The following is a 55,898-nucleotide window of genomic DNA, read 5'->3' as shown; positions in this document are numbered from 1 at the left end:
CGCTTGCAGCGCTCGGAGATCAAGCTGGCCCTGGAAATCCCCCCCGGTTTCGGTCGCGATCTCTACGCCGGCCGCCAACCGACGGTGGGCGCCTGGCTGGACGGCGGCATACCGTTTCGGGCCGAGACCAGTCGCAACTACGTCCAGGCGGTGCACCAGGCCAACCTTGAGCAACTGGTTGAATCCAGCAGCCGCGCCCCCACCCGGCAACCCAGTGCGAAGCTGGAGACGCGCTTTCGTTATAACCAGGACGTAATCAGCGTCAACGCCATCGGCCCAGGAGTCATGGCGCTGATCCTGGCGTTCATTCCGGCCATGCTGACCGCGCTGGGTATCGTGCGGGAGAAGGAGCTGGGATCGATCACCAATTTCTACGCCACGCCGCTGACCCGCCTGGAGTTTCTGCTGGGCAAACAAGTGCCCTACCTGGCGGTCAGCCTGATCAATCTGGCCCTGCTGACCGCGATGAACCGCTGGCTGTTTGGCGTGCCGTTCAAGGGCAGCGCCCTGACGCTGGCATTGGGCGGCCTGCTCTATGTACTGGCGACCACCAGCATGGGGCTGCTGATTTCGGCATTCACCCGCACCCAGATCGCGGCGATCCTCGGCACCATGATCATCACCAGCCTGCCGACCATCCAGTTTTCAGGGCTGATCGTGCCGCGCTCGTCCCTGGAGGGCGCCGCCTCGGTGATGGGCCAGTTGTTTCCCGCCGGGCACTTCCTCGACATCGCCGTCGGCACCTTCACCAAGGCCCTGGATCTGCGCCAGCTATGGCCGCAATGCCTGGCGTTGTCCGGGTTTTTCCTGGGTTTCACCGGTCTCAGCCTGATCATGCTGAAAAAGCAGGAGGCCTGATGCACACGCTTTCACATATCTGGCGTCTTGGCCTCAAGGAGCTGACCAGCCTGCGCTACGACTCTGTTCTGCTGCTGTTCCTGGGCTACGCCTTCACCGTGGCGATCTACATGCCGGCCGCCGGTTCAGTGGTCGGCGTGCACAACGCCAGTGTCGCAATGGTGGACGAAGACCAGAGCCATCTCTCGCGGCAACTGGCCCAGGTCCTGCAGCCGCCGGAGTTCCAGAGCCCGGTGGCACTGCCCTACGCCGAACTGGACAAGGTCATGGACAGCGGCCGCTACACCTTTGTCGTCAACGTGCCCGCCAACTTCCAGGCCGACCTGCTCGCAGGACGCGAACCGACGCTGCAACTCAACGTCGATGCCACGGCCATGAGCCAGGCGTTCATGGGTGCCGGCTACATCGGACGGATTTTCCAACAGGAATTGACGACCTACGCCGGCCAGGCACAAACGAGCGAACAGACGCCCGTGAGGCTGACCACTCGTTCACTGTTCAATACCAACCTGGAAGGCGGCTGGTTCCTCGCGGTGATCCAGATCGTCAACAACATCACGATCCTGGCCATCATCCTGACGGGCACGGCGCTGCTGCGCGAGCGCGAGCACGGCACCCTCGATCACTTGCTGGTACTGCCGCTCACGGCCTTGGAAATCATGTTGGCGAAAATCTGGAGCAACCTGCTGGTGGTGGTGTTGTGCACCTGGGCGTCGCTGGAAATCATCGTCAAGTTCGCCCTGGGCGTTCCACTCGCCGGCTCCATGGTGCTCTTCCTGCTGGTGACCGCGCTCTACCTGTTCGCCAGCACCGCACTGGGCATATTCCTCGCCACCCTGGCCCGTTCGACGCCGCAATTCGGTTTGCTGGCAATCCCGGTCATCATCCCGATGCTGCTGTTGTCGGGTGGCAGCACGCCACTGGACAGCATGCCGCAATGGCTGCAATGGGTGATGCAGGGCTCGCCCTCGACGCATTTCGTCAGCCTCAGCGCGGCGATCCTGTTCCGTGATGCCGGCCTTGGCGTGATCTGGCCGGACGTGCTGGCGCTGGCGGCCATCGGGCTGTTGTTCTTTGCAATCGCCCTGGGCCGGTTTCGTAAAAGCCTGGCGTCTTGACGAAAAAAAGCAGCCTTGGGCAGCGCCTGGAGATCCGGGCACTGCCAAAGGCTGCGATAAAGGCGGTTTATTGAATGATCAGGTTGTTGAACAACAGATCGTCGACCATCGGCTTGCCGGTTTCGTCGTTCATGACCTGCTGGGTCTGCTTCAACGCTTCCTGGCGCAACTTTTCCTTGGCTTCGAGGTTGTTCATCGTCTCGGTGGTCTGCTGGGCGAACAACGCCACCAGCTGGTTACGGATCAGCGGCTCGTTGGCCTTGACCGCCGCAGCGGCGGCGTCACCGGTCACGCGCAGGGCCACATCGGCCTTGTAGACCTTCAGCTTCGCCGTACCGTCCAAGCCATAGTTGCCCACGAACGGTGGGCTGAGGGTGATGTAACTGACCTTCGGCGCCTCGCCTTCCTTCGCTTCCTTGCCCTCTTCGGCCATCGCCGCCACAGGCAACGACAGGGCCAGCATCAACATGATCCACGCTTTCACAATTGATTCCTCATCCGGTTTGCGGCCCAGCATACCGCCCCGCCGTTCAAGCACAAGCTTATGGCCGGCTATCAGGGCGAGGCATGCTCGTTGACCCGTTGTCTCTCACACCTACACTTATCGGCCATCACTCCCAAAGGAATAGCCCTGATGAAAGCCGTGCTGTGCAAAGAATTCGGCCCCGCCGAATCGCTGGTGCTGGAAGACGTCGCCAGCCCCATCGCGAAGAAGAACGAAGTGCTGCTGGACGTGCATGCCGCGGGGGTGAATTTCCCTGACACGCTGATCATCGAGGGTAAATATCAATTCAAGCCACCCTTCCCGTTTTCCCCCGGCGGCGAAGCGGCGGGGGTCGTCAGCGCGGTGGGAGAGAAAGTCACGCACTTGAAAGTCGGCGACCGGGTGATGGCGCTGACCGGCTGGGGCAGCTTTGCCGAACAGGTGGCGGTACCAGGCTACAACGTGCTGCCAATCCCCGCGTCCATGGACTTCAACACCGCCGCCGCCTTCAGCATGACCTACGGCACTTCGATGCACGCCCTCAAGCAACGGGCCAACCTGCAGCCCGGCGAAACCCTGCTGGTGCTCGGCGCCTCCGGCGGTGTCGGCCTGGCAGCGGTGGAGATTGGCAAGGCCATGGGCGCCCGGGTCATCGCCGCCGCCAGCAGCACGGAAAAACTCGCCGTGGCCAAGGCCGCTGGCGCCGACGAGTTGATCAACTACAACGAAACCAGCCTCAAGGATGAAATCAAACGCCTTACCGACGGCCAGGGCGCCGACGTGATCTACGATCCGGTGGGCGGCGACCTGTTCGACCAGGCCATCCGCGCCATCGCCTGGAACGGTCGGCTGCTGGTGGTGGGTTTTGCCAGCGGACGCATCCCCGAACTGCCCGTGAACCTCGCCCTGCTCAAGGGCGCCGCCGTGGTGGGCGTGTTCTGGGGCTCCTTCGCCCAACGCCAGCCCCAGGACAACGCCGCCAACTTCCAGCAATTGTTTGCCTGGTTTGCCGAGGGCAAGCTCAAGCCCCTGGTGTCGCAGGTGTACCCGCTGAGCAAGGCCGCCCAGGCGATCAATGACCTGGGGCAGCGCAAGGCGGTAGGAAAGGTGGTCGTGCAAGTGCGTTGAATGCGTCAGGGCGGTCCGGGCCTGGCGCTGCGGACCGCTACCGGCGAGCGTTCACGCGGCTCGCGAATCTCCTTCAACATCCCCCTGATGCGAGTCAGCTCAAAAAACCTGGGCTGACATCTCTTACAACGTCCTTCATTTATATCTGAGCGACATGTTCACTTAAGAACATTCGATAAGGAAAAATTTCCCCTGTTTAAGCGATAAGAAGCAATGCTATTTTCGGTAACGAAACTGTAACATTCGCATCCGCAGTCATAACAAGAATCTGGAGCCCTTGAATGTTTGCTTTCTTTCGTCCTGCCGCCCATCAGGCGTCCCTGCCTGAAGAAAAAATAGACAGCACCTACCGACGCCTTCGCTGGCAGATCTTCGCCGGGATCTTCATTGGCTACGCCGGCTATTACCTGCTGCGCAAGAACTTCTCCCTGGCCATGCCGTACCTGATCGACGAGGGTTACACCCGTGGCCAGTTGGGCCTGGCCATGTCGGCCATCGCCATCGCCTACGGGCTGTCGAAGTTCCTGATGGGCCTGGTGTCCGACCGCTCCAACCCACGCTACTTCCTGCCCTTCGGCTTGTTGGTGTCGGCGGGGGTGATGTTCGTGTTCGGTTTCGCGCCTTGGGCAACCTCCAGCGTGACCATGATGTTCATCCTGCTGTTCATCAACGGCTGGGCCCAGGGCATGGGCTGGCCGCCAAGTGGGCGGACCATGGTGCATTGGTGGTCGCAGAAAGAACGCGGCGGCGTGGTGTCGGTGTGGAACGTGGCGCACAACGTCGGCGGCGGCCTGATCGGCCCGCTGTTCCTGCTGGGGATGGGCTGGTTCAATGATTGGCACGCGGCCTTTTATGTACCCGCTGCTGTAGCGCTTGCCGTAGCGGTGTTCGCTTTCGTGACCATGCGCGACACCCCGCAATCGGTGGGCCTGCCGCCGATCGAGAAGTACAAGAACGACTATCCGGAAGGCTACGACGCCAGTCACGAGAACGAATTCAGCGCCAAGGAAATCTTCGTCAAATACGTGCTGCGCAACAAAATGCTCTGGTACATCGCCATGGCCAACGTGTTTGTCTACCTGCTGCGCTACGGCGTGCTGGACTGGGCGCCGACCTACCTCAAGGAAGCCAAGGGCTTCACCGTGGACAAGAGCTCCTGGGCTTACTTCTTCTACGAGTGGGCAGGCATTCCCGGCACGCTGCTGTGCGGCTGGATGTCGGACAAGATCTTCCGCGGCAACCGTGGCCTGACCGGCATGGTGTTCATGGCCCTGGTGACCGTGGCGACGCTGGTGTACTGGCTGAACCCGGCTGGCAACCCGACCGTCGACATGATCGCCCTGGTTTCCATCGGTTTCCTGATCTACGGCCCGGTGATGCTGATCGGCTTGCAGGCACTGGAACTGGCGCCGAAGAAAGCCGCCGGTACCGCCGCAGGCTTCACTGGCTTGTTTGGTTACCTGGGTGGTTCAGTCGCGGCCAGCGCCGCCATGGGCTACACCGTGGACCATTTCGGCTGGAACGGTGGTTTTGTACTGTTGATCGGTGCCTGCCTGCTGGCGATGGCATTCCTCGCGCCAACCCTGTGGCACAAGCAAATCGCCAGTCAGAGCCGCGAAGCGGTGGCCTGATCCAGCGCTGATTTGCAGCGCTTGAGCCGCGCCTCCAGATTCCGATCTGGCATGGCGTGGCTACGCAGGGCGTGGATGGTCTGCTCGACGTAATCGCGGGTGGTGCCGTAACGCCCGCAGGCGCTTTCGAACACCTGGCTCAGCACATGGTCCGGCAAGTTGCCGGCATAGCTGGGCAGGTGCCGCTCCAATACAAACCCCAAGGCTTGCACCCGGCTGCCATCCTCGAGACGGCAACTGAGCCAGTGCGGGCGATAGGACGGGACCGGCATCTCGCGCTGCCAGAGGGCAAACAGCGAATCCTCGAGATTCTCCTGCGGCAACCGGTAGGCGAAACCGCTGCACGAACCGCCGCGATCCAGCCCGAACACCAATCCCGGCAACTCCGGGGTACCACGGTGTTCGTGAGACCACAGATACAAACCGCGATGATAACCATGGACCCGGCCGCGCATGCGCTCCACCGCCGTGCATTCCGGCCGCCAGATCAATGAACCGTACGCGAACAGCCAGACCGGACCGCCCTGGTGGAGACTCATGGTCGATTGCATCGAGGCGAGCAATTGCTCACGGGTCAGCTGTGGCCCCAGGTCGAGCCTTGGTGGGTACAAGGCACAGGTAATGGCGGATTCGATAGCGGTCATGGCCGTTAGCGGTTGGCTCCTCGCGAGTCGGAAGGTGGATAGCGCGCCGCCAGGGCGCTGACGCTTATGGCAATCAAGGCAAATTGGATGCCACTACGCCTTCGAGGGATATACCTTAACGACATCCAGTCCGCGTACTAAATATCGAATCGATATATCGGTGGATATATACCCCTTGTGGCGAGGGGATTTATCCCCGCTGGGGCGCGAAGCGGCCCCAAAATCTGACTTGGATCAGGATTGGGTTCTGGTTTGAGGGCTGCTTCGCAGCCCAGCGGGGGTAAGTCCTCTCGCCACAAAAAGCAGACCTCAATCAGCTTTCAAGCCCGCGGCGCATACGCAAACACATCGGCGCGCATCTGGTGGGCGTCCATCCCGGCTTCCACCAAGGCATCGAGCGTGGCGTAGATCATGGCTGGCGAGCCGCTGGCATAGACGTGCACGCCGGAAAGGTCGCTGATGTCCTCGCACACGGCTTCATGGAGCATCCCGCAGCGCCCTTCCCAGCCGCACAAGTCGCTGACGACTTTGTGCAGGAACAGGTTCGGCAGTTTTTCCCATTCATTCCAATGCTCGATTTCATAGAAATCTTCCGGCCGCCGCACGCCCCAATACAGATGCACCGGGTGCTTGAAACCGGCGGCCCGGCAATGCTCGATCAGGCTGTGCATCTGCGCCATGCCGGTGCCGGCGGCGATCAATACCAACGGGCCGTCCGGCAGTTCGGACAAATGCGTGTCGCCAAAAGGCATTTCGACGCGCACGCTGGGGTTGCGTCGCAGTTGTTCCAGCAGCGCCTGTGCACTGCTTTCGCGCACCAATACATGCAACTGCAATTCGCGCCCGGAATGCGGTGCCGAGGCCAGGGAGAAGGCCGATTTCTCGCCGTTTTCCCGTTCGATCATCAAGTACTGCCCGGCGTGATAGCGCGGTGGCTTGCCGGCCGGCGCACGCAGGCGCACTCGCCAGACATCGCCACCCACGTCGGCGCACTCGATCACCTGGCACGCCAGGTTGCGGACCGGCAGCTCACCCGGCGCCAGCACGCCATCCCACAACACCACACAGTCCTCCAGCGGCTCGGCGATGCAGGTGAAGATCTCACCGTGATCGCGCACCTCACCAGCCTGTTCCACGCGGCCCTCCACCAACAACGCACCACAGACGTGGCAGTTGCCGTTGCGGCAGCTTTGCGGGCATTCGTAGCCCAGGCGTCGCGCGCCATCGAGAATCCGCTCGGCGGGCCGTATCTCCAGCACCGCCCCGGAAGGCTGCAAGGTTACACGCATCAATCTATTCCTAACTGATTCCAGATGGCATCGATCCGTTGGGTAACGGCTTCATCCTTGACGATAACCCGGCCCCACTCACGAGTGGTCTCACCGGGCCATTTATGCGTGGCATCGAGCCCCATCTTCGACCCCAGGCCAGACACTGGCGAGGCAAAGTCGAGGTAGTCGATCGGCGTATTCTCGATCATCACCGTGTCGCGCTTGGGGTCCATGCGCGTGGTGATGGCCCAGATCACGTCGTTCCAGTCCCGTGCGTTGATATCGTCGTCAGTGACGATAACGAACTTGGTGTACATGAACTGTCGCAAAAACGACCAGACCCCAAGCATGACCCGCTTGGCATGCCCCGGATACGACTTCTTCATGGTCACCACGGCCATCCGGTACGAGCAGCCTTCCGGCGGCAGGTAGAAGTCGGTGATCTCCGGAAACTGCTTCTGCAGGATCGGTACGAACACTTCGTTCAGCGCCACACCGAGAATGGCCGGCTCATCGGGTGGACGGCCGGTGTAGGTGCTGTGGTAGATCGGTTTGATCCGATGGGTGATGCGCTCGACGGTGAACACCGGGAAGCTGTCGACTTCGTTGTAGTAGCCGGTGTGGTCGCCGTACGGGCCTTCATCGGCCATTTCACCGGGATGGATCACCCCTTCGAGGATGATCTCGGCGGTGGCCGGTACTTGCAGGTCGTTGCCACGGCACTTCACCAGTTCGGTGCGGTTGCCGCGCAGCAGGCCGGCGAAGGCATATTCGGAGAGGCTGTCGGGCACAGGCGTGACGGCGCCGAGGATGGTCGCCGGGTCCGCGCCCAGGGCCACCGATACCGGGAATGGCTGGCCGGGGTGTTTTTCACACCACTCACGGTAGTCCAGCGCTCCGCCGCGATGACTCAGCCAGCGCATGATGACTTTGTTGCGGCCAATCACTTGCTGACGATAGATGCCCAGGTTCTGGCGGTCCTTGTTCGGGCCTTTGGTGACGGTCAGGCCCCAGGTGATCAGCGGCCCCACGTCGCCCGGCCAGCAGGTCTGCACCGGGAGCATGGCCAGGTCGACATCGTCGCCTTCGATCACCACTTCCTGGCAGATCGCGTCCTTGACGACTTTCGGCGCCATGGAAATGATCTTGCGGAAAATCGGCAGCTTGGACCAAGCGTCCTTCAGGCCTTTAGGCGGCTCGGGCTCCTTGAGGAACGCCAGCAGCTTGCCGATTTCGCGCAGTTCGCTGACGGCTTCGGCCCCCATGCCCAAGGCCACGCGCTCTGGCGTGCCGAACAGGTTGCCCAGCACCGGAATGTCATACCCCGTCGGATTTTCGAACAGCAGCGCCGGGCCTTTCGCGCGCAGGGTGCGGTCGCAGACCTCGGTCATTTCCAGGACGGGAGACACCGGCACCTGGATGCGCTTGAGTTCGCCGCGCTGTTCCAGACCGCTGATAAAGTCGCGCAAGTCGCGATACTGCATGCAAAAGCCTCATGGTGGCCGTGGCGTTCGGGGGCCCGAGTTTAACGCCGCCCGTCCAGAATAGTGAATGCACAGATAGCAAAAAGCCGGGTTTCCCCGGCTCTTGCTGGCCTGTCTTGGCGATTTACTTGCGTTTCATCGACAGGAAGAACTCATCGTTGGTCTTGGTCGTCTTCAGCTTGTCGACCAGGAACTCGATGGCGGCGACTTCATCCATCGGATGCAGCAGCTTGCGCAGGATCCACATGCGCTGCAACTCGTCGTCGGCGGTCAGCAACTCTTCGCGGCGCGTGCCGGAACGGTTGATGTTGATAGCCGGGAACACACGTTTCTCGGCGATACGGCGATCCAGAGGCAGTTCCATGTTGCCGGTGCCCTTGAATTCCTCGTAGATCACTTCGTCCATCTTCGAGCCGGTTTCAACCAGCGCGGTAGCGATGATGGTCAGCGAACCGCCTTCCTCGATGTTCCGTGCGGCACCGAAGAAACGCTTCGGTTTTTCCAGCGCGTGGGCATCGACACCACCGGTCAGCACCTTGCCGGAGCTCGGGATCACGGTGTTGTAGGCACGGGCCAGACGGGTGATGGAGTCCAGCAGGATCACCACGTCTTTCTTGTGCTCGACCAGGCGCTTGGCCTTCTCGATCACCATTTCGGCAACCTGCACGTGGCGGGTCGGCGGCTCGTCGAATGTCGAGGCGACCACTTCGCCGCGCACGGTGCGCTGCATCTCGGTCACTTCTTCCGGACGCTCGTCGATCAGCAGCACGATCAGGTGAACTTCAGGGTTGTTACGGGCGATGTTGGCCGCGATGTTCTGCAGCATGATCGTCTTGCCCGCCTTCGGAGGCGCCACGATCAGGCCGCGCTGGCCTTTGCCGATGGGTGCGCACAGGTCGATGACACGACCGGTGAGGTCTTCGGTGGAACCGTTGCCGGCTTCCATCTTCATGCGCACGGTCGGGAACAGCGGGGTCAGGTTCTCGAAGAGAATCTTGTTCTTCGCGTTTTCCGGACGGTCGAAGTTGATGGTGTCGACCTTGAGCAGTGCGAAGTAACGCTCGCCTTCCTTCGGAGGGCGGATCTTGCCAACGATGGTGTCACCGGTGCGCAAGTTGAAGCGACGGATCTGGCTCGGCGAGACGTAGATATCGTCTGGACCGGCGAGGTAGGAAGCGTCTGCGGAGCGAAGGAAGCCGAAGCCGTCCTGGAGAATCTCCAGCACGCCATCACCGGAGATTTCCTCGCCGCTTTTCGCGTGCTTCTTGAGCAGGGAGAAAATCACGTCCTGCTTGCGCGAACGGGCCATATTTTCTATGCCCATCTGTTCGGCCAATTCGAGCAGTTCGGTAATCGGCTTTTGCTTGAGTTCAGTCAGATTCATATAGGAATGACGTAATCATTTATGGAGGGGGGAAATTAAGCTTTTGGCTTAATGAGGCCGCGCCGCGGAGAAGGCGACAGGATCGCGTACTTATTCGAAAGGAGAGCGTCGGCGACGGCTTGCAGGGGGCAATGGAGAAACCAGTGCGGGGCCGAATGTACCACCTGGGTTTGCAAGCGTCTAGCCCTGGATAACGAAAAAGCCCCGCGATTTGCGGGGCTTTTCCTGTGGCATTCGGCGCTTAGATGTTGGCGTCGAGGAAAGCAGCCAGTTGCGACTTCGACAGCGCGCCCACTTTGGTGGCTTCGACGTTGCCGTTCTTGAACAGCATCAACGTCGGGATACCACGCACGCCGTGCTTGGCCGGAGTCTCCTGGTTTTCATCGATGTTCAGCTTGGCAACGGTCAGCTTGCCTTTGTAGGTCTCGGCAATCTCGTCCAGGACCGGGGCGATCATTTTGCAGGGACCGCACCACTCAGCCCAATAGTCGACCAGTACCGCGCCTTCGGCCTTGAGTACGTCAGCCTCGAAGCTAGCGTCGCTAACGTGTTTGATCAGATCGCTGCTCATGGAAATCTCCGGGGTTGTCAGCAAAAAAACGTGGCCCATCATAGCGGCCCTTCCCAGGTTCAGGAAGCCGCAGTTGATTGAGTCTCGCTATGGCGATCAATGGCGTTGGGTATCGCTGCCGTCACGAAGCCGTGGGGGCGACGAAGGAAATCCCGGTGCGCAGCGCAGCGTTACGTACATGTTCCTGCATGGCTTTTTGCGCGGCGCCCGAAGCGCGACGGGCCAGGGCACGAAGGATCTTGCGATGCTCCTGCCAGGTTTCCATCGCCCGCTCCGCCCTGATGAACGGTAGTTTCTGGCTTTCCAGGAAGATGTCGGCGCTGGCGGTGAGGATGCTCAACATCGCCTGGTTGCCGCTGGCCAACAGGATCCGTCGATGAAACTCGAAATCCAGTCGTGCGGCGGCATCGAAATCCCCGATCTTCAATTCCCGGCGCATGGCCTCGATATTGTCTTGCAGCGCATCGAGCTCGTCGGCGCTCAGCGTAACCGCCGCCAACCCCGCCGCGAAGCCCTCCAGGGCGTAGCGCAACTGGAAGATATCCACCGGCGAAGCTTGGGCGGCGAACGGCCAGCCCGGTGCCGCTTCGTGGCGTGGCACCTCAGCCGACGATTGCACGAACACCCCTTTGCCCGGCTGCACGCTGATCATGCCCAAGGCACTCAGCGAGGAAAGCGCCTCGCGCAACGATGCCCGACTCACGCCCAGTTGCAGCGCCAGGTCCCGTTGCGACGGCAGTGCATCGCCCGGGCCGAAGCCCTCATCGACGATCAGTTTGCGGATGGCTTGCAGGGCCACTTCAGGAACGGCACGAGCGATGGAATTCATGATTTTTCAGACGAACCGGGCCAGTGAGCGGCTAGTTGTAAAGCTATTCGTCGCGCCCGGCAAGTCGTGCCCCAGCAGGGTTCGGCGACAAATACCGACGCCCGATAAAGGTGCGAAATGAGCCGCAACTGTTCAGACCAGTAAGACCGCTAAGAACCAGCAATTCCGCGGCTTTGGCTGAATAAAAGCTTGTTTGGCATGGCCTGTGCTCTGTCCGAACGCAGAAATCACATCACCGATTGCGGAGATTCGCCATGATTCAGCGTTGCAGCGCCCTGCTCACTGCCCTGTTTGCCAGCCTGATGCTCTGCCAGCTACCCGCCCACGCCGACGGCCTGGAAGACGTGGTCAAGCGTGGCACGCTCAAGGTCGCCGTGCCCCAGGACTTTCCGCCATTCGGCTCGGTGGGCCCGGACATGAAGCCCCGTGGCCTGGACATCGACACCGCGAAACTGCTGGCCGACCAGCTCAAGGTCAAGCTTGAACTGACGCCGGTCAACAGCACCAACCGCATCCCGTTCCTGACCACCGGCAAGGTTGACCTGGTGATTTCCAGCCTGGGCAAGAACCCGGAGCGTGAGAAGGTCATCGACTTTTCCAGCGCCTATGCGCCGTTCTACCTGGCTGTGTTCGGTCCACCCGATGCCGCGATCAATGGCCTGGATGACCTCAAGGGCAAGACCATCAGCGTCACCCGTGGCGCCATCGAAGACATCGAGTTGACCAAGGTCGCCCCCGAAGGCGTCACCATCAAGCGCTTTGAAGACAACAACTCGACCATCGCCGCCTATCTGGCCGGCCAGGTCGACCTGATTGCCAGTGGCAACGTGGTGATGGTCGCCATCAGCGAACGCAACCCCAAGCGTGTCCCGGCACTGAAGGTGAAACTCAAGGACTCGCCCGTGTATGTGGGCGTGAACAAGAACGAGCCCGCGCTGCTGGACAAGGTCAACCAGATCCTGGCCACCGCCAAGTCCGACGGCACCCTGGAGAAAAATTCCCAGACCTGGCTCAAGCAGCCACTGCCGGCCGACCTCTGACCGTCGCTTGAGAGGCTGAGCATGGCTTATCAGTTCGATTTTCTGCCGGTGGTGCAAAACACCGAGCTGCTGTTGCGCGGCGCACTGTTCACCCTGGAACTGACGGCCATCGGCGCGTTGCTCGGGGTCGGCCTGGGCATCGTCGGGGCCGTGGTGCGGGCGTGGCATATTCGCCCGTTCGCGGCGATCTTCGGTGTGTACGTGGAACTGATCCGCAACACGCCGTTCCTGGTGCAGCTGTTTTTCATCTTCTTCGGCTTGCCGTCCCTGGGCCTGCAGATTTCCGAATGGCAGGCCGCAGTGCTGGCGATGGTGATCAACCTCGGCGCCTACTCCACCGAGATTATTCGCGCCGGTATCCAGGCCATTCCGCGCGGGCAACTGGAGGCCGCCGCGGCCCTGGCGATGAGCCGCTTCGAAGCCTTCCGCTACGTGGTGCTGCTGCCAGCGCTGGGCAAAGTCTGGCCGGCCCTGAGCAGCCAGATCATCATCGTGATGCTCGGCTCGGCGGTCTGTTCGCAGATCGCCACCGAAGAGTTGAGCTTTGCCGCCAACTTCATTCAGTCGCGCAATTTCCGCGCGTTCGAAACCTATGCGCTGACCACGCTCATCTACCTGTGCATGGCGCTGTTGATCCGCCAGTTCCTGAACTGGGTGGGCCGCCGCTGCCTGTACAAAAGCAGCACCGGGAGCCGCCCATGAGCGATTTCACTTTCTGGGACGTGGTACGCAACCTGCTCACCGGCCTGCAATGGACCCTGGCGCTGTCACTGGTAGCGTTTATCGGCGGCGGCGTGATCGGCCTGCTGATCATGGTGTTACGCATCTCCAAGCGCGCCCTGCCCCGCAACATCGCCCGCACCTACATCGAGCTGTTCCAAGGCACACCGCTGTTGATGCAACTGTTCCTGGTGTTCTTCGGCGTGGCCCTGGCCGGGGTGGAGATTTCCCCGTGGATGGCGGCGGCGATCGCCCTGACACTGTTTACCAGTGCCTACCTGGCGGAGATCTGGCGCGGTTGTGTCGATTCGATTTCCAACGGCCAGTGGGAAGCCTCGGCGAGCCTGGCCCTCAACCCGCTGGAGCAGTTGCGCTACGTGATCCTGCCCCAGGCCCTGCGCATCGCCGTGGCGCCGACCGTGGGCTTTTCGGTACAGGTGATCAAAGGCACCGCGGTGACTTCGATCATTGGCTTTACCGAATTGACCAAGACCGGCGGCATGCTCGCCAACGCCACGTTCGAGCCGTTCATGGTGTATGGCCTGGTCGCCCTCGGTTACTTCCTGCTCTGCTACCCCTTGTCCCTCAGTGCGCGCTACCTGGAAAGGAGACTGCATGCCTCTGCTTAGAATTACCGCCCTGCATAAATACTATGGCGATCACCACGTGCTCAAAGGCATCGACCTGAGCGTCGAGGAAGGCCAGGTAGTGGCGATCATCGGCCGCAGCGGCTCGGGCAAATCCACCTTGCTGCGCACCCTCAATGGCCTGGAATCGATCAACGACGGCGTGATCGAGGTGGACGGCGAATACCTCGATGCCGCCCGCGCCGACCTGCGCAGCCTGCGGCAGAAAGTCGGGATGGTGTTCCAGCAGTTCAACCTGTTCCCGCACCTGACCGTCGGCGAGAACGTGATGCTTGCGCCGCAAGTTGTGCAAAAAGTGCCCAAGGCCAAGGCCGCCGAACTGGCGCGGCAGATGCTGGAACGGGTCGGCCTCGGCGAAAAGTTCGATGCGTTCCCGGAGCGTCTGTCCGGCGGCCAGCAGCAACGGGTCGCGATTGCCCGTGCGCTGGCCATGTCGCCGAAAGTGCTGCTGTGCGACGAGATCACCTCGGCCCTGGACCCGGAACTGGTCAATGAGGTGCTCAGCGTGGTGCGGCAACTGGCCAAGGAAGGCATGACCCTGATCATGGTCACCCACGAAATGCGTTTCGCCCGGGAAGTGGGCGACAAACTGGTGTTCATGCACCAGGGCAAGGTGCATGAGGTGGGCGATCCCAAGGTACTGTTCGCCAATCCGCAGACGGCAGAGCTGGCGAATTTTATCGGAACGGTCGAACACGCCTGATCTTTGCTGCCTAAAAGAGCCCCCTCGCCATAAAGCGCCCTGCAAGCTGCTCTGGCTCAAGGGTTTGGATCAGGCGCGTTGGCGTAAGCGGTCGATCGTGGCAGGATGGCGAGGTTATCGACCGAGACTTTTTGACCATGCCGCCATCCCAAGCCAAGAATCTGTCCCTGATCGCTGCCATAGACCTGGGCTCCAACAGCTTCCACATGGTCGTCGCCAAGGCCCAGAACGGGGAAATCCGCATTCTTGAGCGGCTCGGCGAGAAGGTCCAACTGGCCGCCGGGATCGACGAAGAGCGCAAGCTGAGCGAGGAATCGATCCAGCGCGGGCTCGATTGCCTGAAGCGGTTCGCCCAACTGATCAACGGTATGCCCCTGGGCGCGGTGCGGATCGTTGGCACCAACGCCCTGCGCGAGGCGCGTAACCGTGGCGAGTTCATCCGCCGCGCCGAAGAAATCCTCGGCCACCCGGTGGAAGTCATCTCCGGCCGTGAAGAGGCCCGCCTGATCTACCTCGGCGTTTCCCACACCTTGGCCGACACCCCGGGCAAGCGCCTGGTGGCGGACATCGGCGGCGGCAGTACCGAATTCATCATCGGCCAGCGCTTCGAGCCGCTGCTGCGCGAAAGCTTGCAGATGGGCTGTGTCAGCTACACCCAGCGCTATTTCCGCGACGGCAAGATCACCCCGGCCCGCTACGCCCAGGCCTATACGGCGGCGCGGCTGGAAATCATGAGCATCGAACACGCCCTGCACCGCCTGACCTGGGATGAGGCCATCGGCTCCTCGGGGACCATTCGCGCCATTGGCCTGGCACTCAAGGCCGGCGGACATGGCAGCGGCGAAGTCAATGCCGAGGGCCTGGCCTGGCTCAAGCGCCGGCTGTTCAAGCTCGGCGATGTGGACAAGATCGATTTCGAAGGCATCAAGCCCGACCGCCGGGCGATTTTCCCGGCAGGCCTAGCGATTCTGGAAGCGATTTTCGACGCTCTCGAACTGCAGCGCATGGACCACTGCGAGGGTGCTCTGCGCGAAGGCGTGCTGTATGACCTACTGGGCCGTCATCACCACGAAGACGTCCGTGAGCGCACCCTGGGCTCGCTCATGGAGCGTTACCACGTCGATCAGGAACAGGCGGCACGGGTCGAGCGCAAGGCGTTGCATGCCTTCGACCAGGTGGCCGATGACTGGGATCTGAACGACGGCGTCTGGCGCGAACTGCTGGGCTGGGCCGCCAAGGTGCATGAAGTGGGCCTGGACATCGCTCACTATCACTACCACAAGCACGGCGCCTACCTGATCGAGCACTCGGACCTGGCGGGTTTCTCCCGGGAAGACCAGCAAATGCTCGCACTGTTGGTGCGCGGCCATCGACGCAACATTCCCAAGGATAAATTTGCCGAGTTCGGCGATGACGGCATCAAGCTGATTCGCCTGTGCGTGCTGCTGCGCTTTGCGATCCTGTTCCACCACATCCGTGGCACCCAGGAAATGCCGCAAGTTGTCTTGCGGGCCGACGGCGATGAACTGGATGTGCTGTTTCCTGAAGGCTGGCTGGAAGAGAACCAGCTGACCCAGGCCGACTTTGCCCAGGAAGCCGAGTGGCTGACCCGGGTCGGGATTGTGCTGAACATCCATTGAATCCAGCAACAACACAGATCTCTTGTGGCGAGGGGATTTATCCCCGCTGGGCTGCGCAGCAGCCCCAGAGAGTTGAAGGTAATCAGCCTGACAACACGGGTAAGCAGGTTTTAGGGCTGCTGCGCAGCCCAACGGGGATAAATCCCCTCGCCACAGCAGCTCCCCCGCCACAAAAGCCAAGCTCGTCTCCGAGCGTTTAACGAACCGCCAACACCGGGCTGCTCAAGCGCTCCAGCAAGGTCGCCTGGGCGCTGCGCGGGTTCTGGTTGCCGGTCGGCGTGTTGCGGATGTAACGGCCATCCGACTGCAGGCTCCAGCTGTGGGTGTTGTCGGTGAGGTAGCTTTCCAACTCCTTCTTGACCCGCAGGATCAGCTTCTTGCCTTCCACCGGGAAGCAAGTCTCGACCCGCTTGTCGAGGTTGCGTTCCATCCAGTCGGCGCTGGACAGGAACATCTGTTCCTCGCCGCCATTGAGGAAGTAGAACACCCGCGTGTGCTCCAGGAAGCGACCGATGATCGAGCGCACATGGATGTTATGGGAAACCCCCGGGATGCCCGGCCGCAGGCAGCACATGCCACGCACCACCAGATCGATGCGCACGCCCGACTGGCTGGCCTTGTACAACGCACGGATGATCTTCGGATCGGTCAGCGAGTTGAACTTGGCGATGATGTGGGCCGGCTTGCCTTCCAGGGCGAACTGGGTCTCCCGGGCGATCATGTCGAGCATGCCCTTTTTCAGGGTGAATGGCGCATGCAGGAGTTTCTTCATGCGCAGGGTCTTGCCCATGCCGATCAATTGGCTGAACAGCTTGCCGACGTCTTCGCACAAGGCGTCGTCCGAGGTCAGCAGGCTGTAGTCGGTGTACAGACGGGCGTTGGCCGCGTGATAGTTGCCGGTGCCCAAGTGGGCGTAACGCACGATCTCACCGGCTTCACGGCGCAGGATGAGCATCATTTTGGCGTGGGTCTTGAAGCCGACCACGCCGTAGATCACCACCGCACCGGCCGCTTGCAGGCGGCTGGCCAGTTGCAGGTTGGACTCTTCGTCGAAGCGCGCGCGCAATTCGATCACCGCGGTGACTTCCTTGCCGTTTCGCGCGGCGTCCACCAGGGCGTCGACGATTTCCGAGTTGGCACCGCTGCGGTACAGGGTCTGGCGCACCGCCAGGACGTGAGGGTCCTTGGCGGCCTGGCGCAGCAGGTCGACCACCGGCGTGAACGACTCGAACGGGTGCAGCAGCAAGATGTCCTGCTTGCTGATCACGCTGAAAATGTTCTCGCTGTTTTGCAGCAGTTTCGGGATCTGCGGCGTGAACGGCAAGTATTGCAATTCCGGATGGCTGTCCAGCCCGGTGATGCTGAACAACCGGGTCAGGTTGACCGGGCCGTTGACCTGGTACAGCTCGGTCTCATGCAGGTTGAACTGCTTGAGCAGGTAGTCGGACAGGTGTTTCGGGCAGGTGTCGGCCACCTCCAGGCGCACCGCGTCACCGTAGCGACGGGAGAACAGCTCGCCGCGCAGGGCGCGGGCCAGGTCTTCGACGTCCTCGGTGTCCACCGACAGGTCGGCGTTACGGGTCAGGCGGAATTGGTAGCAACCCTTGACCTTCATGCCCTGGAACAGGTCATCGGCGTGGGCGTGGATCATCGACGACAGGAACACATAATTGTCGCCAGGGCCGCCGACGTCTTCCGGCACGCGGATGATGCGCGGCAGCAGGCGTGGCGCGGGGATGATCGCCAGGCCGGAATCGCGACCGAAGGCGTCGATGCCTTCCAGTTCGACGATGAAGTTCAGGCTTTTGTTGACCAGCAACGGGAACGGGTGCGTGGGGTCGAGGCCGATCGGTGTGATGATCGGTGCGATCTCGTCGCGGAAATAGCGGCGCACCCAGGTCTTGAGCTTGGTGGTCCAGTAGCGACGACGAATGAAGCGGACCTGATGTTTTTCCAGCTCCGGCAACAGAATGTCATTCAGGATCGCGTATTGGCGGTCCACATGCCCGTGGACCAGTTCGCTGATGCGCGCCAGGGCCTGGTGCGGCTGCAAGCCGTCGGCGCCAGCCTGTTCACGGGCGAAGGTGATCTGCTTCTTCAGGCCGGCGACGCGGATCTCGAAAAACTCATCCAGGTTGCTGGAAAAGATCAGCAGGAATTTCAGCCGTTCCAGCAGCGGGTAGGACTCGTCCAGCGCCTGTTCCAGCACGCGGATGTTGAACTGCAGTTGCGACAGCTCGCGATGGATGTACAGGCTGCTGTCATCCAGGTTGGGAATGACAATCGCCGGGGCCGGGGCAGGCTCGATGACGGCCGGTGGAGCAGGCTCCATTTCCGGCGGCGTCTCGGCTATTTGCTCGACCACGGGTTGAGCGTCTTTTACGGCAACTTCGGAGAGTCCTTCGGTATTCATCGCAAGTTCCTGGGAGGCTATTTCTGCTCTCGTAACAATTGGGCGGCGCGCACGGCAAAGTAAGTCAGGATGCCATCAGCGCCTGCGCGCTTGAAAGCGGTCAAGGACTCCAGGATCACCCCTTCGCCCAACCAGCCGTTCTGGATCGCGGCCATGTGCATCGCGTACTCGCCGCTGACCTGATAAACAAAGGTCGGTACTTTGAATTCGTCTTTGACCCGGCAAAGAATGTCGAGGTAAGGCATGCCCGGCTTGACCATGACCATGTCTGCGCCTTCTGACAAGTCCGCCGCCACTTCGTGCAAGGCTTCCTGGCTGTTGGCCGGGTCCATCTGATAAGAGGCCTTGTTGGCCTTGCCCAGGTTCAGGGCCGAGCCGACCGCGTCGCGGAACGGGCCGTAATAGGCGCTGGCGTACTTGGCCGAGTAGGCCATGATCCGCACATTGACATGACCGGCCACTTCGAGGGCCTCGCGAATCGCCTGGATGCGTCCGTCCATCATGTCCGACGGCGCTACCACCTGCGCACCTGCCTCGGCGTGGGACAGGGCCTGCCTGACCAGTGCATCGACGGTAATGTCGTTCTGCACGTAGCCTTCTTCATCGAGGATACCGTCCTGGCCGTGGGTGGTGAACGGGTCCAGCGCCACGTCGGTGATCACCCCCAGCTCCGGGAAGCGCGCGCGCAGGGCACGGGTCGCGCGTTGGGCGATGCCCTCCGGGTTCCAGGCTTCGGCGGCGTCCAGGGACTTGAGCGCCGGCGGTGTGACCGGGAACAGCGCCAGCGCCGGGATGCCCAGCTCGACCCAGTGGGCGGCTTCTTCGAGCAACAGATCAATGGTCAGGCGTTCCACACCAGGCATCGACGCCACCGCTTCGCGACGGTTCTCACCGTCCAGCACGAATACCGGCAGGATCAGGTCATCGGTGGTCAGCACGTTTTCACGCACCAGCCGACGAGAGAACTCATCACGGCGGTTGCGACGCAGGCGGGTAGCAGGGAACAGACGATTGGCGGGGGTAAAGCTCACGGCAGACTCCTGAGCCCGTGCTGACGGGCGAGCGTGACAGTTATAAGCGGCCATTATGACCAACAGATGACAGATATGTGCACCTGCGTCCTGTCGTCGCAGTTATTGTCATTGTAGGAATTGTTCACGTCGAGACACATTTCGATACTTTCCTGAATGTGCCTGAAGGGTTAGGCTGCGCGTTCATTTCGCCAGCACCCAGACAATGCTCCAACAATTTCTGCATGACTTCGGCTACTTGGCCCTGTTTATCGGCACGTTCTTCGAAGGCGAAACCATCCTCGTGCTCGCAGGTTTCCTGGCGTTCCGTGGCTATATGGACATCAACCTGGTGGTGGTCGTGGCGTTCTGCGGCAGCTACGCGGGCGATCAGCTGTGGTATTTCCTGGGACGCAAGCACGGCCGCAAGCTCCTGGCGCGCAAGCCGCGCTGGCAGTTGATGGGCGATCGTGCGCTGGAGCATATCCGCCGACATCCGGACATCTGGGTCCTGAGCTTTCGCTTCGTCTATGGCCTGCGCACGGTGATGCCGGTGGCGATCGGCCTGTCAGGCTATCCGCCGGGCCGCTACCTGTTGCTCAACGGCATCGGCGCGGCGATCTGGGCCACGGCGTTGGCCGCTGCCGCGTACCATTTCGGCGCGGTGCTCGAAGGCATGCTGGGCAGCATCAAGAAGTATGAGTTGTGGGTACTCGGCGCGTTGCTGGTGCTGGGCCTGGTCCTGTGGCTGCGCCGACGCATCAAGAACGCGCGGCTGGCCAAGAAAGTCCTCGAAGCCGAACGCCTGGAACAAGCCCGGTCCGGCGAATCTACGACGCCAACCGAGTAAACCGGGTGCGGCAGCAATACAGCCCGATGCCGCTGAGCAGGCTGTAGCTGAGCAGCCCGACCCAGGCCCCATGGCTCATCGCAGCGCTGACCGGCCACAACCCGGTCAAGGGCGCCAGCCACACCAACGGCAAGTTCGAGGCCAGCCGCAACAGTTCCAGCCTCAGCGCCCACGGGCGATTCTCCAGGGCCACGCCCAACACGAACAGACCGAACGCCACCGCGCCCCAGCCCAGCACCAGGGCGGCGACCGGCAGATTGGCTTCAAGGTTCATCAAATAACTGCCCAGGGCGATCTAGGCGCAGAACTGCAGCGCCACGTACCACTGCTGGCGTGCGTCCAATGGCACTTCGAATTTGCGGAACTGGCTCAGGTCCGGCTTGTTCAGCGGGTACTTGGCCGCGACGTCCGCCGGACGCCAACCGGTGGGCATGAACCAGATCCGCAGCTTGTCCCACCACCGCCCGGCCCGCCGGGCATCGGCCCACAGTTGCGCATAGAACTGCAGGTTGGCCCACAACGGATTCCAGCTGGCCAGCGGCGTGGTCACGCCAAAAACCACTGGCTCGTTGTCGTCTTCTTCCTGGAAGGTGCCAAATAGACGGTCCCAAATAATGAACACCCCGCCGTAATTGCGATCCATGTAGAGAGGGTTCTGTGCATGGTGGGCGCGATGATTGGACGGCGTAACGAAGCACCACTCCAGCCAGCCGAGCTTGGGAATGTGCTGGGTGTGAACCCAGAACTGGTAGAGCAGATTCAACGCCGCGACGCTGACGAAGACCACCAGCGGCACGCCCAGTACGGCGAGCGGTACGTAGAAGATCCAGCTCAGCAGGAAGCCGGTGCTGGTCTGGCGCAGGGCGGTGGAAAGGTTGTAGTCCTCGCTCTGGTGGTGCACCGAATGGGCGGCCCAGAGGATATTGCGTTCGTGGCCCATGCGGTGCAGCCAGTAATAGCAGAAGTCGTAGGACACGAAAGCCAGCACCCAGACCCAGGCCTGGTCGGCGGGCAACTCAATCACCGCCAAGTGTTCGAGCGCGAAGGCGTAGGTCACCAGCCCCACACCCTTGGTCAGCAAACCGGTGGTGGTCGACAGCACGCCGGTGCTCAAGCTGTTGATCGCGTCTGCCACGCGGTAGTGGCTCACGCCCCGCCAGCGATCTGCCAGCAACTCGACGGCGATCAGCACGAAGAAGAACGGCACGGCATACAGGATGAAGTTCATGACGCAACCCGGACATGCGAGGCAGGGGGACAATCGGCAGATTAGGTGTAGCTGGCCGATCCCCCTATGGCAACGAGTGACAAATTAGTAGACATTTAACGCCATGAATCTGGAGAAAAGCCCATGAGCAAAAAAATTGCAGTGATCCTTTCCGGCTGTGGCGTGTATGACGGCGCCGAGATCCACGAAAGCGTGATCACCTTGCTGCGCCTCGATCAGCGCGGGGCACAGGTCCAGTGCTTCGCTCCCAACATTGCCCAGTTGCATGTGATCAACCACCTGACCGGCGAGGAAATGCCCGAAAGCCGCAACGTGTTGGTGGAATCGGCGCGGATCGCCCGGGGCAATGTGAAGGATTTGCGTGAAGCCAGGGTCGAGGACTTCGATGCCCTGATCGTACCCGGTGGATTTGGCTCGGCGAAAAACCTCTCCAACTTTGCCGTCGAAGGCCCGGGTTGCACCGTCCAGCCAGAAGTCCTGGCGCTGGCCGAGGCCTTTGCCGAGGCCGGCAAACCGGTGGGGCTGATCTGCATCTCCCCGGCCCTGGCGGCGAAAATCTACGGTCCTGGCGTGGTCTGCACCATCGGCAACGACGCCGACACCGCCGCGGCCGTGGTCAAGATGGGCGGCACTCACGAGGAATGTACCGTGACCGACATCGTCGAAGACACCGCACGCAAACTGGTCAGCACCCCGGCCTACATGTTGGCGCAGAACATCAGCGAAGCGGCTTCAGGCATCAACAAGCTGGTGGACCGGGTATTGGAACTGACGCACGAGAACGACGCCTGACACCGCCGACTCTTTCCTGTGGGAGCGAGCCTGTTCGCGATAGCGCCGGCACAGGCAACATGTTGATTGGCTGATCCACCGCCATCGCGAGCAGGCTCGCTCCCACAGGGGGTTATGCGCAGGGTTTATGGCATTCGGGCCAACCGCGTCAATATCCGATCCAGCGCATTGGCAAACCCTTGCTTGTCCCGCTCGCTGTAAGCCGCCGGGCCGCCGCCCGTGTGGCCCTGTTCACGCAAATCGGTGAACAGGTTGCGCACCGCCAGCCGCTCGCCCATGTTCTGGGCATCGAACTCCTTGCCTCGCGGGTCCAGGGCCGCGACGCCCTTCTTCACCAACCGGTCGGCCAGGGGCACATCACTGCAGATCACCAGTTCACCCGGCTCGGCGTGTTCCACCAGGTAATCGTCCGCCGCATCAGGGCCACTGGGGACCACGATCAGCTTCACGCAGGCCAGGGCCGGCTTGATCTGCGGTTGACCGGCCACCAGCACCACTTCGAACCGGCGCTTCAAGGCAAACTTGACCACCAGCTCCTTCGCGGCCTTGGGGCAGGCGTCGGCGTCGATCCATACGCGCATTGGGATTGTTCCTCTTTAAAAGCTTCGCGAGCAAGCTCGCTCCCACAAAGACAGCCTACATCCTGTGGGAGCGAGCCTGCTCGCGATAATGAGCGCAGCGAATGCTTTTCTCAGGAAACCTGAACTCTACGCTTCTCGACCACCCAACTGCGCCCATACAGCACCACGATCGCCAGGATCGCCACCACTTGAGCAGTCAGCGAATAGGCATCGGCATGAATGCCCAGCCAGTCGAAGTCGAAGAACGCCACCGGATGGGTGCCGAAGATCCCGGCTTCCTGCAACGCCTTCACGCCATGACCGGCGAACACCACTGACAGCGCGCACAACAGTGCCGCGTTGATGCTGAAGAACAGCGCCAGCGGCAGTTTCGCCGAGCCGCGCAGGATCACCCAGGCCAGCCCCACCAGCAACACCAGCGCCGTCGCGCCACCGGCCAACACCGCGTTGTGCCCGGCGGGGCCTGCTTGCAGCCACAGGGTTTCGTAGAACAGGATCACTTCGAACAGTTCGCGATAGACCGAGAAGAACGCCAGGATCGCAAAGCCAAAACGACCACCACCGCCCACCAGGCTGCTCTTGATGTAATCCTGCCAGGCCGCTGCGTGGCGCCGGTCGTGCATCCACACCCCCAGCCACAGCACCATCACACTGGCGAACAACGCCGTCGCGCCTTCGAGCAATTCACGCTGGGCACCGCTGACGTCGATCACATACGCCGCCAGCCCCCAGGTCGCCAGGCCGGCCAACAGCGCCAAGCCCCAACCGACGTTGACGCTGCGCACGGCCGACTGCTGGCCGGTGTTGCGCAGGAACGCCAGGATCGCCGCCAGCACCAGGATCGCTTCGAGCCCTTCGCGCAACAGAATCAGCAACCCGGAGATGTAGCTCAGCGACCAGCTCAAGCCATCGCCGCCCAGCAGGTCGGCGGATGCCTTCAACTTGGCCTTGGCCGCGTCCAGACGCTGTACGGCCTCTTCCACCGGCAAGCCGTCCTGCAACGACTGACGGTAGGCCATCAGGGACTTTTCGGTGTCCTTGCGCACGTTGGCATCGACGTTATCCAGCGAGCTTTCCACCAGCTCGAAGCCTTCCAGGTAAGCCGCTACCGACAGGTCATAGGCCTGGTCGTGATCACCGGCACGATACGCCGCGATGCTTTTGTCCAGGGTCGCGGCGGTGTAGTCGAGCAACTGCGCCGGGCCGCGCTGTACCTGTGGCGGCTGGGCACGCTGGGCGCGGAAGGTGGCCGCTGCCGCCGGACCTTGCGCAGCCAGGACTTCCGACGGGGTCTGACGCGCAAGGTCAGCAAGATTGTAGGTCTGTTCACTCTTCGCGGCCGCCGGATCGGCGCTGAAGCTGGCGATGTAGGTCGCCAGGTCCCAGCGCTGACGGTCGTCGAGCTGATCGGCGAAGGCCGGCATGTCGGTGCCTTCGATGCCCATGCCGAGGGTGTTATAGATCGCATAGAGACTCAGGCGATCCAGACGCTGACCGTCGCGCAAGTTGGCGGGCGGCGGTTCCAGGCCAACACCGGCGGGACCGTCACCGGCACCGCTGGCACCGTGGCACACCGAGCAATTCTGTGCGTACAGCGGCGCGCCGCGGGAAGGATCCGGGGTGATGATCGGCGCCTGACTGACTTCATACGCCACCGCCAGCCTGGCACCCAGTTGTCGCGCCAGGCGGGCGACATCACCGCCGTCCTGGCGCTGGGTGATCGCACTGCGCAAGGTGCCGATGCCTTGGACCAGTTCAGCCTTCTCCGGCTTGGCCGGCAGCCCGGCGATCAACCCCTCCAGCACCTGGATGAATTCCAGCTGCTCACGGTATTCCCCGTCTTCGATGACCTTGCCCGCCTCGACCGTCGCCGGGTAATCCGCCCCGATGTAGTCCAGTAAATGCAGGGCCTGGGGAGCACCCTCGACGGTGTCGGCCAGCAGCGGGGTGCTGCACAGCGCAAGCAATGGCAGCGCAAGCCAGGCCAGGAAACGGAACGGCGCAGTCATGAATGACTCTCAGTTGGAAATAAGAAGTAACACATTGTTCACTTCCAATGGCTTTGGCTCAAGAGCTGATGTGTTTTGGCGGCACATTTTCATCGGATATTCATGCTTTGTAAGTGATGTCACAAAAACAGCATTTCGAGATTGAAAAGCCATTACATAGCCAAGCGCCATGTCTATAATCGCCCGCCTTCTTATTATTCGACGGCATAAAAGCTCCTTTTTTTATGAGGAACTGACAGCGTCCCGACGCTTGTCCGTGGGATCGCTCCAGCCCGACCCGCACAACCCGGCTGTTACTCAGGGAAGAAATGTTCATGGCATCCCGTGCCGTTTTTTCGGTCGCCCTCGGTGCGATCACGTTGTTGTCCGGCTGCTCGGCCTTTCGCAACTACGACAGCGAATTGGCCCAGACCAACCAGCAACTGGCGTCCGGCAACGTCGACGCGGCATTGACCCTGCTGGAAAAGAACAACAGCAGCCAGGACAAGGACCTGCTGTATTACTTCGAAAAAGGTGAGCTGCTGCGCGCCAAGGGCGACTTGTCCGGCAGCCAGGTGGCCTGGACCAGCGCCGATCAGCAGGTTGGCCAGTGGGAGGATGCAGTCAAGCTCGACACGGCCAAGTACCTGGCCCAGTTCGGCAGTTTCCTGGTCAACGATAAAGTCCGCCGCTACGAAGGCTACGACTACGAAAAGGTCATGCTGACCACGCAGATGGCGCTGAACCTGTTGGCCGTGAATGACTTCGACGGTGCGCGGACCCAGATCAAGAAGACCCACGAACGCGAAGCGGTGATCGCCGACCTGCGGGACAAGGAATACCTCAAGCGCGAGGAAGACGCCGAGAAGCAGGGGGTCAAGACCGAATACAAGGACCTCAAGGGTTATCCGGTGGCCAGCCTCGACGCCCCGGAAGTGGTCAGCCTGAAAAACAGTTACCAGAGCGCGTTCAGCCATTACCTGGCCGGCTTCGTCTATGAAGCCCTGGGTGAAAAGGACTTGGCCGCACCGGGTTATCGCAAGGCCGCCGAACTGCGCCCCAACACACCGCTGCTGGAGCAAGCCCTGCTCAACCTCGACAAGCCTGCCGCCAAGAACGATGACAGCGACATCCTGATCGTGGTGCAGAGTGGCCTGGCACCGTCGCGGGATTCGATCCGCATTCCCCTGCCCTTGCCGATCAGCGGCAACCTGGTCATCACGCCTTTGTCATTCCCTGTGATCAAGCCTGATACCTCCACTGCCCCAGTCGGCCAGATCGGTGTCGACGGTCGTCAACTGGACCTGACCCAGCTCAACAGCACCACCGCCATGTCCCGCCGCGCCCTGCGCGACGACATGCCGGGCATCATCCTGCGCACCACCGTGCGCGCCATCACTCGTGGCGTGGCGCAAAAGCAGATCAACGATACCAATCCACTGGCCGGCCTAGCTGTCGGCCTCACTTCGGCAGTACTCGAAGGCGCCGACACCCGGACCTGGCGCACCCTGCCCGACTACACCCAGGTAGTGCGCCTGCGCCTGAAGAAAGGCGAACACCAGGTCACCGTGCCAAGTTCGGTGGGCGGCTCGGTGGTCAAGGTCACCGTCGACCAGCGCTACCAGGTCATCAGCCTGCGGGCGGTGGGCAACCAGGTGTTCGCCGGTGGCCTGGCTGCCCAGGTGATGCCCAGCGCCAACCCGACCGCCATTGCCCTCAAGCAACCTTAAGAAAGGAGTCTTGTTCACATGCGTTTAAAACTGATCGCCGTCGGTGCCCTGGCCTTGCTGGCCGGTTGCGCCACCCCGCCGCCCCCGGAGCCGGGCAGCGCCGCCAGCAAGGTCGTGGCGATGGGCAAGACCAAGAACATCGTGGTCGGCGCCATGCGCGTAGCCCGGGAAAACGGCTACCTGACCGTCAATGTCCAGCTGAGCAACACCAGCTACAACAACAAGACCATGTATTACCGCTTTGCCTGGCTGGGGCCGGAAGGCTTCCCGATCGCCGAGGAAGAAACCTGGAAAAGCCTGACGCTGTACGGCGAACAGACCAGCTTCCTGCCGGCCATTGCGCCGACACCCAAGGCGGTGGATTTCCGACTGGAAATCAATACCCCTTAAGACAGATGCACATTCCTGTGGCGAGGGGATTCATCCCCGCTGGGCTGCGTAGCAGCCCCATTTTTCAGACCTTTTATCCAGTTTTCGAGAGACCCCACATGTTCGTACGCATTTCCTCCCTCGCCCTCGCCGTCCTGCTGGTCAGCGGCTGCGCCAACAACTCGCCGGTCCTGGGCAACAAGAACATCAGCTACGGCGATACCAAGGCCGTGGAAACCGTGACCAACGAGTTCGGTTCCACCGACCTGCAAATGATCGCCGAGTCCATGACCCGCTCCCTGGCCCAGTCCGGCGTTTTGCAGGGGCGCCCGGTGGTCCAGGTCTATGATGTGAAGAACAAGACCAGCGAGTACATCGACACTCGCGAAATCACCACCAGCATCAAGACCCAGCTGATGAAGACCGGCGCTGCCCGTTTCGCCAGCGACAACACCGCCATGGACAGCCAGGTCGACCAGCTCAAACTGCAGAACCAGAGCGGCCTGTACAAGAAAAGCACCGTGGCCAAGACCGGCAACATGATCGCGGCCAAGTACCGCCTCGAAGGTTCCATCAGCTCGATCGTCAAGCGCAGCAGCGACTACAAGGACGTCTTCTACAAATTCAGCCTGCAATTGATCGACGTCGAGAGCGGGCTGGCCGAGTGGATGGACGAAAAAGAAATCCGCAAGACCACGGAGCGCTAAGCCATGCGCACATGGATAGGCATCATGGCCCTGGCCTGCGCATTTGGCGCGCAGGCGGCCCCCAAAGTCGCGGTGACCGACCTTGCGTACCAGGAGCGAGTGGAGGAATACATCCACACCGTTTCAGCGCAGAGCAACTTCCAGGCGAACCCTTACAGCGCCAGCGCTTCCTCGAGCTACGATGAGATGGAAGCCACCAGCAGCTACATCGAGCAGGGCGAACTGCGCAAGTTCACTGGCGACATCAAGGGCGAGATCCTGCGCAGCGGGATGTTCCAGCTGACCCAGGGCACACCCCATACGGCGACGTCCAACGGCGACGTCTATGACGTGATCAAGCGCATCAAGGCCGGGAACTTCAAGGGCGCCGACTACGTGCTGTTCGGCACAGTGTCGGACATCGACTTCACCCGAGACATCAACGAGTTGGCCAATACCGACAGCTACTCGGCCGTGCTTGCGCTGACCCTGGTGGCAGACTTCAGCCTGATCAACACCAAGACCTACGAAATCACCTCGGCCTTCACGGCCATGGGCGAAGGCCAGGACACCAAGCTGTTGAACCACCGGGACGTGCACATCAGCCTCAACCGGCCACGGGTGGTACGCGATGTGTCCAAGGCCTTGGGTGAAGACGTGGCGCGGCAGCTGAGCGAACAGCTGGGTGGGCCGAGCTACGAACAACCCCGCGAGCCCGCACAGCGCAACAATCTGCCACGCGATAGCGCGCCGGTGATTTTGCGCTGAAGGGTTCAGCGATTTGTGGTGAGGGGATTATCCCCTCACCACAGGTTTCGTTCGGCGTTACACCACAGCTTTGCGAATCGTCGCCAAAAAACCCGCCGCACCGATAAACAAGCCAGCGAAGACGCGGTTCATCCGCCGTTGCTGCTTCGGGGTGCGCAACAGACGCAGGACTCTGGACGCCAGCCCGGTGTACCCGGCCATGACGATGAGGTCAACGCAGATCATGGTCACGCCCAGGATCAGGTATTGCTCGAGCAAGGGGGCATGGGGATCGATGAACTGCGGCAGCACCGCCAGCATGAACACCAAGGCCTTGGGGTTGCTGATATTGACCAGGAAGCCGCGAAACACCAGTGCCAAAGGATTGCCGATCTGCCGCACGACAGCCTCATCGCTGATATCGCCGGGGAGGGCTTGCCACTGCTTGATACCCAGGTAAACCAGATAGGCCACGCCGAACCATTTGATCGCATAGAACGCGGTGGCCGACGCAGTGAGGATCGCGCCAACACCGGCGGCGACGATCACGATTTGCAATGCCAGGCCCAGTTGCAGGCCCAGGGCATTCCAGTAGCCACGCCAAAAACCGTAGCGCAAGCCACTGGACATCGATGCAATGGCACCGGCGCCCGGGGAAAGACTGATCACCCAACATGCAGCGAAAAACGCCAGCCATGTTTCCAGCACCATCGCACACCTCGGCTCAGACTCGTCGAAAACGCCTAAGCTAATGCGCCGCCGCACGCTTGACTACTGCTTTTTTGTAAAGACAGCCGCCGGATCTACTCGACGAAACCGCCGACCGGAAACGCCTCGCTGCCGCGCCAGCGGCGCACCGAGCGCTGGAAGAACAAGCTGTTGGGCACTTGCACCATGGCGCTGCCGGTGCCGAGTTCTTCGGCTTCGATCAGCGTGGTGTACAGCAGGTTGATCGCCACCACGCGTCCCTTGATGCCGGGCTTGTCCGTGGTGTCCACCAACTCGACCACATCGCCCAGGCGAAACGGTCCGACGGTGTAGATCAACACGGCGCAGAACAGATTCGACAGCACGCTCCAGATGGCAAAGAACGCCACCGCTGCCACCGCGACAAAACCCGACAATGCAGTCCACAGTACCGTCGCCGAGACGCCCAGGCGTTCGAGCACCACCAGCACTGCGCTGCCCATGATCAGCCAGCGCAGTACACCTCGCAGGATGATCACCAATTGCGGCGGAAATGGGTAACGCTCACCCAGGCCTGTAAGGGCCCGCGCCACGACACGCTGTGCGACATAACCGGCCAGCAGAATCAGCAGGATTTGCACACCGAGCCAGATCGGCTCGATCCACATGACAGGGACAGGCAACGCCAACGCTTCCATCAGGACAACGCCTCCAGCTCCGCTTGCAGGTTTTCCAGCAGTTCCAGCGCTTGCATCCAAGCCTCCTCGAGCTCAGCCTCCCGAACCTTCAGCTTGGCCTGCTCGGCCAGCAGGTCACGCAACTCATCCTTGCGCGCCGCCTCGTAGAGACCGCTGTCGCCGAGGCTGGTTTCGATCTTTTGCAGTTTTTCATGCAGCTTGCCCAACTCGGTTTCGAGCTTGTCGGCCTCGCGCTTGTGCGGCGCCAGTTGCTGGCGCAATGCGGCGGCGGCCTGGCGCTGGGCTTTCTTGTCGGTCTTGTCCGGGTTGATCGGCGTGCTGCTGACCGGCGCGTTGCGCTGGCGGTACTCCACCAGCCAACGGGCGTAGTCCTCCAGATCGCCGTCGAACTCCTCGACCTTGCCGTCGGCCACCAGGAAAAAATTATCCGTGGTGCTCTTGAGCAAATGCCGATCGTGGGACACCACCAGCACCGCGCCACTGAATTCCTGCAAGGCCATGGTCAGGGCCAGGCGCATCTCCAGGTCCAGGTGGTTGGTCGGTTCGTCGAGCAGCAACAGGTTCGGTCGGCCCCAGGCGATCAACGCCAGCGCCAGGCGCGCCTTTTCGCCACCGGAGAAATTCAGCACTGGCTCGTCGATACGCGCGCCGCGGAAATCGAAACCGCCGAGGAAGTCACGCAGGGTCTGCTCACGCTCGGTCGGCGCCAGGCGTTGCAAGTGCAGCAGTGGGCTGGCCTTGGAATCCAGGGAGTCGAGCTGATGCTGGGCGAAATAGCCGACCACGGTGTTCTCGCCCCGGGTCAGGCGCCCGGCCAAAGGCTGGAGCTCGCCGGAAAGGTTTTTGATCAGGGTAGACTTACCGGCACCGTTGGGGCCCAGCAGACCGATCCGCGCACCCGGGGTCAGTTGCAGCTTGACCTTCTCCAGCACGGTCTTGTCGCCATAACCCAGGCGCGCATCCGAAAGGTCGATCAGCGGACTGGAAATCTTGGTCGACTCGCGGAAGACAAAATCAAACGGCGAATCGACATGGGCCGCAGACAACTCCTCCATCCGCTCCAGCGCCTTGATCCGGCTCTGGGCCTGGCGGGCCTTGGTGGCCTGGGCCTTGAAGCGGGCGATGTAGCTTTCCATGTGCGCACGTTGTGCCTGTTGTTTCTCGTAGGCCTGCTGTTGCTGGGCCAGGCGTTCGGCACGGGCGCGCTCGAAGGCGCTGTAGCCGCCGCGGTACAGGGTGAGCTTGCGCTGATCGACATGGGCTACGTGATCGACCACGGCGTCGAGGAAATCGCGGTCGTGGGAAATCAACAGCAGCGTGCCGGGGTAACTCTTGAGCCAGTCTTCGAGCCAGATGATGGCGTCGAGGTCCAAGTGGTTGGTGGGCTCATCGAGCAACAGCAGATCCGAAGGGCACATCAAGGCCTGCGCCAGGTTCAGGCGCATCCGCCAGCCACCGGAGAAATCCCCGACCTGACGATCCATCTGTTCATTGGTGAAACCCAGGCCGGCAAGCAATTTGCGCGCGCGGGCATCGGCGGTGTAGCCGTCGGCGCTGTCGAGCTCCGCGTGCAGGCGGGCCTGGGCGGCACCGTCGTGGGCCGCTTCGGCGGCGGCCAGATCACGTTGCACCTGGCGCAGGCGCAGGTCACCATCGAGCACGTAGTCCACCGCCAGGCGCTCGAGGGTGTCGACCTCCTGGCGCATGTGGGCGATACGCCAGTCGGCCGGCAGCAGGCAATCGCCCGAGTCCGGATGCAGCTCGCCGCGCAGCAAGGCGAACAGGCTCGATTTGCCGGCGCCGTTGGCACCGATGAGGCCGGCTTTGTGGCCGGCGTGCAGGGTCAGCTCGGCGTCTTCTAGCAGACGTTGCGGGCCACGCTGTAAAGTCAGGTTCTGAAGTCGGATCATAATGGCGGCGGAGTCTACCAGCTTCGCTCGCAACTGGCGCGAGTAGCACGATGTCCCCTGACCTGTGGAGTTTTTCCCTCGACCTCTATGCCAAGCCTGGCGTAGAGCCCGCCTGCCTGGCGTCGCAGGACGCCGGCGCCAATGTCTGCCTGCTGCTTTGCGGCCTGTGGCTGGCGCAACGCGGCGTGGCTTGCACTGAGCAAAGGCTGCGGCAGCTTCGACAATTGGCCGAGCCATGGGATACCGAGGTGGTGCGGCCACTGCGCACACTTCGCAGCCAATGGAAAACCGGCGCCCTCCGGGACACGACGCTCAATGACCTGCGCGAACAGGTCAAGCAGCTGGAGTTGGCCGCCGAACGGCAATTGCTCGAACGATTGGAAGCGCTGGCCAAGGATTGGCCTGGGACACGACAGAACGATTCAGCGCAATGGCTGCAAGGGCTGGCGGCGAATGCCGGACCAGCGAGCCGCGACGCGCTGCATCAGCTGCGCGTCGCGGTGTCCGGCACTTAGGAAGCGCTGGTTGGGTTGCTGCTGGTGCTCGGCGCAACGGCGGCGGATGGGCTGGGCGCCGCGGCCGGAGTGCTGACGGTTGCAGCAGGTGCCGCGGTCGGAGCCGGCGTCGCTGGTTTGGCTGCTGGTGCAGTCGAGGGTTTTGCAGCGGCTGGCTTTTTCACGGCAGGTTTCGCCGCTGGTTTGGCGGCGGGTTTGGCAGCGGTCGGCTTCGCGGCAGCTGGTTTGGCAGCAGGTTTCACAGCAGCCGGTTTGGCAGCGGGTTTAGCCGCCACTTTGGCGGGTGCCTTGGCAGCGACTGGCTTGGCAGCCGCTTTAGCAGCAGGCTTGGCCGCAGCCGTTTTGGTCGCCGCAGGCTTGGTAGCTGGCTTGGCTGCGGCAGGTTTGGCTGTGGATTTTACAGCCGCCTTGGCAGCAGGTTTCGCAGCAGCGGTTTTGGTCGCGGCAGGTTTTGCGGCGGCGGTTTTAGCCACAGGTTTGGCAACAGCTTTTGCCGCAGGTTTTGCAGCAGCTTTTACAGCGGGTTTGGCGACAGCAGGTTTAGCGGCCACCGTTTTTGCGGCTGGCTTGGCGGCTGCTTTGACGACTGGTTTTTTAGCCGCAGGTTTTGCAGCGCTGGCAGCGACGGGTTTGGTGGCAGGCTTGCTGGCAGCTTTGGCCGGTGCCTTGGCGGCAGGCTTGGCAGCGACTTTAGCCGGTGCTTTTGCCGCAACGGGTTTAGCCGCCGGCTTCTTGGCCGATACAGAGGCAGGCTTGGCAGCACGAAGTGTCAGCGCCTTGCCTGCGGCTTCTTGCACACGACCGACACCCTGGGCCAGTTTCAGGCTTTCCTGGGCATCGCGTTTGAGTTGCAGAATGTAGGCGCGGGTTTCGGACTGACGATCCTTCAAGGCATCGAGCAGGTCTTCGAGTTCTTTCACGACATCTTTGGCCTTGGCTTGTGCCTTGGCCTTGCCAGCGGTGGCTGCGTCTTGCAGTTTGGTGCGCGACTTGTGCAGTTTTTCCTGCGCTTTGCCGCGTTGTTTTTCCAGCTTGGCGAGCAGTTTCTCAGCATCAGCCAGGGCTTGGGAGCAGGCATTTTCCAAATGTTCGAGCAAGCTGCCCGAGAGTTGTTGGAGCAAGTGCAACGGAGTGTTTACAGGCTTCTTGGTGGCCGACATGGTTTACCTCCTGACTGACGTAAGTGCGGCTCATACTAGACCTCTGCTACAACCGCCGCTAGGGCATGTTGACACTACATAAGACGTTGCGTTGCAAGAGACGAAAAATCTTCTGCGTCAGCGTCCAGGCAATCCACCTTTATAGAGATCGGCACTGGCATAATTCCTCGATTCGAGGCCGGAGAGCACACATGTCGCGTCACCTGTTTTTATTCCTGTGGATGGTTTGCTCCACGGTCCAGGCCGTTGAAAAAACCAGCGCAAACGATGCTCACGATTTGGCTTACAGCCTGGGCGCCAGCCTCGGTGAACGTCTGCGCCAGGACGTGCCGGACCTGCAGATCAAAGCTTTGGTCGAAGGCTTGCAACAGGCCTACCTGGGCAAGCCGCTGGCCCTGGAAGATGAACGCATCGAGCAGATCCTGGCCGAGCACCAGGCGCAATTGAATGGGCAGTCGACCACGCCGCAGATCGAAGCGGCGCTGAGAACGGAGCAGAAATTTCTCAACGAAGAAAAGAATCGACCCGGCGTCCAGCAACTCGCCGACGGCATCCTGCTGACCGAAATCAAGCCAGGCCACGGCGCGAAGGCCGGCCCTCACGGCAAGGTCCAGGTGCTGTATACCGGTCGATTGCCGGACGGCACCGTATTCGACTCCAACCGCCAGGCGCAATGGTTCAACCTCGACAGCGTGATTGACGGCTGGCGCAGTGCATTGCCGCAAATGCCGGTAGGTGCGAAATGGCGATTGGTGATCCCCTCAACCCTGGCCTATGGCGCCGAAGGGGCAGGAGATGTGATCCCGCCGTTCACGCCATTGGTGTTTGAAATCGAGTTACTGGGCGCGACGACCTGAACCTGGCCCAACAAAAAAACGGTGCGCAATGCGCACCGTTTTTTCATGACTGCAAAACCCTCAGGCCTGGACCGAGGCCTCTTCCTTGTGAGCGTTGTGCAGCACTTCGATCAGGCAGTCTTCCAGCTCGAAACGTTCATGCAGCAAACCGCCCAGCTCCTTGAATTTTTCCGCTACGCACTTGCCTTCATCGCACAGGTCGTTGAACGCCAGCAGCTTTTCGGTAATGACATCGATGCGTGGGTAGATCTGCTCGGCGAGCTCCAGGCCACGCTTGTCGTTGAAGGCCTTGGCCTCGCCCGTCAGTTGTTCGTAGATCTCGAAATGGCCAGCAGACACATAATCGACCAGTACGCCGCAGAACTCCTGCAAGGGTTTGCGGCTTTCGCTCAGCGCTTCAGGCTTATCGCCGAGGGCATCATAGGCCCGGACCAGTTCGTGGCGCTCCTGCAACCAGCGATCGATCAGCAGATGCACCCCACCCCAGCGTTCCTGCGCATTCTGACAACTTTCGAGCATGGTGATTTCTTCCCTTGTGAGTCATGCCCCTCGCAGCCTGTGCACGCCTGATGACCAGGGACAAGCCAGACACAACATGATCGAGCGGCACAATTCCAATAACACGTGCGGGCCAGATTATGCCCGCACGACAATGGCTTCAAGGTACGCAGGAGATAAAGTTCATACAAGTGTTTAATCCAGGGCCCGGACCAACTGCGACGTATCGCCGCGAAGCGGTCGTACCAGAGCACTCCAGACAAGGCGCAGCAGCAGATAGGTCATCGCGCTGGATACCGCGAGGAAAAACAACAGGCTCCATTCGGGGATGCTCAGGTCGAACAACGTCCAGGTGATATTGGCGCAATCGACGGCGCCATCGAGGACGCGGTGCAACGCGCACCACCAGGAATCCGCTTGCTTGAGCTGGGCAATACAGTCGGGCAACGGTTCGAACGAACGGCTCTGTATCAGAACCTGGCGCCATGCCAAGGTCATTCCCCCCGCCACAAAAACCAACCCTGCCATCCCATACAGGAGACTGCCTCGCTGCCCTGGACCGTGCACGCATGCCACGAGGTTGTTCGCCAGGAACAGCATCAGGCACAACCGCTGCAAGACACACAGGCTGCAAGGCGTCAGGCCGACCGAATATTCCAGATAAGTGGCGATGCCCAAAGCCAGGGCCGCGGCGATGGAAGCCATGAGAAACAAAAAGCGTGAGCTGGCCAAAGACATGGCGGTTCCGTAACAGAAGAGACAAGTAGTTACGGTAGAGGAAAGCCCTCGGGCCTTTCAAGGCAGGCCCGCGCAGACACTTCACCAGGGGTGTAGGGAATTCCCGACAGGTCGAAGAGGATTCAGCGCACCCAGCTGTAGGACTTTGCTGAAGGCATGACCAAAGCCCCGGAAACAAACAGATATCACCTGTGGAGCAAGGCTTGCCCGCGATGAAGACAACACGGTCTTTCAGAAACCGAGACGCCGGTTTCGCGAGCAGGCTTTGCTTCCAGCCATGGAGGCACCGCAATGCCTCATCTTAAGTGGACATGACCTTAGCCGGGACCGGAGCCGGCAACGGCGCGGCCAACAGACGCTCATCCAACAGCCCCAGCCCCTCCTGGAACAACTGATTACTGCGCTCGGCGTCCCCCAGCTGCGCCAGCAACCGCGCCAGTTCGGCACAGGCTTCGGGATTGCGTTGGACGCGCAAGCTGCTTTCCAGATAATCCCGCGCCTTGCCCCACAAACTGTTCTGCAGGCATAGGCGCCCCAGGGTCAGCAGCAGGCTTGGATCGGCCGGATGATCCTTGAGCCAGCCTTCGGCCGCTTGCAACTGACGGCTCGGATCACTGCCACGAACCAACCCGTACAGGCGCGCCAGATGGCTGTCATAGTGACGCTTGAGCGCACCTCGCAGCACCTCCTCGGCTTCGACCTGCGCGCCCAACTGGCGCAGTTGCTCGGCATAGGCCAGCACCAGCGCCGGCTCCTGGCGCTGGGCGGAACTCAGTTGTTGCCAGGCGCGATTGAGCGACTGCAAACCGACTCTGCCGTCCTCCTCGCGGTGGGCTGCCAGGGTGAGATTTTCGCCCCAGGCGCGACGCTCCAGTTCAGCCAATTCGGCCGGCGGCAGGACCTTGTCCTTGCGCAACTCCGGCAACAGCCGGATCACCGCCGACCAGTCGCCACGCTGCTGATGCAGGCGTTGCAGTTGGCGCAGGGCCTGGACGTTATGAGGATGGCGCTCATGCATGGCCTGCAGTGTGCTCAATGCGCCGTCCGTGTCACCGCGATCGGTCTGCAGTTGCGCGTGCGTCAGGGCAATGGCCAGTTCCGCCTGGGGCTGACGCTCCAGGGCGCGCTCCAGCAAACTGTCGCTCTGTTCATAAAGACCTTGTTCGTTGGCCGCACGGGCGGCACCGAGGTAATACAGCAGCGGCTGGCGCTCGGCTTCGGCGGCGCGGTGCAAGTGTCGCTGGGCACTGGCCCAGCGCCCTTCGGCCAGGTCCAACTGGCCGTGCTCGATCGCCACTTGCACCCGACGGCTGCGGTTGCGTCGTGACCAGGGGTTGACCACGCCGCTGGACGTGGTCACCAACCCGATCAGCGCCCGCAGGCCTCGCCACACCAGCCAGAGCACCGCCACCAGGGCCAGGGTGACCCACAGGCCTGCTTCATAACGGAAGTTCTTATACGCCACCAGCACGTAACCCGAATGCTCGGCAATCGCCACGCCCAGCAAAGCAGCGGCAGCGATGACCACGAACAGAATCACGTAGAGACGCTTCATGGCGTGGCCTCCTGCGCGCCAGGCGCGGGCAACGGCTTGACCGACTCCTGGGCATTGAGGTTGCGGCGCTCAAGGTAAGCCTGGACGCTGCTCAGCGTACTCGTCAGGTCCGGAGTGACCACCGTCACCGGTTGCTTGGACAGCTCACCTACGCGCTCAAGCATGATTTTGCTTTGCGGGTTGTCCTGGTTGAAGTTGTTCTTCAACACGTCCCGTGCCTCGGTCAGCGCCTGGGTGTATACCGGCGCCTGACCATTGAGGGCGGCCCATTGCGCCTGCTCCAGCGCCAGGCTCAAGGCCAGTCGCACTTGCACAAGGCTTTGCCCGGCCAGCAGCGGACGAACATTCTCATCCGCATTGAAGTCGATACGGATATAGCGCGAGATCTGGTCCCACCATTGCGCCCAACGACTGGCACCGTCGCCATCGGCGGTCAGGCCCAGCAGGGACTCACCGCGGTCCTTGTACTCAGGGGCCAGCTCGGTCAGTTGCAGCACCTGGTCACGCAAGGCACCCAATTGCAGGAACAACCCAGTGCGATCCGGCTGTTCGGTACTGCGCAACGCCGCAAGGGTCTTGGCCAGTTGCTCGCGAGCGGCGAATGAACCGGGGTCGTTCTGCTCGCGCAGGATTTCGTCAGCACCCTGGACCAGCGCCTGGGCACTGTTGATGTCTTGCAGGGCAGAAAGACGCAGGCTGGCCAGGCGCAACAGGTGCTCGGCCTCGGCCAGGCGCCAATCCTTGCGGCTGGCACCGAGCACGGTTTCCAGGCGCTGGTTCAAGCGCTGCTGGTCACCTTGCAACTGGGCCACCAGGCGCCGCCGCTCCTCCAGCTCTTCGGCCGGGGGCAATTGCGCCAGACGCTCGCTCAGGCGTTGCTCGTTGAGCTTGAGGGTCTGGGCCTGATCGTTCAGCGCCTGGACCTCGGAGGATTGCTGCTGGTTATTGGCCTGCAGGTGACGTACCTGCCATACGCTCCAACCACCCACGGCCACGCCGGCGGCCCCAAGCAGCAAGGCAACAATGGCCAGCCCGTTGCCGCGCCGCGGCGCCATCGGGGGCGGGGTTTCAACCGGCGCATCGATCGCTGGCTGGTCTAGATCTTCTTTTGGCAAGGCTGTTTCGCTCACGTATCCATCCTTTGCATTAGAAAACGGCACGGAGTGTTCCCGCAGCGCCGCCAGCAAAGCCGCGGCATTGGCGCCACGGCAATCCACAACTGTTCGGGCCCCGGCGGCACGCGCCATCTCGGCAACCCTTGGGCTTGGAACAAACAACGGTAACCGCGCCAGGGCCGGCCACGCATCGCCGGCCAGCCGCTGCAAATGCTCGAAGCCCTGCCCACTGCTGACCACCAGTGCGTTCAAGCGTTCCGCTTCGACCTTCGCCGACAACGCCCCTTTGCCGTAATTGGGCAAGTGGCGGCGGTACAATTCCAGATAATCGACACTAGCACCTTGCTCGCGCAAACGCTCTGCCAGCAAGCCACGTCCGCCTTCGCCCCGCACGATCAAAACCTTGGGCTCAGGCCGCGCAATAGCCTGGCGCAAGACCAGGTGCTCCAGCAAGGCTTCGCTGTCGTCGCCGTTATCGGGATAAAAAACCGTGAGGCCGGCATCGATGAGGATCTGTCCGGTGGCCGCCCCCACACTGAACCAGGGTTGGTCTGGAGGCTGGGGCCAATACTGGCGCAGCAGCTCGACGCACAGGCGCGCGGCAGGTTTGCTGACCACGATCACGGCACAGTATTGGTCCAGCGCCTGAAGTATTGCCCGCCCGGCATCGGACAGCGGGACCGGCTCGATATCCAGCAACGGCAGGCTGCTGCTGTAGACCCCCGCTTCGGCCAGGACAGCCGCCAGCGCCGACGACTCATCCGCCGGCCGGGTGAGCAGCAGCCGCCAGCCCGTCACGTGTGGCCTGCCTCGCCGTAGACCGCCTTGAGAATGTCGCCGGCGCCCTGGCCCAGCAGGTCTTGCGCCACCCGCACACCCAACGCCTCGGCATCGTGGCGCGGCGCCCGGGCTTCGGCGCTGAGCAGCCGGCCACCGTTGGGATCTCCCACCAGGCCGCGCAACCAGACTTGTTCGCCTTCGAGCACGGCGTAACAGGCGATCGGCACCTGGCAACCGCCATTGAGATGTTTGTTGAGGGCGCGTTCGGCGAACACTCGCGTGGCGGTGTCCTCATGGTGCAACGGCGCCAGCAGGGCGAGGATGTCGCTGTCGGCGCTGCGGCACTCGATACCCACCGCTCCTTGTCCTCCGGCCGGCAGACTGTCGTCGACGCTGATGGCCGAGGTGATGCGTTCTTCAAAGCCCAGGCGGATCAGGCCGGCGGCGGCGAGGATGATCGCGTCGTACTCACCGGCATCGAGCTTGGCCAGGCGCGTGTTGACGTTACCGCGCAGGAAACGGATTTGCAGGTCCGGACGGCGAGTCAGCAACTGTGCCTGGCGACGCAGGCTGGAAGTGCCGACCACGCTGCCGGCAGGCAGTGCTTCAAGGCTGGAAAACGTGTTGGAGACAAACGCATCGCGTGGGTCTTCCCGCTCGCAGATGCAAAACAGGCCCAGGCCTTCAGGGAAGTCCATGGGCACGTCTTTCATTGAATGCACGGCGATGTCGGCTTCGTTATCCAGCAACGCGGTTTCCAGCTCTTTGACGAACAGGCCCTTGCCACCGATCTTCGACAGCGGCGAATCCAGCAGCTTGTCACCGCGACTGACCATGGGCACCAGGGTCACGATCAGGCCGGGATGGGCCGTTTCCAGGCGGGCTTTGACGTATTCGGCCTGCCACAGGGCCAAGGCGCTTTTACGGGTGGCGATGCGGATCTCGCGAGGGGACATGAATCAATCCGTACTTAAAAGATACGGCAGATAATAACAGCTCAGCCAAAACCGCTTTGATTTGAATCACGACCCCAAGGCCTCCCTGGCCGCCAAATCCTGGAAATGAAACGTGTTGAACGCCTTTGGACCGCCGCGCTAAAGCTGCTGCATCATCTTGCGCACGCCGGCCACGTGCCGCCGGCTGACAATCAGCGCATCACCATTGAGGCCCTTGAGGAACAGTTGGAAGTGCCCAAGGGGGGTGCGTTGCAAACGCTCGATACGCTCGCGGGCCACGAGGGCGTTGCGGTGGATGCGTACGAAACGCTCGCCGAACTCGTCTTCGAGGGCCTTGAGTGGCTCATCCAGCAACACCTCGCCACTCTCATGGCGCAAGGTCACGTATTTATGGTCGGCAATGAAATAGACGACCTGGTTCAACGGGATCAGCTCGATGCCTTTGCGGGTGCGCGCACTGATATGGCTGCGCGGGCCGCTGCCGCTTTCGGCGGCCGGACGGGTCAGTGCCGCCAGTTGCACGCGGTTGGGCCGCTCGGCCTTGCGCAAGGCTTCGAGCAACGCCTCGGACGCCACCGGCTTGACCAGGTACCCCACGGCACCGGCCTGCAACACCTCGGGCGGAAAATCGTCCCGGGTGGTACAGAACACCACGGCGGGCGGCGACTCTCGTTCGCACAACTTCGCCGCGACCTGAAGGCCGTCCAGGCCAGGCATGCGAATGTCGAGCAGCACGATATCCGGCTTGTGGCTGTCAATAAGGGCCAATGCCTCTTCGCCATTGGTGGCGCTCGGCTCCAGGACACTGTAACCCTCGAGCTCGCCAACCATTCGGCTCAGGCGCTCACGGGCCAGTGGTTCGTCATCAACGATCAGGACATTCATATTGCGCTGGATTCCTGCGTGAGTCTCGCACAAGGATAGCGTAGACAGGGGAAGTGACATCCGTCACCGCGATCCACGCTAAGACTCGTTCGAGGGCCAAAAAGTGCCGCGAGGCGGTTGCCTATCTTTACCAGCGCTGGACGACCGATGCCCGAGGCCCGTTGTCGCACGGTGTCGCCGTAGGGATTGTTAACTGTCGATCTGACCAATATGAGCCCCCTTCTTATCTATCGCCCGCTGCGCCATGGATGGAAAAAGCAAAAGTCCTACAGTCCACTGTAGACGGTTGCCACGACGATATTGCTCAATCGAAAAATATCGTTGTGCCAAACCCCTGTTGGATCCCGGGGTTCTATCGAAAAACCTGCCGACCAGTGCCAGCGCCAGTCCCGGCAACCCTGCTATCATCCGCCGCAGCCTTTAACCGCTAATTTCTCCACAGCCGATCACGAGCGAATTCATGAGCACTGACAAGACCAATCAGTCCTGGGGCGGCCGCTTCAGTGAACCCGTCGACGCCTTCGTCGCCCGCTTCACCGCCTCCGTCAACTTTGACCAGCGCCTGTATCGCCACGACATCATGGGTTCGATCGCCCACGCCACCATGCTGGCCAAGGTCGGCGTGCTGACCGATGCCGAGCGCGACAGCATCATCGACGGCCTGAAAACCATCCAGGCGGAAATCGAGGCCGGCCAGTTCGACTGGCGCGTCGACCTTGAAGACGTGCACATGAACATCGAAGCGCGCCTGACCGACCGCATCGGCGTGACGGGCAAGAAACTGCACACCGGCCGCAGCCGCAACGACCAGGTCGCCACCGACATCCGCCTGTGGCTGCGCGATGAGATCGACCTGATCCTGGCCGAAATCACCCGCCTGCAAAAAGGCTTGCTGGAGCAGGCCGAGCGCGAGGCCGAAAGTATCATGCCGGGCTTCACGCACCTGCAAACCGCCCAACCTGTAACGTTTGGGCATCACATGCTGGCCTGGTTCGAAATGCTCAGCCGCGACTACGAGCGCCTGGTGGACTGCCGCAAGCGCACCAACCGCATGCCCCTGGGCAGCGCCGCGCTGGCCGGCACCACGTACCCGATCGATCGTGAATACACCGCGCAGTTGCTGGGCTTCGACGCCGTCGGCGGCAACTCGCTGGATAACGTCTCGGACCGCGACTTCGCCATCGAATTCTGTGCCGCCGCGAGCATCGCGATGATGCACCTGTCGCGCTTCTCCGAAGAGCTGGTGCTGTGGACCAGTGCGCAATTCCAGTTCATTGACCTGCCGGACCGTTTCTGCACCGGCAGCTCGATCATGCCGCAAAAGAAAAACCCCGACGTGCCGGAGCTGGTGCGCGGCAAGAGTGGCCGGGTGTTCGGTGCGCTGATGGGCCTGCTGACCCTGATGAAAGGCCAGCCGCTGGCCTACAACAAGGACAACCAGGAAGACAAGGAACCGCTGTTCGACGCCGCCGACACCTTGCGCGACTCGCTGCGCGCCTTCGCCGACATGATCCCGGCCATCAAGCCCAAGCACGCGGTGATGCGCGAAGCGGCGCTGCGCGGCTTCTCCACCGCCACGGACCTGGCCGATTACCTGGTGCGCCGTGGCCTGCCGTTCCGCGACTGCCACGAAATCGTCGGCCATGCCGTGAAGTACGGCGTGGACAGTGGCAAGGACCTTGCGGAAATGAGCCTGGACGAGTTGCGCAAGTTCAGTGACCAGATCGAGCAGGACGTGTTCGCCGTGCTGACCCTGGAAGGTTCGGTCAATGCCCGTGACCACATCGGTGGCACCGCGCCGGCGCAGGTCAAGGCAGCGGTAGTGCGTGGCCAGGCGCTGCTCGCCAGCCGCTAAAAGCTTCGCGAGCAAGCCCGCTCCCACAGTAGATCCTCAGTGAACACAAATTTTGTGAACATGGAGATCAAATGTGGGAGCGAGCCTGCTCGCGATAACTCACTTCAAAACAGCACAAAACTCACTTCTTGGCAGCGATCTTCGCCAAAAAATCCGGCATCGCCGCCTCTCTGTCCGCAGCGATCCGCTGCACGTTCGGGTTCCGCTCCAAACGCTCCATCAGCGCCTTGGCCGCCGGCATGTCCGCCAGCAAATCGATATCGAAGACCTTCCTGCCCACTTGCAGGGCCAGCGAAAGACTGTAGAAGAAATACAGATCGGCAAGGCTCAGGCTGTCACCCGCCACGTAGGGCGCGAATTTGCCATGGCGGCCGAGCGAGGCGAACCCCAGCAGCAATTCGGCCTTGGACTTTTCCTTGATGGCATCGGCGACCGACATGCCGAAAAACGCCTCGGCATAGCAGGCTCGCCCCGGCAGCTCGATGTACAGCTCGATTTCCCGGCACAAGGCCAACACCTGGGCGCGCTCGAACGGGTCGGCCGGCAGCAGGGCCTTACCCGGTTGGGTTTGCTCGATGTATTCGAGGATGACGCTGGTCTCGTTGATAAAACCCTGCTCGGTCTTCAGCACCGGCACCTTGCCGCGAGGGCTGATAGCCAGGGCTTCAGGGGTCTGGCTACCGTAGAACTGCACTTCTTCGAAGGGCAAGCCCTTCTCCAACAGTGCCAGCTTGACCATGTTGTAATAGTTACTGACAGAGAAACCATAAAGCTTGAGCATTACAAAGCCTCCAGGCCGTGCGGGGTTGGCAGCCTTGCGTTATAGACCGCCCAGGTATTTCTCGCCAGGCACATCACGGCGCTGAATGCAGGTAAACTGGCGACCTTCCCCACAGGAGCCTGCCATGAGCGAGCCAACCGACATCGACAGCGACGAAGAAGAGTTCGTCGAGGACAAGCTGACCGAGGCCATCGAAAACCAGATCGAAAGTGAAAACCCGCCAGCGGCCAAGGCCACTTTCAATAAGTTGACCCTGGTGGGTTATGAGCGCGAAGACATCCTCAACCTGATGGCTCATGTGCTGGCGGTGGAGATCGATGCGATGCTGGAAGAAGATCGCCCATTCGATACCGAATGGTACGAAGCCGCATTGCGCGCCCTTCCCGAGTTGCCGCCGGAAAAGAACTGAACGACAGGCAAACACACCCTGTGGCGAGGGGATTTATCCCCGCTGGGGCGCGAAGCGGCCCTAAAAAATTGGCCTCATTACGATTTTGGGCCTGCTGCGCAGTCCAGCGGGGATAAATCCCCTCGCCACGGGTGTATTTGCCTGACAGAACACTGCCCCCCTCACCCAAAACAGAAAAAGCATGCCTCTGAGACTGGACAGCTCGGCCGAGTGCGCTCACCTTAGTAACGCTGTCGACCAAATTCCTAGAAAGTCTGGAGTCCTTATGTCGCTTACCCCTGAGTTGGTTGCCGAACTGGAAATCCTTGCACTCTTCAACCTGGACAGTTCCCAGGAAGGCCTGAAAATTCATCAGACCGCTGCCCCTAAAGCGATCGCCGCTGCCCAACGCCTGTTCGAGAAAGAACTGATCACCCAGCCCGATGGTGGCTACCTGACAAGCCTGGGGCGAGATGCCGCCCAAAATGTACAAACCGTCCTGACGATACTCAGCGTACAAGAAGCCGCCTGATCGATCCCCCTGCCGCCCACGGAAATCTCCTTTACCGGGATTTCCGCAGGCGCTCGGGTGCCTCCTGTAAAAAAACTGGCACCCGAATCCTGTTTTCAGCTTAAGTATTCCCAAGACCGGGCGCTAACCTGCCATCACCCCACGTTCGACGCCGCGAGCCGGTTTGAGCAGACATGACCCGCAATCACGAAATACGCCCCGATCTGGACGAGGGAATCGACCGCAAGGTCTTGAGCCAGTTGCGCGCACGTTTCCTCAAGCTCAACACCGTGCGGATGGAGCGCGCCCTCGAAGGCCTGTCGCCGCGCCAGCAAGGCGTGTTGACGTTGCTGCCGCTGTTTTTTCACGTCAACCACCCGCTGCTACCCGGCTACGTTTCCGGCAGTACGCCTGCCGGGCTGTCGAACTACGAGCCTGACGCCAATGTCCTTGCCGAAGCCCAGCGACTGACCCGCTCGTTTTCCTACAAGCCCCGGCACGGCAGCAATCCACCGCGACCGATCCTTGGCCTGTTCCTGATGGGCAGCCTCGGCACCCTGGCCCAGGCCGACCAGAGCGACATGGACGTGTGGGTGTGCCACGGGCCGGACCTGAGCGACGATGAACTGGCCGAGCTACGCAAGAAATGTCAGTTGCTGGAGATCTGGGCCGCGACCCAGGGCGCCGAAGCCCACTTTTTCCTGATCGACCCGGCGCGTTTCGTGCGGGGCGAGCGGGACAACCAGCTCAGTTCTGACGATTGCGGCACCACCCAGCATTACCTGCTGCTGGACGAGTTCTACCGCACCGCGATCTGGCTGGCCGGGCGTACGCCGATCTGGTGGCTGGTGCCGGTCTACGAAGAAGAGAATTACGAGCAGTACACCCATACGCTGATGTCCAAGCGATTCATTCGCGCGGATGAAACATTGGACTTGGGGCACCTGGCCTACATTCCGCCGGGAGAATTCGTCGGTGCCGGGCTCTGGCAACTCTTCAAAGGTATCGAGTCGCCCTACAAGTCCGTGCTCAAGCTGCTGCTGACCGAGGTCTATGCCAGCGAACACCCGAACGTGCGCTGCCTGAGCCTGCGCTTCAAGCAAGCCGTGTTTGCCAACCGCCTGGACCTGGAAGAACTGGACCCGTACATGCTGGTTTACCGCCGCATCGAGGAATATCTCAATGCCCGTGGCGAACCCGAGCGCCTGGAGTTGATCCGCCGCGCGCTGTACCTGAAGGTCAATCGCAAGCTAACCGGCCAGGCGCGTAGCAGCGGCTGGCAGCGGGTACTGCTCGAACGACTGGCCCGGGAATGGGGCTGGGACCAACGACAACTGGCGTTGCTGGACAGTCGCAGCCAATGGAAAGTCCGTCAGGTCAGCCACGAGCGACGGGCACTGGTCAACGAACTCACCCACAGCTACCGCTTCCTGACCCAGTTCGCCCGCACCGAGAAAACCGTCAGCCTGATCAACAAGCGCGATCTCAATGTGCTTGGCCGGCGGTTGTATGCGGCCTTCGAGCGCAAGGCCGACAAGGTCGAGTTCATCAACCCCGGCATTGCACCGGACTTGGCCGAAGACACCCTGACACTGGTGCAGTCGCCGAACAAGAAAGAACCGGGGCAGAACCAGTGGGGTTTGTACAACGGCAGCCTCAACGCCCTGGAGTGGGAGAACTTCGCGCCGATCAAGCGCTGCCGCGAGTTGCTGGAACTGCTGACCTGGTGCCATCGCAACGGCGTGATCGACAGCAGCACACGCCTGGCGCTGCACCCCGGCGACAGCGACCTGAGCGAGTTCGAACTATTCAACCTGCTGGGCAGCCTGCAACAGACCATCGCCCTGCCCCTGACCACGGTGGATGAAGCGCAACTGCTGCGCGCCAGCGTGCCCAGCGAAGTGCTGATCCTGGTGAACGTCGGCGTCGACCCGCTCAAGCACCACCGCGACCTGAATATCCTGATGACCACCGAGCGCACCGACTCCCTGAGCTATGCCGGGGTCCGGGAGAACCTGGTGCTGACCCTCGACCAAGTCACGCTCAACAGTTGGAATGAGGTGCTGGTCAACCGTTTCGACGGCGAACACGCCCTGCTCGACTGCCTGCGCGATTACCTCAACGACTTGCCCGCTACCCAGCGCCAACCACGCTTGCAGGTGCGCTGCTTCTGCCACAACCGCGCCCAATTCATTGCGCGGCGTGTCGAAGAAGTCATCGAAACGGCGCAGACCCTGCTGTTGAGCAGGCTCAATTACCGCTACCTGCTTCAGGTCCAGCAGCACTATCACGTGTTGGAGCTGGTGCCCGGCCAGGTCAATCACGTGGCACTGGGCAGCTTGTCGGCGCTGATGGATTACCTGGGCGAGGAACTGACGGCCTACAGCCCCTTGCAGCTGGACCCGATGGCCCTGGAAGACCATGACCTGGCGCTGATCCTGCCCATGGGGCAGCCCGAGTGCATCCAGGTGTTCTACCGCGTCAGCGAGGACGAAGCCGATCTGTACGTGCTCGATGAATTCAACGCGCTGTGGCAACAACACGTGCCTTATCACGACGAACAAAGCTTGCTGGTGCCGTTGCAGCGCTTCTTGCAATCAGTGCTGTACCGTCGCGACGCCCTGCTGCCGCTGGATGCCGCCCAACCGCTGACCCTGGAAACCCTGTATTACCAGTTACTGCCCTCAGGCAGCGGTCGGGCGCGACGGATCGAAGCGCGGCAAGCGCCACAGACACCGGTCAACAAGCCGTTCTATGACGTGCAGGCGATCATCGGCAAAGCGGCGCATGGACAGGTGCATGTCACCCTGTACTGCGATCAGCAGGAGTTTTCCGAACTGGAGCATGGCGACCAACTGTTCCGCGTGGTCGCCAGGGAGATCGTTGAACAGCGCCGCGAAGCCCAGCGCTATCGCTGCTACATCACCGACCTGGACCTCTCGGGCCTGGTGGGCGACGGATCCTGTTCAAGCAATCTGTACCTGCGCTACAAGGCCGACCTGGAACACGCGCTGAACGAGGCGCTGGCCTTGGTCTGAAGCACCGGCACTCAGAGGTGGAAATCACCGCCGGCTTCAGGCTGGTACTCGACCTCCAGCAACGTCAGCTTCAGCGTCTTGCCACCCGGAGCCGGCCAGTCGATGTGCTGGCCGACCTTCAGGCCCAGCAATGCACTGCCCACCGGCGCCAGGATCGAGATCCGGCCTTCGTCGGCATTGGCGTCCTGTGGATAAACCAAGGTCAGGTGATAATCCTTGCCGTTGCTTTCTTCGCGGCAGTGCACACGCGAGTTCATGGTCACGACATCGGCAGGCACTTCTTCGTGGCCCACCACGTTCTCGGCGCGATCCAGCTCAGCTTGCAACGCAATCACGCCCGGCAGCGTTTCATCAAGACTGTCGATCAGGCGTTCCAGACGCTGTACGTCCAGGCGGGTAAGGGTGATGGAAGGTGCGGTCATGATCCAGGCAGACTCCTTTCTTCTGCACAAAAAAAGCAAAACCCCGCCACAAAAAGACGGGGTTTTCACGGGCCTCGATGGGTTGAGGCGTAGCCGGACACTATCACAGCTCAATAAATAAACAAGTCGGGCAGGATTTGCCCATTGTCATGAGGGGGCAGAGTTACTGTGGCGAGGGGAGTGTGGGAGCAAAGCTTGCTCGCGAAACAGGCGCCTCGATTTCTGAAAGACCGCGCCGCCTCCATCGCGGGCAAGCCTTGCTCCCACACAGCGGGGCGATGCGACACTTCCCGTCCCTCGCCACAGTGATTACACCAAATACTTGCGCTTGAGCGCCTCGGCACAGATCACCCGCCGCCGCTCGTCGTCGGCCGAGCGCCATTCGCGGATATGTTCCACGTGGCGCGAACAACCGAGGCAGACCTTCTGTTCATCCAGCTTGCACACGCCGGTACACGGCGAAGGTACCGCGGGGCTGACATTGCTGTAGAGCGGCTTGGCTGGGCGCGCCTGGGCTGTCTGGCTCACGCAGTCACAGGCCTTCGAACTCGAGTTTCACGCCAGCCTGCTGCTTGACGATGCGCTCGAGCATTTCGCCCAACTGCTCTTCGCTCTTGTCGCACATCCAACGTTCGCTTTCTTCGTCGTAGTCGAAGTGAAAGCCACCGGAAACCGCCGCCAGCCACAACTGCCGCAACGGCTCCTGGCGACTGAAAATCAACTGGCTGCCGTTTTCGAACTTGACGGTGAGTACACCGGCGGAGATTTCCAGGTCAATGTCCAGGTCACTGTCATCGAACACATCCTCCAGCGTTTGCTGGGTCGCATCGACCAGATCGTGGAAACGGGCTTCAGTCAAACTCATTGCGGCAACCTCGAAAATGTCTGCTCATGCTCAAGCGCCGCAAGATACGGACGCCGCCCGGCGATTGCAAAGGATATACCGATCAGCGACCACAGTGCCGCCGGACGGGCGGCCCGTTGCATAGGCAAGCTGCCGGGTGGCCGGTATACTCCGGCGCAATTAAAGCATTTTCAAGGATTTCGCCATGAAGCGCCTGATCTCTTCCCTTGCTGCGCTCGTCGCGGTTGCCTGCCTCGTGACAGCCTGTGGTCAAAAAGGTCCGCTGTACCTGCCTGACGACAGCAAGTCTCCTGAAGAGCAGGCCAAGTCGTCGCAAGCCAAATCCCACGCGCACGACACCCACACCACTTACTAAGGGAACGCCATGGACGCTTTTAACTACCGTGGCGGGGAACTGTTCGCGGAAGGGGTCGCCCTGTCCGCGATCGCCGAACGTTTCGGCACGCCGACCTACGTCTATTCCCGTGCCCACATCGAAGCCCAGTACCGGACGTTCGCCGATGCCCTCGAGGGCATGCCGCACCTGGTGTGTTTCGCCGTCAAGGCCAACTCCAACCTGGGCGTGCTCAATGTCCTGGCGCGCCTGGGCGCCGGTTTCGACATCGTCTCCGGTGGCGAGCTCGAGCGTGTGCTGGCCGCTGGCGGTAGTGCCGACAAGATCGTGTTCTCCGGCGTCGGCAAGACCCGCGAAGACATGCGCCGCGCCCTGGAAGTCGGCGTGCACTGCTTCAACATCGAATCCACCGATGAGCTCGAGCGCCTGCAAATCGTCGCCGCCGAGCTGGGCGTCCGCGCACCGGTCTCCCTGCGCGTGAACCCGGATGTCGATGCTGGCACCCACCCGTACATTTCCACCGGTCTCAAGGAAAACAAGTTCGGCATCGCCATCGCCGACGCCGAGGACGTGTACGTGCGCGCCGCTCAACTGCCGAACCTGGAAGTACTGGGCGTCGATTGCCACATCGGTTCGCAACTGACCACCCTGGAGCCGTTCATCGATGCCCTCGACCGCCTGCTGGCGCTGGTCGACCGCCTCGGCGATTGCGGCATCTACCTGCGTCACATCGACCTCGGTGGCGGTGTCGGTGTGCGCTATCGCGATGAAGAGCCGCCACTGGTGGCCGACTACATCAAGGCCGTGCGCGAGCGTCTGGAAGGCCGTGACCTGGCACTGATGTTCGAACCGGGCCGCTACATCGTCGCCAATGCCGGCGTGCTGCTGACCCAGGTCGAATACCTCAAGCACACCGAGCACAAGGATTTCGCCATCGTCGATGCGGCGATGAACGACCTGATCCGGCCGGCGTTGTACCAGGCCTGGATGGACGTCACCGCCGTGCGCCCTCGCAACACCGCGACCCGCAGCTATGACATCGTCGGGCCGATCTGCGAGACCGGCGACTTCCTGGCCAAGGGCCGGGAGCTGGCGCTGGAAGAAGGCGATCTGCTGGCCGTGCATTCGGCCGGTGCCTACGGGTTTGTCATGAGTTCCAACTACAACACCCGCGGCCGCTGCGCCGAGGTGCTGGTGGACGGTGATCAGGCATTCGAAGTGCGTCGCCGCGAGACGGTAGCCGAGTTGTTTGCCGGCGAAAGCCTGCTGCCGGAGTGAAACCATGCTGCTGCGTTTTACCAAGATGCACGGCCTGGGCAATGACTTCATGGTCCTCGACCTGGTCAGCCAGCACGCGCACATCCTGCCCAAGCATGCCAAGCAATGGGGTGACCGGCACACCGGCATCGGTTTCGACCAGTTGCTGATCGTCGAGGCGCCCAACAACCCGGACGTGGATTTCCGTTATCGGATCTTCAATGCCGACGGCTCGGAAGTGGAGCAATGCGGCAACGGCGCGCGCTGCTTCGCCCGCTTCGTGCTGGACAAGCGCCTGACCGCCAAGCGACATATCCGCGTCGAGACCAAGAGCGGCATCATCGAGCTGGATGTACGCAGCGACGGCCAGATCGGCGTCAACATGGGCGCCCCGCGCCTGGTGCCAGCAGATATCCCCTTCCAGGCACCGGCGCAAGCGTTGAGCTATCAGGTGGACGTCGACGGCACCCTGGTGGAACTGGCGGCGATCTCCATGGGCAACCCCCACGCCGTGCTGCGAGTGACCGACATCAACAGTGCCCCGGTGCATGAGCTGGGGCCGAAAATCGAGCATCATCCGCGCTTCCCCGCACGGGTGAACGTCGGTTTTCTGCAAGTCATCGACCGCCATCGCGCACAATTGCGCGTCTGGGAACGCGGCGCCGGGGAAACCCAGGCCTGCGGTACCGGCGCCTGTGCCGCCGCAGTCGCTGCGATCAGCCAGGGGTGGATGGATTCGCCATTGTTGATCGACCTGCCCGGCGGGCGCCTGTCCATCGAATGGGCGGGCCCTGGCCAACCGGTGATGATGACCGGCCCGGCAGTGCGCGTATACGAAGGACAAGTTCGTCTTTGAGTGAGCCAAACCCATGACCGACCAGCCACAGGTTCCAGCCCCACAGCCCGACGAATTCCCCAGCCTTCCAGAAGCCGCGGCCGTGGCTGCTTACCTGGAAGCTCATCCGGACTTCTTCGTCGAGCATGAAGAACTGCTTGCGACGATGCGCATCCCCCACCGGCGCGGCGATACCGTGTCGCTGGTGGAGCACCAGATGAAAATCCTGCGCGAGCGCAACATCGAAATGCGCCATCGTCTTTCGCACCTGATGGACGTGGCCCGGGACAACGACCGGCTTTTCGACAAGACCCGCCGGCTGATCCTGGCCCTGATGGACGCCACCACCCTCGAAGACCTGGTCATGAGTGTCGAAGACAGCCTGCGCCAGGATTTCCAGGTGCCCTTCGTCAGCCTGATCCTGTTCGGCGACAACGCCATGCCGGTGGGCCGCTGGGTGACCCACGCCGAAGCGCAGACAGCCATCGGCGGCCTGCTCACGGAAAACAAAAGCGTCAGCGGCAGCCTGCGCGAACATGAGCTGGACTTCCTGTTCGGCGAAGAACAACGCAAGCAGATCGGCTCCACCGCCGTCGTCGCCATCGCCCACCAGGGCGTACACGGCGTGCTGGCCATCGCCAGCCGCGATCCGCAGCACTACAAGAGCTCGGTGGGCACGCTGTTTCTGAGCTACATCGCCGAAGTCACCGGCCGGGTGCTGCCAAGGGTCGCCGGTTCGCTGCGCTCGGTACGCTGAGATGGAACGGCAACTGGACGCCTACTGCGAACACCTGCGCAGTGAGCGCCAGGTGTCGCCCCACACGCTGTCAGCCTATCGCCGCGACCTGGAAAAAGTCCTGGGCTGGTGCCAGAAGCAGAACATCGGCAGTTGGTCGGCCCTGGATATCCAGCGCTTGCGCAGCCTGATCGCCCGACTGCATCAACAGGGGCAATCCTCCCGCAGCCTGGCGCGACTGTTGTCAGCGGTGCGCGGCTTGTACCACTACCTCAATCGCGAAGGCCTCTGCGATCACGATCCAGCCACCGGCCTGGCACCGCCCAAGGGCGAACGCCGCTTGCCGAAAACCCTCGATACCGATCGCGCCCTGCAACTCCTTGAAGGTGCCGTCGAGGATGACTTCCTGGCTCGACGAGACCAGGCGATTCTCGAGCTGTTCTATTCTTCCGGCCTGCGGCTTTCGGAGCTGACGGGGCTTAACCTGGATCAACTGGACCTGGCCGATGGCATGGTCCAGGTGCTCGGCAAGGGCAGCAAGACCCGCCTGCTGCCCGTCGGCCGCAAGGCCCGTGAAGCCCTGGAGCAGTGGCTACCGCTGCGGGCGCTGACCAACCCCGCCGACGACGCAGTGTTTGTCAGTCAACAAGGGCGACGCCTCGGTCCGCGGGCGATCCAGGTACGAGTCAAGGCGGCTGGCGAACGCGAACTGGGACAGAACCTGCACCCGCACATGCTCAGGCACTCCTTCGCCAGCCATCTGCTGGAGTCGTCCCAGGACCTGCGCGCCGTCCAGGAGCTGCTCGGCCACTCGGACATCAAGACCACACAGATCTACACCCACCTGGACTTCCAGCACCTGGCGACGGTCTATGACAGTGCCCACCCCAGGGCCAAACGCATCAAGGGCGACGAATCATGACCATCGAGCTCATCACTTTCGACCTGGACGACACTCTGTGGGACACCGCCCCGGTGATCGCCAGCGCCGAAGCCGTACTCCGCCAATGGCTGACCGACAACGCACCGAACCTGGGCGGCGTACCGGTGGAGCATCTTTTTTCGATTCGCGAGCAAGTGTTGCGCGAAGAGCCCGGCCTGAAGCATCGCATCAGTGCATTGCGCCGGCGGGTGCTGTTCCGCGCGCTGCAAGAGGCCGGCTACGACCAGTGGCAAGCATCCGAGCTGGCGGACGAGGCATTCGAGACGTTCCTGCATGCCCGTCATCAACTGGAGGTTTTCCCCGAGGTACAGCCTACCCTGGAGATCCTGGCCAACCATTTCGCCCTTGGCGTGGTCACCAATGGCAACGCTGACGTGCGGCGCCTGGGGTTGGCGGATTATTTCAAATTCGCCTTGTGCGCCGAAGACATCGGCATTGCCAAGCCTGACGCCCGGCTGTTCCACGAAGCCCTGCAACGCGGCGGCGCCACGGCGCAGACCGCCGTGCATATTGGCGACCACCCAGGCGATGACATCGCCGGCGCCCAACAGGCCGGCCTGCGCGCAGTGTGGTTCAACCCGACGGGCAAGGCCTGGGAGGCCGACCATGTGCCGGATGCGGAAATCCGCAGCCTGACCGAACTGCCGGGGTTGCTGGCGGGTTGGCATAGCCAGCCCTGAACCCAGTGGGAGCGGTGTACTGCGGCGCTGTTCCAGGTACAAATTCTGTGGGAGCGGGCTTGCTCGCGAAGACGGGGTATCAGTCACTCATCTGTTGAGCGTTAAACCGCTTTCGCGAGCAAGCCAGCTCCCACAAGGAATGTGCCTGGCCGGGGAGCTGCGCCCATGAAAAAGCCCGCAGCGACGGCGGGCTTTTTCAGCAAGCAGGAAGCAGAAGCTCAGATAGGGCGGCTGCCGTACTTGTTGTCAGGCTTCTTGGGCGGATCAGCGACCACGTTGGCCTCCACTTCCTGCACCTTTCCGCCCCTGGCCAGGAATTCCTCCATGGCCTTGGCGAGCGCATCACGCTCCTTGTTCTTGGCCTCTACGCTCGGCAACTCGTCGATCGACACCGCAGCCTTGGCCTTGCCTTTGGCGGTAGGTACCGGAACATCGGCCCCATCATCGTCGGCTACGTCTTCAGCCGCCGCTTCAAGGCCTTCTTCGGTCTCGTCTTCGTCGCCTACTTCGAGGTCGTCGTTTTCCAGATCATCGTCGCTCATGTTCTACCTCATGACTTGCGAAAAGCAGATTAGTTATAGCCCAGCTTCGCCATCTGTTCGAAGGCTGCCAGAAAAAATTCAACATCCGCCGGCAATCAGCGGTTATGCCTCTTCACCGTACAAGGTGGCGAGGACTTTACGAGCACCGCCGTGATCACGGTGCTCGCCCAGATAAACACCTTGCCAGGTACCCAATGCCAACCGTCCTGCCGTGACCGGCAGGCTTAGCTGGCAACCGAGCACGCTGGCCTTGAAGTGCGCCGGGAGGTCGTCCAGGCCTTCGTCGTTGTGCTCATAGTCGGCGGTTCCTTGTGGGATCAGCCGATTGAAAAATCGTTCGAAGTCTCGACGTACCGCCGGATCGGCGTTCTCGTTGATGGTCAACGAAGCCGAGGTATGCTGCAGCCACAGATGCAACAGACCGACACGACACGCCTGGAGTTCAGGCAGGCCGGCAAGCAATTCGTCCGTCACCAGATGAAAGCCCCGGGGCCTTGCCCGCAGGGTTATCAGCGTCTGTTGCCACATACAGATCTCCGCACGTTCGGCGCGCATTCTAGCGCGCTCTGGGAAAAAACAAAGGGCCTAATATTCTTGCCTCGGTGTAAGCCTTTGGCGGTACAAAACCCCATGTCGCATCCACAACAAAAGGAGTCGGAAAACCGCTGCACCCTGTGAGCAATGACAAACTCCAGACAAAAAAATGCCCGGCGAACCGGGCATTTTTTATTACGTGTGCTTACAAGTTGTAGCCACGTTCGTTGTGTTGGGCCAGGTCCAGGCCCACGGCTTCTTCTTCCTCGGAGACACGCAGACCCATGACGGCGTCCAGCACCTTGAGGATGATGAAGGTGACGATCGCGGTGTAGACCACGGTGAAAGCCACGCCCTTGAATTGAACCCACACTTGCGCACCGATATCGGTCACGGTGCCGAAGCCACCCAGTGCCGGTGCCGCGAACACACCAGTCAGGATCGCGCCGAGGATACCGCCAATGCCATGCACGCCGAAGGCGTCCAGGGAGTCGTCGTAGCCGAGTTTGCGCTTGAGGGTGGTGGCGCAGAAGAAGCACACCACGCCTGCCGCCAGGCCAATGACCAGGGCGCCCATCGGGCCCACGGTGCCGGCAGCCGGGGTGATTGCAACCAGGCCCGCCACCACGCCCGAGGCAATGCCCAGTGCGCTTGGCTTGCCGTGGGTGATCCACTCGGCAAACATCCAGCCCAGCGCCGCCGCAGCGGTAGCGATCTGGGTCACCAGCATCGCCATGCCGGCGGTGCCGTTGGCAGCGACGGCGGAACCGGCGTTGAAGCCGAACCAGCCGACCCACAGCATGGCCGCGCCCATCAGGGTATAACCCAGGTTATGCGGCGCCATCGGCGTGGTCGGGAAACCTTTGCGCTTGCCCAGTACCAGGCACGCCACCAGACCTGCGATACCGGCGTTGATGTGCACCACGGTGCCACCAGCGAAGTCCAGCACGCCCCAGTCCCACAACAGGCCGCCGTTACCGGACCAGACCATGTGGGCGATCGGTGCATACACCAGGGTGAACCATACGCCCATGAAAACCAGCATGGCGGAGAACTTCATCCGCTCGGCAAACGCACCGACGATCAGCGCTGGAGTGATGATGGCGAAGGTCATCTGGAAGGTGATGAACACCGCTTCAGGGAACAGCGCCGCCGGGCCGGTCAGGCTGGACGGGGTGACGCCGGCCAGGAACGCTTTGCCCAGGCCGCCGACAAAGGAGTTGAAGTTGACGACGCCCTGCTCCATACCCGTGGTGTCGAACGCAATGCTGTAGCCA

55 protein-coding genes and 3 pseudogenes (2 of these 58 cut by a window edge) are annotated in these 55,898 nt (G+C 61.7%); 27 read left to right on the top strand and 31 right to left on the bottom strand.

Features of this window, described 5'->3' with window-relative positions; all coding sequences use genetic code 11:
- Positions 1-858: the final stretch of a ribosome-associated ATPase/putative transporter RbbA gene (rbbA, locus tag AC30D9_RS08715; RefSeq protein ID WP_490143888.1), read on the top strand. Its footprint begins 1,866 nt before the window's first position; the window shows 858 of its 2,724 coding nt (coding positions 1,867-2,724); its start codon lies off the left edge, out of view; it ends in the stop codon at positions 856-858.
- A complete protein-coding gene (locus tag AC30D9_RS08710; RefSeq protein ID WP_490143887.1) occupies positions 858-1,976 on the top strand; it encodes an ABC transporter permease in 1,119 nt (372 codons plus the stop codon). Before rbbA ends, AC30D9_RS08710 begins: the two co-directional genes overlap by 1 nt.
- 67 nt (positions 1,977-2,043) lie before the next feature.
- Here the strand turns inward: AC30D9_RS08710 and AC30D9_RS08705 are convergent, their stop codons facing one another.
- Entirely contained in the window at positions 2,044-2,460 is a 417-nt protein-coding gene (locus AC30D9_RS08705; protein ID WP_134926307.1) for a flagellar basal body-associated protein FliL, read from the bottom strand.
- Positions 2,461-2,610: 150 nt separating this feature from the next.
- On the opposite strand from AC30D9_RS08705, the gene AC30D9_RS08700 reads away from it, so the two are divergent.
- Entirely contained in the window at positions 2,611-3,588 is a 978-nt protein-coding gene (locus AC30D9_RS08700) for an NADPH:quinone oxidoreductase family protein (protein ID WP_176688941.1), read from the top strand.
- A gap of 281 nt (positions 3,589-3,869) precedes the next feature.
- The gene (gene glpT / locus AC30D9_RS08695) at positions 3,870-5,219 is read left to right on the top strand and encodes a glycerol-3-phosphate transporter (protein WP_490143886.1); all 1,350 of its coding nucleotides are present in this window, start codon (positions 3,870-3,872) and stop codon (positions 5,217-5,219) included.
- Here glpT and AC30D9_RS08690 read toward each other — a convergent pair.
- From AC30D9_RS08690 to AC30D9_RS08665, 6 genes are all read right to left on the bottom strand, one after another.
- The gene (locus tag AC30D9_RS08690) at positions 5,195-5,863 is read right to left on the bottom strand and encodes a gamma-glutamylcyclotransferase (protein WP_109752592.1); all 669 of its coding nucleotides are present in this window, start codon (positions 5,861-5,863) and stop codon (positions 5,195-5,197) included. The genes glpT and AC30D9_RS08690 overlap by 25 nt on opposite strands.
- Positions 5,864-6,183: 320 nt before the next feature.
- Complete coding sequence (locus AC30D9_RS08685) at positions 6,184-7,152, bottom strand: CDP-6-deoxy-delta-3,4-glucoseen reductase (RefSeq protein WP_134926310.1); 969 nt, start codon at positions 7,150-7,152, stop codon at positions 6,184-6,186.
- Positions 7,152-8,618 (bottom strand): 4-hydroxy-3-polyprenylbenzoate decarboxylase, encoded by a 1,467-nt coding sequence (gene ubiD, locus AC30D9_RS08680; protein ID WP_039590257.1) that lies wholly within the window; start codon positions 8,616-8,618, stop codon positions 7,152-7,154. The genes AC30D9_RS08685 and ubiD overlap by 1 nt, the downstream gene beginning before the upstream one ends.
- 124 nt (positions 8,619-8,742) lie before the next feature.
- A complete protein-coding gene (rho, locus tag AC30D9_RS08675) occupies positions 8,743-10,002 on the bottom strand; it encodes a transcription termination factor Rho (protein WP_003206716.1) in 1,260 nt (419 codons plus the stop codon).
- Positions 10,003-10,243: 241 nt separating this feature from the next.
- Positions 10,244-10,573 (bottom strand): thioredoxin TrxA, encoded by a 330-nt coding sequence (gene trxA, locus AC30D9_RS08670; protein WP_003206727.1) that lies wholly within the window; start codon positions 10,571-10,573, stop codon positions 10,244-10,246.
- Positions 10,574-10,694: 121 nt separating this feature from the next.
- Positions 10,695-11,402, bottom strand: coding sequence for a FadR/GntR family transcriptional regulator (locus tag AC30D9_RS08665; RefSeq protein WP_134926311.1), 708 nt, complete (start codon positions 11,400-11,402; stop codon positions 10,695-10,697).
- Positions 11,403-11,656: 254 nt separating this feature from the next.
- Here AC30D9_RS08665 and AC30D9_RS08660 point away from each other — a divergent pair, with 254 nt between their 5' ends.
- The 5 genes from AC30D9_RS08660 to ppx all read left to right on the top strand — a co-directional run bounded on the left by AC30D9_RS08660 (position 11,657) and on the right by ppx (position 16,152).
- Entirely contained in the window at positions 11,657-12,442 is a 786-nt protein-coding gene (locus tag AC30D9_RS08660; RefSeq protein WP_134926312.1) for a transporter substrate-binding domain-containing protein, read from the top strand.
- 21 nt (positions 12,443-12,463) lie between these two features.
- Positions 12,464-13,144 (top strand): amino acid ABC transporter permease, encoded by a 681-nt coding sequence (locus AC30D9_RS08655; protein WP_134926314.1) that lies wholly within the window; start codon positions 12,464-12,466, stop codon positions 13,142-13,144.
- Positions 13,141-13,791 (top strand): amino acid ABC transporter permease, encoded by a 651-nt coding sequence (locus AC30D9_RS08650; RefSeq protein ID WP_134926315.1) that lies wholly within the window; start codon positions 13,141-13,143, stop codon positions 13,789-13,791. The genes AC30D9_RS08655 and AC30D9_RS08650 overlap by 4 nt, the downstream gene beginning before the upstream one ends.
- Positions 13,778-14,512 (top strand): amino acid ABC transporter ATP-binding protein, encoded by a 735-nt coding sequence (locus tag AC30D9_RS08645; RefSeq protein ID WP_109752602.1) that lies wholly within the window; start codon positions 13,778-13,780, stop codon positions 14,510-14,512. Before AC30D9_RS08650 ends, AC30D9_RS08645 begins: the two co-directional genes overlap by 14 nt.
- A 137-nt stretch (positions 14,513-14,649) precedes the next feature.
- Positions 14,650-16,152 carry an exopolyphosphatase gene (gene ppx, locus AC30D9_RS08640; RefSeq protein WP_134926317.1) on the top strand — a complete coding sequence of 501 codons (1,503 nt, stop codon included), beginning with the start codon at positions 14,650-14,652 and terminating at the stop codon, positions 16,150-16,152.
- Positions 16,153-16,348: 196 nt separating this feature from the next.
- Here ppx and ppk1 read toward each other — a convergent pair whose 3' ends face one another.
- The gene (gene ppk1 / locus AC30D9_RS08635; RefSeq protein WP_134926319.1) at positions 16,349-18,565 is read right to left on the bottom strand and encodes a polyphosphate kinase 1; all 2,217 of its coding nucleotides are present in this window, start codon (positions 18,563-18,565) and stop codon (positions 16,349-16,351) included.
- Between the two features lie 17 nt (positions 18,566-18,582).
- A complete protein-coding gene (gene hemB / locus AC30D9_RS08630; protein ID WP_072405986.1) occupies positions 18,583-19,596 on the bottom strand; it encodes a porphobilinogen synthase in 1,014 nt (337 codons plus the stop codon).
- Between the two features lie 205 nt (positions 19,597-19,801).
- On the opposite strand from hemB, the gene AC30D9_RS08625 reads away from it, so the two are divergent.
- Entirely contained in the window at positions 19,802-20,425 is a 624-nt protein-coding gene (locus AC30D9_RS08625) for a DedA family protein (RefSeq protein ID WP_134926321.1), read from the top strand.
- On the opposite strand, the pseudogene AC30D9_RS08620 reads toward AC30D9_RS08625, so the two are convergent.
- Positions 20,406-21,653: pseudogene (locus AC30D9_RS08620) on the bottom strand (sterol desaturase family protein). The gene AC30D9_RS08625 and the pseudogene AC30D9_RS08620 sit on opposite strands and share 20 nt — an antisense overlap.
- Positions 21,654-21,776: 123 nt before the next feature.
- Here AC30D9_RS08620 and elbB point away from each other — a divergent pair.
- A complete protein-coding gene (elbB, locus tag AC30D9_RS08615) occupies positions 21,777-22,445 on the top strand; it encodes an isoprenoid biosynthesis glyoxalase ElbB (RefSeq protein WP_134926325.1) in 669 nt (222 codons plus the stop codon).
- 125 nt (positions 22,446-22,570) lie between these two features.
- Here the strand turns inward: elbB and AC30D9_RS08610 are convergent, their stop codons facing one another.
- Positions 22,571-23,026 carry a YaiI/YqxD family protein gene (locus tag AC30D9_RS08610; RefSeq protein ID WP_490143885.1) on the bottom strand — a complete coding sequence of 152 codons (456 nt, stop codon included), beginning with the start codon at positions 23,024-23,026 and terminating at the stop codon, positions 22,571-22,573.
- 110 nt (positions 23,027-23,136) lie between these two features.
- Positions 23,137-25,035 (bottom strand): FTR1 family protein, encoded by a 1,899-nt coding sequence (locus tag AC30D9_RS08605; RefSeq protein WP_490143884.1) that lies wholly within the window; start codon positions 25,033-25,035, stop codon positions 23,137-23,139.
- A 314-nt stretch (positions 25,036-25,349) separates the two neighbouring features.
- Between AC30D9_RS08605 and AC30D9_RS08600 the strand changes: the two genes are divergently transcribed.
- From AC30D9_RS08600 to AC30D9_RS08585, 4 genes are all read left to right on the top strand, one after another.
- Positions 25,350-26,744 (top strand): COG3014 family protein, encoded by a 1,395-nt coding sequence (locus AC30D9_RS08600; protein WP_490143883.1) that lies wholly within the window; start codon positions 25,350-25,352, stop codon positions 26,742-26,744.
- Between the two features lie 18 nt (positions 26,745-26,762).
- Positions 26,763-27,134, top strand: a complete 372-nt coding sequence (locus AC30D9_RS08595) for a YcfL family putative periplasmic lipoprotein (protein WP_134926331.1) — start codon at positions 26,763-26,765, stop codon at positions 27,132-27,134.
- 98 nt (positions 27,135-27,232) lie between these two features.
- The gene (gene lpoB, locus AC30D9_RS08590) at positions 27,233-27,820 is read left to right on the top strand and encodes a penicillin-binding protein activator LpoB (RefSeq protein ID WP_490143882.1); all 588 of its coding nucleotides are present in this window, start codon (positions 27,233-27,235) and stop codon (positions 27,818-27,820) included.
- A gap of 3 nt (positions 27,821-27,823) precedes the next feature.
- The gene (locus tag AC30D9_RS08585) at positions 27,824-28,567 is read left to right on the top strand and encodes a penicillin-binding protein activator LpoB (protein WP_307572666.1); all 744 of its coding nucleotides are present in this window, start codon (positions 27,824-27,826) and stop codon (positions 28,565-28,567) included.
- 57 nt (positions 28,568-28,624) lie between these two features.
- Here AC30D9_RS08585 and rhtB read toward each other — a convergent pair whose 3' ends face one another.
- The 3 genes from rhtB to AC30D9_RS08570 all read right to left on the bottom strand — a co-directional run bounded on the left by rhtB (position 28,625) and on the right by AC30D9_RS08570 (position 31,841).
- A complete protein-coding gene (gene rhtB / locus AC30D9_RS08580) occupies positions 28,625-29,257 on the bottom strand; it encodes a homoserine/homoserine lactone efflux protein (protein WP_490143881.1) in 633 nt (210 codons plus the stop codon).
- A gap of 92 nt (positions 29,258-29,349) precedes the next feature.
- On the bottom strand, positions 29,350-29,931 hold the full coding sequence (locus tag AC30D9_RS08575) for a mechanosensitive ion channel family protein (protein ID WP_109752622.1): 582 nt from the start codon (positions 29,929-29,931) through the stop codon (positions 29,350-29,352).
- Positions 29,931-31,841 carry an ATP-binding cassette domain-containing protein gene (locus tag AC30D9_RS08570; protein WP_134926338.1) on the bottom strand — a complete coding sequence of 637 codons (1,911 nt, stop codon included), beginning with the start codon at positions 31,839-31,841 and terminating at the stop codon, positions 29,931-29,933. The genes AC30D9_RS08575 and AC30D9_RS08570 overlap by 1 nt, the downstream gene beginning before the upstream one ends.
- Before the next feature lie 50 nt (positions 31,842-31,891).
- Here AC30D9_RS08570 and AC30D9_RS08565 point away from each other — a divergent pair, with 50 nt between their 5' ends.
- A complete protein-coding gene (locus AC30D9_RS08565) occupies positions 31,892-32,356 on the top strand; it encodes a TIGR02444 family protein (protein WP_307572673.1) in 465 nt (154 codons plus the stop codon).
- Here the strand turns inward: AC30D9_RS08565 and AC30D9_RS08560 are convergent.
- A complete protein-coding gene (locus tag AC30D9_RS08560) occupies positions 32,353-33,516 on the bottom strand; it encodes an AlgP family protein (RefSeq protein ID WP_490143880.1) in 1,164 nt (387 codons plus the stop codon). The two genes, AC30D9_RS08565 and AC30D9_RS08560, sit on opposite strands and share 4 nt — an antisense overlap.
- Before the next feature lie 191 nt (positions 33,517-33,707).
- Between AC30D9_RS08560 and AC30D9_RS08555 the strand changes: the two genes are divergently transcribed.
- Entirely contained in the window at positions 33,708-34,373 is a 666-nt protein-coding gene (locus tag AC30D9_RS08555) for an FKBP-type peptidyl-prolyl cis-trans isomerase (RefSeq protein WP_134926343.1), read from the top strand.
- A 60-nt stretch (positions 34,374-34,433) separates the two neighbouring features.
- On the opposite strand, the gene rsd is transcribed toward AC30D9_RS08555, so the two are convergent.
- The 8 genes and pseudogenes from rsd to AC30D9_RS08515 all read right to left on the bottom strand — a co-directional run.
- A complete protein-coding gene (gene rsd, locus AC30D9_RS08550; protein ID WP_134926344.1) occupies positions 34,434-34,892 on the bottom strand; it encodes a sigma D regulator in 459 nt (152 codons plus the stop codon).
- Positions 34,893-35,066: 174 nt separating this feature from the next.
- Complete coding sequence (locus AC30D9_RS08545; RefSeq protein WP_307572681.1) at positions 35,067-35,609, bottom strand: disulfide bond formation protein B; 543 nt, start codon at positions 35,607-35,609, stop codon at positions 35,067-35,069.
- A 301-nt stretch (positions 35,610-35,910) separates the two neighbouring features.
- Positions 35,911-37,164, bottom strand: a complete 1,254-nt coding sequence (locus tag AC30D9_RS08540) for a heme biosynthesis protein HemY (RefSeq protein ID WP_490143879.1) — start codon at positions 37,162-37,164, stop codon at positions 35,911-35,913.
- Positions 37,161-38,294 (bottom strand): uroporphyrinogen-III C-methyltransferase, encoded by a 1,134-nt coding sequence (locus AC30D9_RS08535; RefSeq protein ID WP_245150960.1) that lies wholly within the window; start codon positions 38,292-38,294, stop codon positions 37,161-37,163. The genes AC30D9_RS08540 and AC30D9_RS08535 overlap by 4 nt, the downstream gene beginning before the upstream one ends.
- Before the next feature lie 36 nt (positions 38,295-38,330).
- Positions 38,331-39,077: pseudogene (locus tag AC30D9_RS08530) on the bottom strand (uroporphyrinogen-III synthase); the annotation flags it as partial.
- A complete protein-coding gene (gene hemC, locus AC30D9_RS08525) occupies positions 39,074-40,015 on the bottom strand; it encodes a hydroxymethylbilane synthase (protein ID WP_490143878.1) in 942 nt (313 codons plus the stop codon). The pseudogene AC30D9_RS08530 and the gene hemC, both read right to left, overlap by 4 nt.
- A 138-nt stretch (positions 40,016-40,153) precedes the next feature.
- Positions 40,154-40,900, bottom strand: a complete 747-nt coding sequence (locus tag AC30D9_RS08520; RefSeq protein ID WP_109752637.1) for a LytR/AlgR family response regulator transcription factor — start codon at positions 40,898-40,900, stop codon at positions 40,154-40,156.
- Positions 40,897-41,037, bottom strand: a pseudogene (locus tag AC30D9_RS08515) (sensor histidine kinase); the annotation flags it as partial. The pseudogene AC30D9_RS08515 and the gene AC30D9_RS08520, both read right to left, overlap by 4 nt.
- A gap of 323 nt (positions 41,038-41,360) precedes the next feature.
- Here AC30D9_RS08515 and argH point away from each other — a divergent pair.
- Positions 41,361-42,755, top strand: a complete 1,395-nt coding sequence (gene argH / locus AC30D9_RS08510; RefSeq protein ID WP_109752639.1) for an argininosuccinate lyase — start codon at positions 41,361-41,363, stop codon at positions 42,753-42,755.
- A gap of 121 nt (positions 42,756-42,876) precedes the next feature.
- On the opposite strand, the gene AC30D9_RS08505 is transcribed toward argH, so the two are convergent.
- Positions 42,877-43,536 carry a glutathione S-transferase family protein gene (locus AC30D9_RS08505; RefSeq protein ID WP_307572690.1) on the bottom strand — a complete coding sequence of 220 codons (660 nt, stop codon included), beginning with the start codon at positions 43,534-43,536 and terminating at the stop codon, positions 42,877-42,879.
- A gap of 124 nt (positions 43,537-43,660) precedes the next feature.
- On the opposite strand from AC30D9_RS08505, the gene AC30D9_RS08500 reads away from it, so the two are divergent.
- The 3 genes from AC30D9_RS08500 to AC30D9_RS08490 all read left to right on the top strand — a co-directional run bounded on the left by AC30D9_RS08500 (position 43,661) and on the right by AC30D9_RS08490 (position 47,473).
- Complete coding sequence (locus AC30D9_RS08500) at positions 43,661-43,945, top strand: hypothetical protein (protein WP_490143877.1); 285 nt, start codon at positions 43,661-43,663, stop codon at positions 43,943-43,945.
- Between the two features lie 265 nt (positions 43,946-44,210).
- Positions 44,211-44,456 (top strand): TIGR02647 family protein, encoded by a 246-nt coding sequence (locus tag AC30D9_RS08495; RefSeq protein ID WP_003206789.1) that lies wholly within the window; start codon positions 44,211-44,213, stop codon positions 44,454-44,456.
- A gap of 173 nt (positions 44,457-44,629) precedes the next feature.
- A complete protein-coding gene (locus AC30D9_RS08490) occupies positions 44,630-47,473 on the top strand; it encodes a class I adenylate cyclase (RefSeq protein ID WP_134926359.1) in 2,844 nt (947 codons plus the stop codon).
- 11 nt (positions 47,474-47,484) lie between these two features.
- Here AC30D9_RS08490 and rnk read toward each other — a convergent pair whose 3' ends face one another.
- From rnk to cyaY, 3 genes are all read right to left on the bottom strand, one after another.
- Entirely contained in the window at positions 47,485-47,895 is a 411-nt protein-coding gene (gene rnk / locus AC30D9_RS08485) for a nucleoside diphosphate kinase regulator (protein ID WP_109752647.1), read from the bottom strand.
- A 309-nt stretch (positions 47,896-48,204) separates the two neighbouring features.
- Positions 48,205-48,423, bottom strand: coding sequence for a DUF1289 domain-containing protein (locus AC30D9_RS08480; protein WP_490143876.1), 219 nt, complete (start codon positions 48,421-48,423; stop codon positions 48,205-48,207).
- Positions 48,424-48,427: 4 nt separating this feature from the next.
- Positions 48,428-48,760 (bottom strand): iron donor protein CyaY, encoded by a 333-nt coding sequence (gene cyaY / locus AC30D9_RS08475; protein WP_134926363.1) that lies wholly within the window; start codon positions 48,758-48,760, stop codon positions 48,428-48,430.
- 184 nt (positions 48,761-48,944) lie between these two features.
- Here cyaY and lptM point away from each other — a divergent pair, with 184 nt between their 5' ends.
- Genes lptM through AC30D9_RS08445 form a run of 6 tightly spaced genes read left to right on the top strand, consistent with a single transcriptional unit; the run spans position 48,945 to position 53,545 of the window.
- Positions 48,945-49,115 (top strand): LPS translocon maturation chaperone LptM, encoded by a 171-nt coding sequence (gene lptM / locus AC30D9_RS08470; RefSeq protein WP_109752655.1) that lies wholly within the window; start codon positions 48,945-48,947, stop codon positions 49,113-49,115.
- Between the two features lie 9 nt (positions 49,116-49,124).
- Complete coding sequence (gene lysA, locus AC30D9_RS08465) at positions 49,125-50,372, top strand: diaminopimelate decarboxylase (protein ID WP_307572702.1); 1,248 nt, start codon at positions 49,125-49,127, stop codon at positions 50,370-50,372.
- A gap of 4 nt (positions 50,373-50,376) precedes the next feature.
- Positions 50,377-51,207, top strand: a complete 831-nt coding sequence (gene dapF / locus AC30D9_RS08460; protein ID WP_490143875.1) for a diaminopimelate epimerase — start codon at positions 50,377-50,379, stop codon at positions 51,205-51,207.
- 13 nt (positions 51,208-51,220) lie between these two features.
- Positions 51,221-51,943, top strand: coding sequence for a DUF484 family protein (locus AC30D9_RS08455; protein ID WP_134926368.1), 723 nt, complete (start codon positions 51,221-51,223; stop codon positions 51,941-51,943).
- Between the two features lies 1 nt (position 51,944).
- The gene (xerC, locus tag AC30D9_RS08450) at positions 51,945-52,844 is read left to right on the top strand and encodes a tyrosine recombinase XerC (RefSeq protein WP_307572707.1); all 900 of its coding nucleotides are present in this window, start codon (positions 51,945-51,947) and stop codon (positions 52,842-52,844) included.
- Positions 52,841-53,545 carry an HAD family hydrolase gene (locus AC30D9_RS08445; RefSeq protein ID WP_134926372.1) on the top strand — a complete coding sequence of 235 codons (705 nt, stop codon included), beginning with the start codon at positions 52,841-52,843 and terminating at the stop codon, positions 53,543-53,545. Before xerC ends, AC30D9_RS08445 begins: the two co-directional genes overlap by 4 nt.
- 218 nt (positions 53,546-53,763) lie before the next feature.
- On the opposite strand, the gene sutA is transcribed toward AC30D9_RS08445, so the two are convergent.
- The 3 genes from sutA to AC30D9_RS08430 all read right to left on the bottom strand — a co-directional run.
- Positions 53,764-54,087, bottom strand: coding sequence for a dormancy-specific transcriptional regulator SutA (gene sutA, locus AC30D9_RS08440; protein WP_134926374.1), 324 nt, complete (start codon positions 54,085-54,087; stop codon positions 53,764-53,766).
- A 102-nt stretch (positions 54,088-54,189) separates the two neighbouring features.
- Entirely contained in the window at positions 54,190-54,615 is a 426-nt protein-coding gene (locus AC30D9_RS08435; RefSeq protein WP_490143874.1) for a secondary thiamine-phosphate synthase enzyme YjbQ, read from the bottom strand.
- A 211-nt stretch (positions 54,616-54,826) separates the two neighbouring features.
- Positions 54,827-55,898 carry the 3' portion of an ammonium transporter gene (locus AC30D9_RS08430; protein WP_134926376.1) on the bottom strand. 263 nt of this gene lie beyond the right edge of the window, so 1,072 of the gene's 1,335 nt are visible here — the last part of the coding sequence; its start codon lies off the right edge, out of view; the stop codon is at positions 54,827-54,829.

Source organism: Pseudomonas sp. DF11 (assembly GCF_058148565.1).
The sequence above is the reverse complement of the archived record's forward strand: the minus strand, read 5'-3'. Positions and strand labels throughout refer to the sequence as shown.

Coding starts and splice junctions, on each gene's coding strand:
- ppk1 (WP_134926319.1), bottom strand. CDS start 18,565: ATGAATACCGAAGGACTCTCCGAAGTTGCCGTAAAAGACGCTCAACCC.
- xerC (WP_307572707.1), top strand. CDS start 51,945: ATGGAACGGCAACTGGACGCCTACTGCGAACACCTGCGCAGTGAGCGC.
- AC30D9_RS08545 (WP_307572681.1), bottom strand. CDS start 35,609: ATGTCTTTGGCCAGCTCACGCTTTTTGTTTCTCATGGCTTCCATCGCC.
- argH (WP_109752639.1), top strand. CDS start 41,361: ATGAGCACTGACAAGACCAATCAGTCCTGGGGCGGCCGCTTCAGTGAA.
- cyaY (WP_134926363.1), bottom strand. CDS start 48,760: ATGAGTTTGACTGAAGCCCGTTTCCACGATCTGGTCGATGCGACCCAG.
- AC30D9_RS08575 (WP_109752622.1), bottom strand. CDS start 29,931: ATGGAAGCGTTGGCGTTGCCTGTCCCTGTCATGTGGATCGAGCCGATC.
- AC30D9_RS08500 (WP_490143877.1), top strand. CDS start 43,661: ATGAGCGAGCCAACCGACATCGACAGCGACGAAGAAGAGTTCGTCGAG.
- rhtB (WP_490143881.1), bottom strand. CDS start 29,257: ATGGTGCTGGAAACATGGCTGGCGTTTTTCGCTGCATGTTGGGTGATC.
- AC30D9_RS08445 (WP_134926372.1), top strand. CDS start 52,841: ATGACCATCGAGCTCATCACTTTCGACCTGGACGACACTCTGTGGGAC.
- AC30D9_RS08570 (WP_134926338.1), bottom strand. CDS start 31,841: ATGATCCGACTTCAGAACCTGACTTTACAGCGTGGCCCGCAACGTCTG.
- AC30D9_RS08495 (WP_003206789.1), top strand. CDS start 44,211: ATGTCGCTTACCCCTGAGTTGGTTGCCGAACTGGAAATCCTTGCACTC.
- AC30D9_RS08665 (WP_134926311.1), bottom strand. CDS start 11,402: ATGAATTCCATCGCTCGTGCCGTTCCTGAAGTGGCCCTGCAAGCCATC.
- AC30D9_RS08520 (WP_109752637.1), bottom strand. CDS start 40,900: ATGAATGTCCTGATCGTTGATGACGAACCACTGGCCCGTGAGCGCCTG.
- glpT (WP_490143886.1), top strand. CDS start 3,870: ATGTTTGCTTTCTTTCGTCCTGCCGCCCATCAGGCGTCCCTGCCTGAA.
- AC30D9_RS08435 (WP_490143874.1), bottom strand. CDS start 54,615: ATGTGGCAACAGACGCTGATAACCCTGCGGGCAAGGCCCCGGGGCTTT.
- AC30D9_RS08565 (WP_307572673.1), top strand. CDS start 31,892: ATGTCCCCTGACCTGTGGAGTTTTTCCCTCGACCTCTATGCCAAGCCT.
- AC30D9_RS08605 (WP_490143884.1), bottom strand. CDS start 25,035: ATGACTGCGCCGTTCCGTTTCCTGGCCTGGCTTGCGCTGCCATTGCTT.
- AC30D9_RS08700 (WP_176688941.1), top strand. CDS start 2,611: ATGAAAGCCGTGCTGTGCAAAGAATTCGGCCCCGCCGAATCGCTGGTG.
- AC30D9_RS08560 (WP_490143880.1), bottom strand. CDS start 33,516: ATGTCGGCCACCAAGAAGCCTGTAAACACTCCGTTGCACTTGCTCCAA.
- rho (WP_003206716.1), bottom strand. CDS start 10,002: ATGAATCTGACTGAACTCAAGCAAAAGCCGATTACCGAACTGCTCGAA.
- hemC (WP_490143878.1), bottom strand. CDS start 40,015: ATGTCCCCTCGCGAGATCCGCATCGCCACCCGTAAAAGCGCCTTGGCC.
- AC30D9_RS08595 (WP_134926331.1), top strand. CDS start 26,763: ATGCGTTTAAAACTGATCGCCGTCGGTGCCCTGGCCTTGCTGGCCGGT.
- AC30D9_RS08625 (WP_134926321.1), top strand. CDS start 19,802: ATGCTCCAACAATTTCTGCATGACTTCGGCTACTTGGCCCTGTTTATC.
- AC30D9_RS08710 (WP_490143887.1), top strand. CDS start 858: ATGCACACGCTTTCACATATCTGGCGTCTTGGCCTCAAGGAGCTGACC.
- rnk (WP_109752647.1), bottom strand. CDS start 47,895: ATGACCGCACCTTCCATCACCCTTACCCGCCTGGACGTACAGCGTCTG.
- rsd (WP_134926344.1), bottom strand. CDS start 34,892: ATGCTCGAAAGTTGTCAGAATGCGCAGGAACGCTGGGGTGGGGTGCAT.
- lpoB (WP_490143882.1), top strand. CDS start 27,233: ATGTTCGTACGCATTTCCTCCCTCGCCCTCGCCGTCCTGCTGGTCAGC.
- AC30D9_RS08685 (WP_134926310.1), bottom strand. CDS start 7,152: ATGCGTGTAACCTTGCAGCCTTCCGGGGCGGTGCTGGAGATACGGCCC.
- AC30D9_RS08690 (WP_109752592.1), bottom strand. CDS start 5,863: ATGACCGCTATCGAATCCGCCATTACCTGTGCCTTGTACCCACCAAGG.
- ppx (WP_134926317.1), top strand. CDS start 14,650: ATGCCGCCATCCCAAGCCAAGAATCTGTCCCTGATCGCTGCCATAGAC.
- AC30D9_RS08610 (WP_490143885.1), bottom strand. CDS start 23,026: ATGCGCGTATGGATCGACGCCGACGCCTGCCCCAAGGCCGCGAAGGAG.
- AC30D9_RS08490 (WP_134926359.1), top strand. CDS start 44,630: ATGACCCGCAATCACGAAATACGCCCCGATCTGGACGAGGGAATCGAC.
- elbB (WP_134926325.1), top strand. CDS start 21,777: ATGAGCAAAAAAATTGCAGTGATCCTTTCCGGCTGTGGCGTGTATGAC.
- AC30D9_RS08540 (WP_490143879.1), bottom strand. CDS start 37,164: ATGAAGCGTCTCTACGTGATTCTGTTCGTGGTCATCGCTGCCGCTGCT.
- AC30D9_RS08505 (WP_307572690.1), bottom strand. CDS start 43,536: ATGCTCAAGCTTTATGGTTTCTCTGTCAGTAACTATTACAACATGGTC.
- dapF (WP_490143875.1), top strand. CDS start 50,377: ATGCTGCTGCGTTTTACCAAGATGCACGGCCTGGGCAATGACTTCATG.
- AC30D9_RS08655 (WP_134926314.1), top strand. CDS start 12,464: ATGGCTTATCAGTTCGATTTTCTGCCGGTGGTGCAAAACACCGAGCTG.
- AC30D9_RS08650 (WP_134926315.1), top strand. CDS start 13,141: ATGAGCGATTTCACTTTCTGGGACGTGGTACGCAACCTGCTCACCGGC.
- AC30D9_RS08455 (WP_134926368.1), top strand. CDS start 51,221: ATGACCGACCAGCCACAGGTTCCAGCCCCACAGCCCGACGAATTCCCC.
- AC30D9_RS08645 (WP_109752602.1), top strand. CDS start 13,778: ATGCCTCTGCTTAGAATTACCGCCCTGCATAAATACTATGGCGATCAC.
- AC30D9_RS08600 (WP_490143883.1), top strand. CDS start 25,350: ATGGCATCCCGTGCCGTTTTTTCGGTCGCCCTCGGTGCGATCACGTTG.
- trxA (WP_003206727.1), bottom strand. CDS start 10,573: ATGAGCAGCGATCTGATCAAACACGTTAGCGACGCTAGCTTCGAGGCT.
- sutA (WP_134926374.1), bottom strand. CDS start 54,087: ATGAGCGACGATGATCTGGAAAACGACGACCTCGAAGTAGGCGACGAA.
- lptM (WP_109752655.1), top strand. CDS start 48,945: ATGAAGCGCCTGATCTCTTCCCTTGCTGCGCTCGTCGCGGTTGCCTGC.
- AC30D9_RS08555 (WP_134926343.1), top strand. CDS start 33,708: ATGTCGCGTCACCTGTTTTTATTCCTGTGGATGGTTTGCTCCACGGTC.
- AC30D9_RS08585 (WP_307572666.1), top strand. CDS start 27,824: ATGCGCACATGGATAGGCATCATGGCCCTGGCCTGCGCATTTGGCGCG.
- ubiD (WP_039590257.1), bottom strand. CDS start 8,618: ATGCAGTATCGCGACTTGCGCGACTTTATCAGCGGTCTGGAACAGCGC.
- AC30D9_RS08660 (WP_134926312.1), top strand. CDS start 11,657: ATGATTCAGCGTTGCAGCGCCCTGCTCACTGCCCTGTTTGCCAGCCTG.
- lysA (WP_307572702.1), top strand. CDS start 49,125: ATGGACGCTTTTAACTACCGTGGCGGGGAACTGTTCGCGGAAGGGGTC.